Origin of the sequence: Aeromicrobium ginsengisoli, assembly GCF_004134905.2 — a bacterium.
Taxonomy (GTDB): Bacteria; Actinomycetota; Actinomycetes; order Propionibacteriales; family Nocardioidaceae; genus Aeromicrobium; species Aeromicrobium ginsengisoli.
Window position 1 is genome coordinate 844,016 of the sequence record NZ_SDPQ02000001.1, and the last position, 57,671, is coordinate 901,686.

The following is a 57,671-nucleotide window of genomic DNA, read 5'->3' on the forward strand; positions in this document are numbered from 1 at the left end:
GGAGGAGATCGTTCCAGCGCGTCGGCTCGAACGGCCAGAAGCTCTCGGCGAACAGCTGCCGCCAGCCCATGTCGTAGCGATCGTCCACTGCTCCGTTGCGGATCAGGATCCACCCCGCCACCAGGGTCACGGCCACGAGCGCAGCACCCACACCGGCGAGCCAGCAGGCCACGGCAGTCCGGTGCAGGTCGAGTCGCCCGACGGCGAGCCCGACCAGGACGTATGCGAACCAAACCGCCGCGGGGTAGGCGCCCCACACGAGGATCTCCATGACCAGGTCGACGGGGTGCTTCAGGTCCGACAGCTCAGCCTGACCGGCCCGGACTGGCGCGTGCTCGATCTTCGCCCACAAGACGACGACCGGTGCGGCGATGGCCCAAAAGCCGGCGAGCACCAGCAGCGTCCGCGTCGAGAGCCGCCGGAACGGGAGCGCCACCACGATCAGGAGTCCGTAGAACGCGAGGATGATCAGCACCGGCATGTCGTGCAGGGACCCGAGACCGAGCCCGAGCGCGATCAGCAGGACGGCGCGGATCAGGGTGGCTCGCCACGATCCGGCGCCGCGGGGCTCACGCTCGTGGACGAGCATCAGCGCGGTGCCGGCCAGCAGGGCGAACAGCGGCGCAGCGCGGCCGCCGATGAGCATGTGGCCCACCGGCGGGTCCGGATCGATCCAGTAGGCCGCAAGATGCACCAGCATCATGCCGAGCAGGGCGAATCCTCGCGCGAGGTCGACCGCTTCGACCCGCCCGGCGCGGGCGACCGGCGGGGCGGCCTGCGCGACCTCGGTCGCCATCAGCGGCGGCGCTGCGCCGCGACCTGGAGCACCATGCGCTCGATCGCGTAGGCCGGATCGGCCGAGCCACCCTTGACGTCGAGGTCGGCCTGCGCCACGGCGCCGAGCGCGTGCGCCAGGCCGTCCTGCTCCCACGAGCGCAGCTGCTGGCGCATCGAACGGATCTTGAACGGTGGCGCCCCGACGAATGCCGCGAGGTCGTTGTCGCGCATGCCGTCCGGAGCGCTGGCGAGCTTGGCCAGCGAGCGCAGCCCGCTCGCGAACGCACTCGTGATGAGCACGGGAGCCACCTTGGCGGTCTCGGCCCACCGCGCGGCCTCGAGCGCCACATTGATGCGGCCGTCGATCGCCGCGTCCGCGATCTCGTAGCCACGGACGTCGGCACGCCCGCCGAAGTACTGGCGTACGAGGGAGGCGCTGATCTCGGCGCCCTTCTCGAGGTTGGAGACGAGCTGGTCGGCGGCACCCCCCAGCGCCCGGAGGTCCTGGCCGACGGCCGCGACGAGCAGCGTCGCGGCCTCCTCGTCGATGCGGGCGCCGAGGTCACGGATCTCGGTGTAGACCCAGCGCGCGTAGTCACGCTCGTACTTGGGCTGCTCGAGCTTGACCTCGCTGACGGTGCTCATCTTGCGGAGCTTGTCGAGCAGGCCCTTGCCCTTGGCGCCACCGCGGTGGACCAGCACGACGGCGATGTCGGGCGAGGTGTCACCGGCGTAGGCCAACAGCTCGGTCTGCGCGACGTCGGGCAGGTCCTGCAGGTCGGTCAGCACGAGTGCGCTGACGTCGCTGAACAGCGAAGGGCTGGTGAGGCCGGCGAGCTCTCCGGGTTGCAGGCCCGCAGCGCTGGCCTCGGCGACCTGGCACTCCGGATGCTCGGCGGTGACGGCCTTGACCGCCCTAGCGCGGGTCCGATCGGCCAGGAACTCGGCGTTGCCGGTGATGAGCAGGATCTTGCCGAATGCCGTGGCCACGGAGACAGACTAGTCGCGAGTCACGACGAGAAGTCGCCCGTCACGCTCGACGATCGCGATGTCGCCGTCGGTGTCGGTGCGCCACCACTGCATGTCCTCCTCACGCAGCAGCGAAAGCGCGGCGGCGGCCGGATGGCCGTAGTCGTTGTCCTCCCCCGCGCTGATCGTCGCGAGCCGCGCACCGACGGCGTCGAAGAACGCCTTCGACTGCCGGGCGCTGCCGTGGTGCGGCATCTTGAGGACGTCGGCAGACAGATCGGGATGCTCACGCAGGAGCCCGTCCTGTGCCTCCGGCTCGATGTCGCCGGACAGCATCAGACGTACGCCACGAACCTGGGCGGCGAGCACGATGCTGGCATTGTTGGCTGTCGACCCCTCACTGCCCGCGACCCGGATCGGGCCCGAGGCGGCCGGCCACAGCACGCGGGCGGTGACGTCGCCGACGGTGAACGACTCCCCCGGCGTCGCCAGATGCTGCGGGATGTCCGCTCTGCCGGGCCCTCCGGTCGGTCCCACCGCGACCTGGTCGACCTGTCGCCCGTCGAGCACGCCCGGCCAGCCGTCGATGTGGTCGGCGTGCCCGTGCGTGAACACCATCAGGCGTACGCGATGGACGTTGAGCCGGTCGAGGCACCGATCGATCGCCGTCGGGTCGGGCCCGGCGTCGACGACGACCGCTGACCCACCACTGGCGTTCAGCACCGTGGCGTCGCCCTGACCGACGTCGCAGGCCACCATGACCCAGCCGGCCGGCGGCCAACCGGTCTGCGGCGGACGCCACACCGCGATCAGCAGACCGGCCGACAGGCCGATGAACACGACTGGGCGCGACGAGATCGCCATGATCACCGCGGTGACCAGCGGGACGAGCACCAGCAGCCACTGCCATGGCGATCGCCACTCCAGCGACGCGGAGTCGAGGGCTGCGGCACGGTGTCCCACGGTCAGGATCCAGCTCGCACAGGCGCCCGCGACGATGCCCGGGGGGTGGCTCAGCGGCACCGACACCAGCGCGACGATCCCGCCGACCAGACCCGCGACCGTGGCCGGGGCCACCGCTGGAGCCGCCAGGAGGTTCGCCACCACCGCCACGAGCGAGATCTCGCCGGACAGCGCAGCGATCGCGGGGGTGCAGACCAGCTGAGCGGCGATCGGCACCGCGATCGCCAGGGCACACCACCGCGGCATCCAGCGTTCGAGCCTGTGAGCGAACGGTGGGGCCAGCAGCAGGATGCCGCCGGTCGCCGTCGCAGAGAGGACGAAGCCCGCCGATCGGGCCAGCCACGGATCGAGGAACAGCAGCCCGACGATCGCCCACGCCAGCGCGCGTACGCCTCCGCGTGCCCCGAAGCCGAGTGCTGCGACACCGACAGCCCCCATCGCCGCGGCGCGTACGACGCTGGGGTCCGGCCGCGCGAGCAGCACGAACGCGATGATCGAGACGGCGCCCAGCACCCAGAGCCCACGACGGCGTACTCCGGCGGCTCGTCCGATCGCCATCACGACGGCGAGCACGATCGTCAGGTTGGTGCCGGACACCGCCATGAGGTGCGTCAGCCCGCTGCGGCGGAAGTCCTCCTCGACCTTGTCGCTGACGCGCCCGTCGTCGCCGTCGACGAGAGCGGGGACGAGCGCCTCCGGCTCGTCTCCGACGGGAGTCACCGACTGGCGTACACCTTCGCGCACGCGTTCGGAGGCCTCCCACCACCACGTCGCGCGATCGGCCGGCCCACGCCGGACGACGTCGATGACGGCTGCCTCGTCCGAGTTGTCCGACGGTGCGAGCCGGCCCGTGGCCGTGAACCGACGGCCGACGACCAGGTCCGCGGCGTCGCCGTCGAGGAACGCCGTGGCATGATCGCGCGTCGTGATGTCCGCATCCCGGCTGACCGCCCGGCGCACGAGCACCTCGACCACGACGGAATCGTGACCGTGGTGCGTGAACGTGCGGGCGTCCCGGCGTACTTCGAGGTCGAGCGTCGTGAGGCGGTGCTCGCGTGCGAGATCGGTGAGGGGCGAGTGCTCGATCGTGGTCAGGCGCCAGGCGCACGACACCGCGATCGCGGCGAGGCACACGGCGGTGAGGACCCAGACGAGCCCGCGGTGCGGTCGCCACCTGGCCAGGGCACCCGCCATGACAATGCTGCCGATTGCGACGACGACCGAGACGTACGAGCTGGCCGTGACGAGCCACGCCGCAGCGCCCCACGCGACAAGCGCCGGCGGGACCATCCGCAGGTCGTGCGTCACAAGGTCACGAGGTCGCGCAGCTCGGCGAGCGTCGCATCGCCGATGCCCTTGACGTCGAGCAGGTCCTCGACGGACCCGAACCGGCCATTCTCGTCGCGCCAGGCGAGGATCGCCTGCGCGGTGACCGGACCGACTCCAGGCAGCATGTCGAGCTGTTCGGCGGTCGCGGTGTTGAGATTGACCTTGCCGCCGGCCGGCCCGCCGGAGCCGGCGGGGCCAGAAGCTGCAGGCGCTGCGACGGGCTCGATGCCGACGAGGATCTGCTCGCCGTCGTCCAGCACGCGGGCCATGTTGAGCGAGGCGGTGTCGACCCGTCCCTTGAGGCCGCCGGCCGCCTCGATCGCCTGATAGACGCGCGAGCCCTTGGGCACCGTGACGATCCCGGGCTTGCGGACCTTGCCCACGACATCGATGATCAGCTCGGCCTCAGGAGTCTTGGCGGCACCGGCGGGTGCAGTCGAGGTGCCGAAGGCCAGCGGCGCTGCGGGTTCGGTCGTCTTGGGGCGCCCGGACAGCAGCCACCAGACCAGCAGCACCGACGCAGCGACTGCGATCGTGGCGAGGACCTTGGCGTGTGGGAGCTCTAGGGCCCGACGTACGCGCTCCTGCTCGGGCTCGTCGGCAGGCGGGAGCTCGGCGTCGAACGAGGCCGCGAGCTGCGCCAGCCGACGCCGGGCGATCTCGGCACGCGTCTCGTCGGTCGGAGGAGAAGGGCGCCTGGGCTTCACGTGTCGACGCTAGGCCGGCGTCCCGCGTCAAGGGTGCCGTCGACGAGTGACTGTGGACAGCAGCGAGCGGCGTACGTCCCGTGGAAAACCTCGTCGCGCGGGTGGAGCGGTGACGTGGTCGCCCATCAGGGTCGTCGTTGGGCGAGCAGGTCACCGCTCCGCAGGCGGAAGGGCGACCAGGTCACCGCCCGATGGGGTCAGCGTGGGGTGACGGTCACCGAGATCATGCCGGGGCCCACGTGCGCGCCGATCGAGGCGCCGACCTCGTCGACGCCGACGGACTCGAGGCCCAAAGCGCCGGCGAGCCGCTCGGCGACCGCCGTGGCAACGGTGGGACTGGCGAGATGCTGCACGCCGACGTCGAAGCCCTGCTCGCACGCCGTTGCCTTCTCGACCGCGAGCGCCTCCAGCCGGGCGAGCGCCTTGGCCTGCGTGCGTACGCGCTCCAGCGGCACGACCAGGCCATCGGTGATCGTGAGGATCGGCTTGACCGCGAGTGCGGAGCCGATCAAGGCGGCTGCAGCGCCGACGCGTCCGCCGCGCTTGAGGTACTCGAGCGTGTCGACGTAGAGCAGCACCGTGGAGGACTCGCCGGCCCGCTGAGCCGCCTCCGCGACGCCGATCGCGTCCTCGCCGGCGTCACGAGCCGTGGCGGCCCGGCCTGCGGCAAAGCCTGTCGCGATGCCCACCTGCATCGAGTCGATGCAGGTCACGGGCACCGACGCCTGCTTGGACGCCAGGACCGCGGAGTCGAGCGTGCCCGACATCTTGGCGCTGAGGTGCACCGAGACGATCGCCTCGGCACCTTCGGCGGCCAGCCGTTCATAGACCGCGAGGAAGTCGTCAGGGGTGGGCCGCGACGTGCTGACCGGTACGAACGACGCCAGCGCCTCGGCGATCATGTCCGCCGTGACGTCGACGCCCTCGGTGTAGGTCTCGGCACCGATGATGACCTGCAGCGGCACGACGGCAATACCCTCGCGCTCGGCATCGGTCGGCGACAACGAGGACGTCGAGTCCGTGACGATCCCGATCCGAGGCATGACCGAAGACTATCGGTGAAATCGAGTCAGACGACGATGCTGACGAGCTTGGGGGCCCGCACGATGACCTTGCGGACCTCGCGGCCGTCGATCGAACGTACGACGTTGGGCTCGGCGAGAGCGAGCGCCGTGAGCTCCTCGTCGGAGATGTCGGGGCTGACCTCGATCTTGCCGCGGACCTTGCCCAGCACCTGCACGACGCAGGTCACGGACGCCGCCGAGAGGTGCGCCGGGTCGGCGACCGGGAACGGCTCGTGCGTCAGTGACTCCGTGTGCCCGAGGCGGGCCCACAGCTCCTCGCCGATGTGCGGGGCCAGCGGTGCCAGCATCAACACCAGGGGCTCGACGGCGGCGCGGCTGCGCAGACCCTCCTTGGTCAGGTGGTTCGTCAGCTCGATCAGCTTGGCCACGGCGGTGTTGAACCGCATGTGCTCCATGTCGGACCGGACGCCGTCGATCGTCACGTTGAGGATGTGCAGTGTCGCCGCGTCGAGCTCGGCATCGTCGGCCAGCAGCTCGCCGGAGTCCTCGTCGACGAGCAACCGCCACACGCGCTGGAGGAACCGCTGCGCGCCGACGACGGCACGGGTCTCCCACGGGCGGGACACGTCCATCGGACCCATCGACATCTCGTAGACCCGCAGTGTGTCGGCGCCGTACGTCTCGTACATCTCGTCGGGTGTCACGGCGTTCTTGAGGCTCTTGCCCATCTTGCCGAACTCACGCGTGACCTGTTCGCCGCCGGACCAGTACGTCGTGGCGCCCGCGTCATCGGTGCGCTCCTCGACGCCTGCTGCGTCGACGTAGACGCCACGGGCGTCGGTGTAGGCGTGCGCCTGGATGTAGCCCTGGTTGAACAGCTTGTGGAACGGCTCCTCGCTCGACACGTGGCCGAGGTCGAACAGCACCTTGTGCCAGAAACGTGCGTAGAGCAGGTGCAGCACCGCGTGCTCGACGCCGCCGACGTAGAGGTCGACACCGCCGGTCTCCCCCGGCTTGCGCGGGCCGAGCCAGTAGCGCTCGTTCTCGGGATCGACGAGCCGGTCGGGGTTGTGCGGGTCGGCGTAGCGCAGCTCGTACCACGACGATCCGGCCCAGTTGGGCATCGTGTTGGTCTCGCGCCGGTAGGTCTTGGGGCCGTCGCCGAGATCGAGCTCGACGTGGACCCATTCGGGCACGCGCGCCAGAGGAGGCTCGGGATTGCTGTCGGCGTCCTCGGGCTCGTAGGTCTTGGGCGAGTAGTCAGGGACCTCGGGCAGCTCGACCGGGAGCATCGAGTCGGGCAGCGCGATCGGCTGGTCGAGCTCGTCGTAGACGATCGGGAACGGCTCACCCCAATAGCGCTGCCGGCTGAACAGCCAGTCGCGCAGCCGGTAGGTCGTCGTGCCCTCGCCCGCGGCGTGCTCCTGCAGCCACGTGATGACCGCAGACTTGGCGTCGTCGATCTCCAAGCCGTCGAGGCTCAGCTCGTCGTTCGAGGAGTTGATGACGACGCCCTGTCCCGTGTAGGCACCCCCCTCGAAACCCTCGGGCGGCTGGACGGTGTGGATGATCGGCAGCGCGTACGACTCGGCGAACTCGTGGTCGCGCTCGTCGCCGCCCGGCACCGCCATGATCGCGCCGGTGCCGTAGCCCGTGAGGACGTAGTCGGCGATGAACACGGGGAGCTCGGCGCCGTTGACCGGGTTGATCGCGAAGGAGCCGGTGAAGACGCCGGTCTTCTCCTTGTTCTCCTGGCGCTCGAGGTCGGTCTTGGCGGCAGCCATGGCCCGGTACGCCGTGACGGCCTCGGCGGGCGAGGCGGCACCGTTGGTCCACTGGAGCGGCGTCTCGTCGGGCCATGCCGCGGTGGTGAGCTGGTCGACCAGCTCGTGCTCGGGCGCCAGCACCATGTAGGTCGTGCCGAAGATCGTGTCGGGCCGGGTCGTGAACACGTCGATCGGCGTCGCGAGCCCCTCGACCGGGAAGCTGATCCGCGCACCGTGGGAGCGGCCGATCCAGTTGCGCTGCATGCTCTTGACCGACTCGGGCCAGTCGACCCGCTCGAGATCGTCGATCAGGCGGTCCGAGTAGGCCGTGATGCGCATCTTCCACTGCCGCAGGTTGCGGGTGAAGACCGGGAAGTTGCCACGCTCGCTGCGGCCCTCAGCCGTGACCTCCTCATTGGCCAGGACCGTGCCGAGACCGGGGCACCAGTTGACCGGCGAGTCGTCGATGTACGCCAGGCGCACCCCGTCGATCAGGACGCTGCGCTCGATCGGCGTCAGGTCGGCCCAGGCGGTGCCGTCGGGCGACATACGGGCGCCGGACTCGTACTCGGCGCGCAGCTCACTGATCGGCCTGGCCTTGGCCTGCTCCTCGTCGTACCAGGACTCGAAGATCTGCACGAAGATCCACTGCGTCCAGCGCATGAAGTCGGCGTCGATCGTGGCGAAGCTCCGGCGCGGGTCGTGCGCCAGCCCGAGGCGGCGCAGCTGCCGGCGCATGTTGACGATGTTGGACAGCGTGTTGGTCCGGGGGTGCTCGCCAGTCTCGACGGCGTGGATCTCGGCCGGCAGGCCGAATGCGTCGAAGCCGAGTGCGTGCAGGACGTTGTCGCCCCGCATGCGGCGGTAGCGGCCGGCGACGTCGGTCGCGATGTAACCCAGCGGGTGACCGACGTGGAGGCCCGAGCCAGATGGGTACGGGAACATGTCCATGATGAAGTACTTGTCGCCCGTGATCTCGCCCGCGAGGTCGCCGGTCGGGTTGGGCGCCTCGAACGTGCCCTCGGACTCCCAACGGTCCTGCCAGCGCTGCTCGATCTGGCCCGCGAGCGCGCTCGTGTAGCGATAGGAAGCCGGGGTCTGGTCAGGCGTGGTCACTGCCCGAATGTTACCGGTGACGCACTCGCTGAAAGCACACAGGACCACACGCCCCTTGAGCCTGTCGAAAGGGACTTGTGGAAATCTCGGGTGACGAGCAGCGTCGAACGTCACTCGGCGGCGGTACACGAGCTCCCGACTCCCAGTGAAGCTCGTGTACGCGTGTGAGTTCGCGAGGGTTGTCGAGGCCTGGGGTGTCGAACGCACGCTCCATGGCTGGTGACGCGCGAAGCGCGAAGCCGTGATTCGCGGCGACTACGCCGCATTGCCGAACCTTGCGCGAAATCGTGAGGAGCGTTCGTCCGGCGGTTGACGTCCTTTCGACACGCTCTAGGACCTGAAAGCAGGTCACGGACCGTCGTTGGGCTCCACGTCGTCGGGGACGATGACGGGGCGGAGCCTCGCCCAGACCATGAAGGCGACCCCCGCGACCAGCATCCCGAGCCCGGCCCAGAGGTTGATGTTGAGCCCGTCGCCCTTGGCGAGCTCCTTGTCGCTCGCGTTGAAGATGCCGAGCAACGTCAGGATCACGCCATAGAGCCCGATCAGCCCGCCGATGATGAACCGGATGTCGAACAGGCCCACTGTCTTCTTGCCGGATGCGTTCATGAGGTGCTCCTTACCAGAAGATCACGTTGAGGACGATGACGAGGACGAGCCCGATGCCGGCCAGCTTCGGCGGCGACTGGTACCACGGCAGGTGCACCTCGTCAGGATCGACGAGCGACTCCTTGGGCGTCAGCGAATAGACCAGGCCTTCAAGGTCCGCCTCGTCCCTGGGTCTGGTGAACATCGTGACGATGATGCTGACGAGGATGTCGACGACGAACGCTGCGCCGGCGGCGACGAAGCTCGCGCCCTGGCCCTTGAGCCCGAGCACGCCCCAGCTCGCCGAGCCGAACGAGTCCTCGCTCAGGAAGGCCACGAGAACTGCGGCGGCGGTGCCGGAGACGAGCCCGGTCCAACCGGCGGTCGCCGTCATGCGCTTCCAGAACATGCCGAGGATGAACGTCGCGAACAGCGGTGCGTTGAAGAAGCCGAACAGCGTCTGCAGGTAGTTCATGAGGTTGGAGTAGTTGGACGCGATCCCCGCCGTGCCGATCGCGATGATCGTGGCCGCGACGGTCGCGAGGCGACCGATGCGCGTGTAGTAGGAGTCGTCCTCGTCCTTCTTCACGTATTGCTGCCACAGGTCGTACGAGAAGACCGTGTTGAACGCCGAGATGTTGGCGGCCATGCCGGCCATGAACGACGCGAGCAGGCCGGCGATCGCGATGCCCAGCATGCCGTTGGGCAGCAGGTCTCGCATCAGCAGCAGGATCGCGTCGTTGTACTTGACGTCGCCGGCCGCCTCCCCGGCCTTCAGCTTGACCAGCTCCGGGACGACGATCGCGGCGATGATGCCCGGGATGATCACGATGAACGGGATGAACATCTTGGGGAACGCGCCGATGATCGGGGCCCGCTTGGCCGCCGAGATCGAGTCGGAGGCCATGGCGCGCTGCACCTCGACGAAGTTGGTCGTCCAGTAGCCGAACGACAGCACGAAGCCCAGGCCGAAGACGATGCCGATGACCGACAGCACCGGGCTGTCGATGCCGGTCAGGTCGGTGCCGGGCCACGACGAGAGCTGCTCCTGACCGGGCTGGACCTTGTCCTTGATGCCCTCCCAGCCACCGACCTTGTGCAGCGCCACGATCGTCAACGGCAACAGAGCAGCCACGATGACGAAGAACTGCAGGACCTCGTTGTAGATGGCTGCCGACAGACCACCGAGCGCCGTGTACGACAGCACGATCGCGGCAGCGGCAACCAGGGAGACCCACAAGGGCCAGCCGAGCAGGCGGTTCACGATCGTGGCCAGCAGATAGAGGTTGATGCCGGCGATGAGCAGCTGGGCGACGGCGAAGCTGAGGGCGTTGACCAGGTGGGCGCCGGTGCCGAACCGCCGCCGCATGAACTCCGGCACGCTGCGCACACCGGAGCCGTAGTAGAAGGGCATCATCACGATGCCGAGGAACAGCATCGCCGGCACGGCACCGACCCAGAAGTAGTGGACTGTCGCCATGCCGAACTCGGCGCCGTTGGCGGACATGCCCATGATCTCGACCGCGCCGAGGTTGGCCGAGATGAAGGCCAGGCCCGTCACCCACGCCGGCAGGGAGCGGCCGGACAGGAAGAAGTCGAGGCTCGTCGAGACCTGGCGGCGCGCCATGAGGCCGATGCCCACGACGACGACGAAGTAGGTCGCGACGATGAGATAGTCGACCGCGTTGGCGTCGAGGCGGAACGTGCTGTCGGCGGTGTGAATCACGGAAACGTCTCCGTTCCAGAAGGGGCTTCGCCCCACCCCCTGGCGGGACCCTCAGCGCACGTTACCCCTGGAGCTCTAGCGGCGCATTGCGAGGCGCTCCGGCCGCGAAGGACTCGGCCGTCCGGCGCAACAGGCGTACGAGATCGGCCCGCTCGTCGGCTGTGAGACCGGCCAGCATGCGCGCCTCGTTGTCCATGTGGACCGCGTACGCCTCGTCGATCATCGCGATGCCCTGTTGGGTGAGGCGGATGCGGCGACCCCGTGCGTCGGAGGTGTCGACCCGCCGCTCGACCAGGCCGGCGCGCTCGAGCCGGTCCACCCGCTTCGTCACCGCCCCCGACGTCACCATCGTGCTGGCGCCGAGCTCACCAGGCGTGAGCTCGTAGGGCGCACCGCTGCGACGCAACGTCGCGAGCACGTCGAAGTCGCCGTCGCCGAGGCCTCGGGCGGCGAACACCGGCCGCAGCAGCTCGTCGACGGAGCCGGCGAGCCGTGAGATGCGGCCGATGACGTGCAACGGCGACGAGTCGAGGTCGGGCCTCTCGCGCTCCCACTGTGCCACGATCGCGTCCACGTGGTCGGATTCCTCACTGGTCATGCTTGCACTATACCTTCCTCGGAAGATATAATCTCTTCCATGGAAAATACTTCGTGGACCTGGCGCACGCCGGCCGTCACCGTCGTCGCCCCCGTCGCGTGGGGCAGCACGTACGTCGTCACGGAGAACTTCCTCCCGCCGGACCGGCCGCTGTTCTCCGCCGCCGTGCGCGCCCTGCCGATCGGGCTCGTCATCGTCGCGGCCCGTGGCCAGCTCCCCCGTGGCTCGTGGTGGTGGAAGTCGCTCGTGCTCGGCACGTGCAACATGGGGCTGTTCTTCGCGCTGCTGTTCACCGCCGCCTACCGGCTGCCCGGCGGGCTCGCCTCGACCGTCACCGCGATGTCGCCACTTGCGGTCATGCTGCTGGCTGCGGTGCTGATCCGCGAGCGTGCCACGGTCGCCGGGATCGGCGGCGGCATCGTCGGGGTTGCAGGCGTTGCCCTGCTGGTGCTGCGGTCCGACGCGTCGGTCGACCCCATCGGGCTGCTCGCGGCGATCGGCGCCGTGCTGGTCTCGGGGATCGGGTTCGTGCTGGTCAAGCGCTGGGAGCGGCCGACCGACCTCATCACGGTCACCGGCTGGCAGCTCACCGCCGCTGGCTTCGTGCTCGTGCCGATCGCGCTGCTCGTCGAGGGTCGCCCTCCGCACGTGGACGGCACGAACATCGCGGCGTACGTCTACCTCGGCACGATCGGCACCGGACTCGCGTACGTCTGCTGGTTCCACGGGCTCAGTCGGATGCCAGCGGGCTCGACGGCCCTGGTCGGCCTGGTCAACCCCGTCGTCGGCACGGCGTTGGGCGTCGTGGTGATGCACGAAGCCTTCGGCGCCGCCCAGCTCCTCGGCGTCGTCCTGGTGCTCGGCGGTGTGCTGGCGGGTCAGCCGGCCGCCGTGTCAACAATCCGGCAGCAGGTCGGCAGCCGGCTTCAGGGCAGGGCGCAGAAGGCCTCGACCTTGGTGGTCGGGCCGGACACGATCAGCTCGTCGGCGTGCGAGATCGGTGTCTCGGGCCGCGCATAGGTGAAGTCCTCGCCACGGGTCTTCACACCGACGACCGTGATGCCGTACGCCTGACGCAGCCCAGACTCGGCGAGCGTCTTGCCGCACGCCACCTGGGGCGTCCGCGTGCGGGCGATCGCGAAGCCGTCGTCGAACTCGATGTAGTCCGTCATCGTGCCCGTCACCAGGTGGGCGACACGCTTGCCCATGTCGGCCTCGGGGCGTACGACGTGCGTGGCGCCGACGCGCTCGAGGATCGAGGCATGCTTGCCACTGATGGCCTTGGCCCAGATCTCGGCGACGCCGAGGTCGGAGAGGCTCAGGACCGTCAGAACGCTCGCCTCGATGTCGGTGCCGATGCCCACGACCGCGCGCCGGAACTGCTCGGCGCCGATCTGCCGCAGCGCTTCGGTGTCGGTCGTGTCGGCGGAGACCACGTGGGTGAAGTCGCCGGCGAACTTCTGCACGATGTCGGGCCGTTCGTCGACAGCCAGCACCTCGTGCCCGAGGCGTACGAGCGACTTGGCGACGGACGAGCCGAAGCGCCCCAGGCCGATGACCAGGACAGGAGCAGTCGGGGATTGTGCGCTCTTAGCCAATGATCGGTTGCTCCTCGGGAAGGTGGTACCTCGGCACGCGTCGTCTGAGGACGAACGCTGACGCCGCCGTAATCGTGCCCACTCTGCCCAGGAACATCAAGCCGATCAGCACCACCTGGGCGTCGGCGGGCAGGTCGGGGGTGATCCCGGTGCTCAGGCCGACGGTCGCGAACGCCGAGGTGCACTCGAACAGTGCGGCGTCAAACGAGACGTCGGTCATGAGCATCACGAGCAATGTCGTCGCCGACACGAGCATCACCGCGAGCAGGGCGATCGTGATCGCCGAGCGGATCACGACCGAACCGATCGAGCGGTTGCCGATCGTGACGTCGGGGTCCCCGCGAAGCTCGGCGAGGATCACGTAGGCCAGCAACAGGAACGTCGTGATCTTGATGCCGCCGGCGGTGCTCGCGCTGCCACCGCCGATGAACATCATGACGACGCCGATGTTGAGCGTCTCGGGCCGCACCGAACCCCAGTCGAAGCTGTTGAGGCCGCCGGAGCGCGGCATGATGCCGCCCTCGATGCCCGACACGATCTTGTGGCCGAACGACAGCCCGCCGAGCGTGTCGGCGTTGTTCCACTCCAGGGCGAGGAACGCGATCGCCCCCACCAGCAGCAGACCGATCGAGCCCCACACCGTCAGGCGGGTGTGGATCGTCCAGCGGTCGGGCGTACGCCACTCCTGGAACAGCTCCGCGAGCACGGGGAACCCGATCGCGCCGACGAACACCGCGACGCAGATCGGGATGATGATGAGGCCGTCACCGGCGTAGCCCGTGAGGCTGTCGCGGTTGAGCGAGAACCCGGCGTTGTTGAACGCCATGACGGAGTCGAAGACGCCGTGCCACAGTGCCGTGGGCAGGTCGTCGAAGTAGTGCGCGCGGTAGCGGATCGTCAGGACCAGCGCGGTGACGGACTGGAAGAACACCATCGTGACGGCGACGCGGCGAAACAGCGGCCGCACCTCGCCGAGGCTCACGACGTGCATGTCGGCCTGCGCCACCAGGCGCGTGCGCAGCCCGAGCCGGCCACCGATGAACAGGCCGAGCACCGTGGCCAGCGCGATGATGCCGAGGCCGCCGATCTCGACGAGCGCGAGCATGATGCCCTGCCCGGCCGGCGACCAGTACGTCCCGGTGTCGACCGTCGCGAGCCCTGTGACGGTCACGGCGGAGGCCGACGTGAAGAACGCCGGCATGAACCCGGCCGAGCCCTCGCCCGACCGGGCGAACGGAAGCAGGAGCAGGACCGTGCCGATGATGATGAGGGCGAGGAACGTCAGCGGCAGCAGGCGCACAGGATGCGCGATCTCGGCAGGGATGCGGAGGCTCCGGGGGCGGGGCACGCGATGACGTTACCGCAGGAGGCGCCGCGGGGACGCGTGATAATTTCGTCGGCATGGTCTCGCCCGTTCGTGCTGCTCAGGCGGCATTCCACCGATTGGGCCGGACCGAGGAGCTTCCCGGATTCCTGCTGTCGGTCGGTTGCCTCTTCCTCGCGCTGCTCTGCGCCGTACTCGGACTCGAGATCGGCGCGCTGGCCTTCCTGCTCCTGTCGGTCGTCGGCGAGCTGCCGTTCGAGGTGCGTTCGTCCCAGCCCTCGGAGCTCCTGGACCAGGCCGAGTTCGGCCTGCCGATGCGATTCGTCCTACGGGTGCTCGCCGGACTCGTGGTCAGTGACCACCTCGACGGTGAGGGCGCGGTCCGCATGTTCGTGGTGGTCGCGGTCTCGTACGTCCTGATGTTGGGCGCCCGCGCGTTGCACCAGGAGTATCGCCAGGTCGGGCCGCTCAAGCCGATGGAGACCCGCAACATCCCCGGCTCGCCGCGCATCCATGGCGCGCCGCCGCGGCGGGCCTTCGAGGTCGTCGTGACGCAGCTCCTCGTGCTGGCACCCGTGCTGTTCGGTGCCCCCTGGCTGCCGGTCCTCCTCGCCGGCGTCGTCGCGATCGCGGTGCTCGCCGCCGTCACGATCCCGGATGCCCGCACCTCGTGGGCGTTGCGCCAGCAGAAGCGAGCCACCGGGTTCACGGCGCCGTTGCGCCAGATCCAGGAGTTCCTCGACGACTACAGGCCCGAGGTCGTGGTGCACCTGAGTGGGCCCGCGGAGGCCGGCTATCAGATCAACACCTGGCTCGAGAGCCTCGAGGCCCTCGACCGGCGGGTGTTCATCGTGCTGCGCGACCACCCGCTGTTCACCCGGCTCGCGTCGACGTCGATCCCGACGCTGGAGCTCAAGGATCCCGGCGAGCTGCTGATGCTCGACTTCTCGTCGGCGCGCGTCGCGCTCTATCCGTCCAACACCGGCAACAACATCCACCTGTTGCGCCTGCCGACCCTCATGAGCGCGTTCATCGGGCACGGCGACAGCGACAAGAGCGCATCCAACAACCCGTTCTCCCGCGCGTACGACGAGCTGTGGGTCGCGGGTGAGGCCGGCGCCGATCGCTACCGCCGCTCCAAGCTCGGGGTTCACGACGACCAGTACCGCTTCGTCGGTCGGCCCCAGGTGCACGGCATCTCGCGCGAGCCCCGGCCGGGCGACGAGGCCATCCCGACGGTGCTCTACGCGCCGACGTGGGAGGGCGTCAACCACGACCAGGAGTACTCGTCGGTCTCCGCGGTGGGCGTCCGCATCGTCGAGGCGCTGCTCGCCGCCGACCCGCCGATCCGTGTCGTGTTCAAGGCACACCCGTTCACCGGCCAGCGCGACGCCAAGTATCGCGCCGTGCTCGCCCGCATCGCGGGCCTGCTCGACGACGCGTCAGCACGTACGGGCATCGACCACCGCGTGATCAAGGGCGGCTCGATCAACGAGTGGTTCAACCGGGCGTCTGCGCTCATCACCGACATCTCCAGCGTCGTCAGCGACTTCCTCGCGAGCGAGAAGCCGTACGCCGTGTTCAACCACACCGACGATGACGATGCGACGTTCCGGGCCGACTACCCCTCGACCGGCGCGGGCACGACGATCGGGCGGGACGGCCGCGGCATCGCGGAGCTCATCGACGTCGTCACGCAGCAGGCGCCCGACCGGCAGGCTGAGCCCCGCGCCGAGCTGGCGACGTACCTCCTCGGGCCACCCGAACGGCGCACCCTCGAGTCGTTCAAGGCGTCGGTCGACGCGTTCATCGCTCGCTCCGAGGCGGAGCGCGCCGACTACCGCGGCACCTCGTACGCCATGGAGCCGAGCGACTCCGACGACGAAGCCGTGCTGTAGGACGTCCCCTCGTCGAACGGCGCGAGACGCTCGTCACGAGCCCAGCGACGGCAGGCGGTGAGCACTGCACCGCACGGTAAGGTTGCCCGGGTGAATTCGGCTCCTGAGAAGATCGCGATCGCGATCGTGACGTTCAACCGATCGACGTACCTCAAGGAGCTCCTCGCCAGCGCAGCAGCGATGGACACCCCGCCGTTCAAGATCGTCGTGGTCGACAACGCCAGCACCGACGACACCCAGGACGTCCTCGCCGCGGCGATCAAGGACTTCCCCGAGGGCCTCGTGATCAACCATCGGCTCGACACCAACACGGGCGGCTCCGGCGGGTTCAGCGAGGGCACCAAGGTCGCGCTCGAGCAGGGCGCCGACTGGGTGTGGCTCATGGACGACGACGTCGAGATCCTGCCCGACGCACTCGAGCAGTTCGCGCCGTGGATGCAGCGGTTCAAGGTCATCCACGGGCGCCGCTACGACTTCGACGGCACGCCGTTCTACTGGCAGGCCAAGTTCAACGAGTTCCTCGGCGTGCCACTCCCCTACAGCGGCAAGCAGTTCGGCCGCGAGGGCTACGCCGTCACCAACTCCGGCACGTTCGAGGGCATGCTGATCAGCGCCGACATCGTGCGCAAGATCGGCCTCCCCGACCCGCGGTTCTTCATCTCGTGGGACGACGCCGCCTACGCCTGGCTCGCCGCGCAGCACACCGACGTCGTCTACGTCGACGCGTTCGTGCTCAAGCGCAAGCGCGAGCAGAAGCAGGTCAACCTCGGCATCCGCCACCTCAACGACGGCAGCCCGCTGTTCCGCTTCCACGTCATCCGCAACCGGGCGTACGTCGGCAAGTACTTCGCCGAGTACGGCAAGCTCAACCGCGTCGGGTTCGGCATCGGCACGGCGTTGACGCTGGCCAAGGAGGTCTTCCGCCTCGTGGTCGTGCAGCACACGCTCAAGGGACTCGGCGACCTCGCCCGGGGATTCCGGGCCAACCGGGCGCTGTGGCGGGACAAGTCGTGGCGTCCGATGGATCCGGCGGACGTACCGGCACAATTGACGAATGACCGCTGACCTCCTGATCGTCGGCTCCGGGTTCTTCGGGCTGACGATCGCCGACCGGTGCGCCCGAGAGCTCGGCCTGCAGGTGCAGGTCATCGACCGCCGCGATCACCTTGGCGGCAACGCCTACACCGAGGTCGAGCCCGAGACCGGCATCGAGGTGCACCGCTACGGCGCGCACCTGTTCCACACCTCCAACCAGCGGGTCTGGGACTACGTCAACCAGTTCACTGACTTCACGCCCTACCAGCACCGCGTCTACACGACGTACCGCGGCGAGGTCTTCTCGATGCCGATCAACCTCGGCACGATCAACCAGTTCAACCGGTCCGCGTTCACCCCCGCCGAGGCCCGGGCATGGGTCGCCGAGCAGGCCTCGATGCTGACCGGCGAGCCGGCCAACTTCGAGGAGAAGGCGATCTCGCTGATCGGCCAGCCGCTCTACGAGGCGTTCATCAAGGGCTACACCGCCAAGCAGTGGCAGACCGATCCGCGCGAGCTCAGCGCCGAGATCATCTCTCGCCTGCCGGTCCGCTACACGTACGACAACCGCTACTTCTCCGACACCTACGAGGGTCTGCCGGTCGATGGCTACACCGCGTGGCTCGAGCGCATGGCCGACCACCCCAACATCACCGTGACGCTCGAGGCGGACTTCTTCGACGAAACGCAGCCGCACCACAAGGCGGCGACCGTCGGGCAGGTGCCGATCGTCTACACGGGGCCTGTCGACCGCTACTTCGACTTCGCCCACGGCGACCTGTCGTGGCGCACCCTCGACTTCGAGACCGAGGTGCTGCCGGTCGGCGACTTCCAGGGCACCACGGTCATGAACTACGCCGACACCGACATCGACTACACCCGCATCCACGAGTTCCGCCACTTCCACCCCGAGCGTGACTACCCGGCCGACAAGACCGTCATCATGCGCGAGTTCAGCCGGTTCGCCGAGCACTCCGACGAGCCCTACTACCCGATCAACACGCCGCAGGACCGCGAGCGGCTGCTGGCCTACCGCGAGCTGGCCAAGGGCGAGGCCGACGTGCTGTTCGGCGGGCGCCTCGGGACGTACCAGTACCTCGACATGCACATGGCGATCGGCTCGGCGCTGAGCATGTACGACAACAAGCTCGCGCCACACTTCCGAGACGGCAAGGCCTTCGCCGATCATGGCCTCTGAGCCCCGTGTCGGGCTGGTCCGCCGCCTCCAGCTGTGGGCGATCGGCCGGCTGCGGCGCTCCCGGTTCCTGCCGGTCGGCATGCCCGACAAGCTGACCGACGAGGCGCGGCTCGGCATGCCGTTCACGCAGCAGGTCATGCTCTACTTCCCCACGCCGCAGGACAGCCTCTATCAGCTGCGGCCCTGGTACCACGCCCTGAAGGCGCTCGACGAGGTCCATCCGATCGTCTGTGTCTTCAAGGACTCACGCACGGCCAAGGTCGTCCGTGCGGAGACCGGACTCGACTGCGTGACGCTGGCGCGCTACGGGCAGCTCGACGAGATCCTGTCGCTCTCCGACGTCAAGCTCGCGCTCTACGTCAACCACGACCCGATCAACTTCGAGTCGCTGCGGTTCACGTCGCTCGTGCACGTCTACCTCGGCCACGGCGACAGCGACAAGGGCGTGTCGGTGTCCAACCAGGTCAAGGCCTACGACTGGTGCTTCCTCGCCGGCCAGGCGGCGCTCGACCGTACGGCGTCGGCCGTCATGCTCTACGACGCCGCGGCGCACAGCATCCTCATCGGCCAGCCACAGCTCGACGGCGCCGCCGTCGTCACCGGCACGCCGTCGCCCGACGGCCGGCAGACCGTTCTCTACGCCCCGACGTGGGAGGCCTCGCAGCCGTCCGTGTCCTACGGATCGCTGGAGACCCACGGTGAGGCGCTCCTGCGCGCGCTGTCTGGCACCTACCGGGTCGTCTACCGGCCCCACCCGCTCAATGGCGTCATCCGGCCGTCGTACGCCGCAGCGGATGCGGTCGTGCGGTCGCTGGCCGACCGCGTCGACACCGACGTCACGCTCGAGCAGTCGTTCGCCGACTCCGACCTGCTGATCACCGACGTCTCGGCGGTGACGCTCAACTGGCTGCCGACCGGCAAGCCGCTGCTGGTCACCCAGCCCCTCGTCAGCTATCCGCCGAGCCGGCTCATGGACGTCGTGCCCCAGCTGGCCGCGACCGACGACTTCGCGTCGGTGGTCGCCGAGCACCTGTCGGCAGACCCGACCAAGGCCGATCGCGAGGCTCTCGTGGCGCACTACCTCGGCGACCCGACTCCCGGCGTGGCGACCGCGAGGTTCATCGCGGCGTGCGAGGACGTCATGGCGATCCGCGACCGCGAGTGGACCGCCGCCAAGACCCGCGGCGCCAACGGGGTCTAAGGCGTGTCGACACCAGCACGTCGCGTGGTCCCGCCATGGGCGGTCATCCCGGCTGCGATCGGCGCGCTGGTCCTCGCACGACTCGTGATGTTCCGGACGTACGTCGGGGGCGACGAGGCCGGATTCCTGATGGTGGCCCATCGCTGGCACGACGGCACGTCGCTGTACGGCAACTACTGGGTCGACCGCCCACCTCTGCTGCTCTGGCTCAACGAGCTGGCCAGCGGCGTCACGTCGCTGCGGGTCCTCGGTCTTGCCGCATCGGTGCTGACGGTGCTCGGCGCTGCATGGGCCGCGCAACTCGCCGGGGGTGCCCGGGCCGCGCGCTGGGCGGCAGGCGCGGCGGCGCTGTTCGGCAGCGCGCAGTGGCTCGGTATCGCCCGGGTCAACGGCGAGATGCTGGCCGCGCCGTTCGTCGCGTGGAGCATCGCGCTGACACTGCATGCCGTCCTGCGTACGCCTTGGCGCGCCCCGGCAGCGATCGGCGCCGGCGTGCTCGCGGTCTGTGCGCTGTCGATCAAGCAGAGCGTCATCGAGGCGTTCGTGTTCGCCCTCGCGCTCGGCCTGGCGATGGTCGTGCAGCGCCGCGAGGCCCGCCCCGTCGTCGTACGCGTGCTGGCCTGGGGCGTCCTGGGCGCTCTGCTCACGCTCGCTGCGGTGCTGCTCGGCGCCGAGACCCGTGGCACCTCGCCGTCCGACCTGTTCGACGCGGTGATCCGGTTCCGGGCCGAGGCCGGCGAGGTCATCCGGTCATCAGCCAGCGATGCGACACCTTTGCGTCTGCTTGTCATGATGGGTACGTGGACTGTGAGCGGGCTGGGTGCGGCAACCGCGCTCACCGCATGGCAGGGCGCCCGTCGCAAGGACCCGCTGCTCCTGGCCACGGCCGCGACACTGCTGTGCAGCCTGGTCGTCGCCCTGTTCGGCGGCAGCTACTGGGCGCACTACCTGATCCAGATGGTGCCCGCCGCGAGCCTCGGCATCGGCCTGCTGGCCAGCCGCGTGCCGGCGCGTCTGATGCGCCGCCTCGCCGTCGCGACCGTGACGGTGACGCTGGCCAACCTGGTGTGGGCGGTCGGCTTCCAGCCCGACGACAACGGGCAGCAGCACACGGTTGGCACCTGGCTGCGCGAGGCGCGTCAGCCCGGCGACACCGGGGTCGTGACGTTCGGCCAGGCCAACGTGCTCTACCAGGCCGACATGGCGAGCCCTTACCAGTACCTCTGGAGCCTGCCCGTACGCACGAGGGACCCGCACCTGCGCGAGCTGGCCGCCGTCATGGCGTCGCCGCAGCGCCCCACCTGGGTCGTCAACTGGTCGGGGCTCAACTCCTGGGGCATCGAGCCCGGCCGCACGGAGTCGGTGCTGCGTGACGGCTATCGTCAGGTGGCGACGATCTGCGGGAGGTCGATCTGGTTGCTGACGACCCAAGAACGTACCCTGCCAGCAGTCCCGAAGGTGTGCCCATGACGACCCGCACCGAGCAGCTGCCCAGGACCACGTGGCAGTGGCGCGGCCCGGCCTTGGCGGCGTACGCGATCGCGCTGGGCGTGTGGATCGTGCTGATCGGCGTACCCACCGACCCCTACCAGATGTTCGGGTGGCTGTGGCTCGCCACGATCGTCTGGAACATCCAGGCGCCGCCCCGATCGCACCTGGCATTCGTGCGCGACTGGTGGCTGATCTTCGTCGGCCTGGTCCTCTACCTCTACAGCCGCGGCATGTCGGACAACCTGCTGCCGGTGTCGGTGCACTGGACGTTCCCGATCCGGGTCGACGAGTGGATCGGGCGCGGCGAGATCCCGACGGCCCGGCTCCAGGACGCGTGGTGTGCGGCGCCGTGCACCAGCTCGACCGATCCGCGCTGGTACGACGCGGTGCTCACGACGGTCTACTTCTCGCACTTCGTGACCGGGCTGACGATCGCGGTCGTGCTGTGGCTGCGCAACCGCGAGGCGTGGATCCGGTGGATGCGGCGCTACCTGGTCATCAACTTCTCGGCGCTGGTCATCTACATCGTCTATCCGATGGCTCCCCCGTGGCTGGCCTCCAAGGAGGGCTACCTCCCCGAGCACGTCCCGCGCCTCACCGGTCGCGGCTGGGACGACCTGGGGCTCGGCGGGTTCCACATCCTGCTGGCCAAGGTCGGCAACCCCGTGGCGGCGATGCCGTCGCTGCACGGCGGCCTGTCGATGCTCGTGGCCCTCTACGCGATCAGCCGGCTGCGCAGCCCCTGGCGCTGGTTGATGGTCCTCTATCCGCTGTTGATGGGCATCGCCCTCGTCTACGCCGGCGAGCACTACGTCATCGACATCCTCGCCGGCTGGGCCCTCGCGGCCGTTGTCATGATCGGCTGCAGCTGGTGGGAGCGGGCCCACCCGCGCACGCCCGTCGAAACCTGACACCCGAGGGAACCGAACAGCCTCCGGATCCGTCGTAAGGTGACAGGTCATCTGAGGAGGCGGCGTGGACGCGACGTCCGAGGCGAGCTTTGCGGAGTTCGTACGCGCGCAGTGGCGCGACCTCGTGCGCGCCGCGATCTTCCTCGGCGCCGGGCCCCACGAGGCCGAGGACATCGCCCAGCAGACCCTGGTGCGCTGCTACGCCAGCTGGCAGCGAGTCACGGATGCCACGAACCGTGACGCGTACGTCTACCGGATGCTGCTCAACCAGCTGCGCGACGTCAGGCGTACGCGCTGGTGGCGGAGCCGGGTCGACGTCGAGGCCGACGGGCGGGTCGATGACGCGAGCAGCCAGGTCGTGCTTGCCGACGCGGTCCACCAGGCCCTCGACGGCTTGACCAAGGAGCAGCGCGACGTCGTGGTGCTGCGCTACTTCGTCCAGCTGACCGAGGCGCAGACCGCCACGGCCCTCAACATCCCGGCCGGCACGGTCAAGAGTCGCCTCTCGCGTGCGCTCGCCGCCCTGGCCGGGTCCCACCACCTCTCCGAGCTTTCCGAGGAGCACCGATGAGCGATCTAGAAGACTCCTGGGACGGGCTGCCGACGAGCGAGCCGCCGGTCGACGCGATCGTCGCCGCAGGTCGCGCCGACGCGGCTCGGCGCCGCAGGCTCCGGCAGACCGTGGTCGCCGTGGGGGCCACCGCGGCCGTCGTCGGTGCGTTTGTCGCCGGTGCGGCGGTCGGCAACCGTCCCACCACGGCGCGCCCACACAGCGACGCCAGCCCGGCGGCGTTCCAGGCCGACCTCGAGCCCGCGCAGAGCTGCGCGCAGCTGCTCGAGTCCTACCAGGACCGGGCGCTCGAGCTGGTGACCGCGTGGGGCTGGCAGCGCACACCGGTCGCGTACACGACGTCACCGTTGAGCAGCCTTGACTCGACGCTGCAGCGGCGGGAGACGTTCGATCAACGATCGCAGGTCTCGAGCGACACCGGCACCAACGTGCAGGAGACCGGAGTGGACGAGCCCGACACCGTCAAGACCGACGGCGAGCTCGTGGTGCGGCTCCGCGGTCGCGAGCTCATGGTCTACGACGCGACGGGCGACTCTGTCGTGCAGCGCGCCACGATCCACCTCCCCCGGCTCGAGGACGGCGAGATCCTGCTGTCCGGCTCCAAGGTCGTGGCGATCGGCACGGATGCACTGAGTCCCCGCGACGACCAGACCGGCGAACGCCGGGGCACCCGCGTCATCACGGTGTCGATCGCGAAGTCCGGCGCGCCGAAGATCGAGTCGACCGTGACGTACTCCTCGCGGGTGATCTCCGCCCGGCAGCACGGCAGCACCGTCCGGCTCGTGCTGGCCGCGGGACTGCCGACGCTCGACTTCGTGACTCCCGGCGACAAGGTGACCGAGCGGGAGGCGCTGGCGACCAACCGCCGCGCGGTCCGCGAGTCGACCATCAAGGACTGGTTGCCCTCGTACGACGCTGGTGCCGACTCGCAGCAGCTGCTGAAGTGCACCAACGTCGCCGTGCCGCCGGACGCCGCCGGTCTCGACACCGTCAGCGTGGTCGGGTTCTCGGCCAAGGCGCCGGATGACCCCCACGCGATTGGGCTCGCCGCCTCGACCACGATCGCGTACGAGTCGGCCGATCACCTCTACCTCGCCGACGGCCCGCAGACGTGGGGCTGCGACGTGTGCCAGCTCGACGACCGCATCGGGACCCCGCTCGTCCGTGAGGCCTCGGGGACGACGCATCTCTATGACTTCGATCTCGACGGGGTTGACGCGATCCACGTCGCGTCCGGCGAGGTCGAGGGCCTGCTGGCGGACCGGTGGTCGCTCGACGAGGCCGACGACGTCCTGCGTGTGGCGGTCGGGCCGTCGAGCGAGACCGGCGACTTCAACTCCGTCGTCACGTTCCGCCGCGAGGGCACGGAGCTCGAGGAGATCGGCCGCGTCGACGGCCTCGGCCGCCACGAGCAGCTCAAGGGAGTTCGCTGGTTCGACGGGCTCGCGGTCGTCGTCACGTACCGGCAGGTCGATCCGCTCTACACGATCGACCTCACGGATCCCTCGAAGCCACGGCTGCTCGGCGCGCTCAAGATCCCGGGCTACAGCGACTACCTGCACCCCCTGAGCGATGCGTGGCTGCTGGGCATCGGGTACGACGGCGGGGCGCAGATCGCGCTGTTCAACACGTCCGACCTGGCACACGTCAGGCGTACCGCCGTGGAGAGGTTCCCGGGCACCGAGACGATCGCCGCCACAGACCCGCGGGCCTTCACCTGGCTGCCCAAGCAGGACACGGCGCTGACGGTGCTCCGCAAGGGCAACCGGGTCAAGGTCGCCGCAGTCAAGGTCACCCACGGCAAGCTGAGCACGACGCTGACCAATGTCGAGTACGGCGACGATGCCGCCCAGGTCCGCACGTTCGGCCTGCCCGACGGCCGCGTCATCCTCGTCACGGGAGAAGACGTCCGATTCTTCCCCCTGCCGTAGGACTCGCTGAGACTGACGTTTCTGTTGCGACACGCCGCGTGTCGCAGCAAGAACGTCAGTCTCAGCGAGTCGGCCGTCAGAGCTCTGGCGCGGCCCATTCGCTGAAGTCGCCCAGGCGGCGCGGGAAGAACGTCGCCAGTGCGGCGCCCACGGTCCACCAGCCGCGGTGCACCAGGGCGCGGCACAGCGCCGGCTCGAGCTTGTCGAACACCGTCGGCACCAGTGCAAGGTCGCGACCGCCGTACGTACGCGCCTCGGGAAACCGAGCGCGCCACGCCCTCAGCGGTGCCGGGCCGGGGTCGGGCAGTGCCGTGACGAGGCCGGTCAGCACCCCGCGGCGCCCGTCCGCCGGCAGCGAGCCGGCCCCGGCCTTGCGGCCACGCTGGAACTGCGCCACCAGGCTCGTGGTGCGCAGCGCCACGCTCTGCCGGTAGAGCAGCGAGTTGGCCCGGGCGAGGTCGCGGATCACCGGCAACCGCCCGTATGGTCCTGGTCGCAGCAGTCCTCCGGCATTGAGCGCGACCAGGAACACGTCGCGGTACGCCTTGTCGTCCAGCGCCTGCAGCCCGGTGTTGTCGTACGTCCCGCCGTCCATCAGCACCGGCGCATGACCCGCGCCGGGGAACTCCGGCGACGTCAGCACCACCGGCGCGAACGCACCCGGCACCGCCGCCGAGGCCGCCACGGCGGTGCTCAGTCGCAGCCCTGTCCCAGCGGTCGGCACGTGCCCGATCGTGTAGTCACCGACCGTGTCGCGCTCGAAGCCGAAGCGCACCCCGGTCGTCAGGTTCGCCGCGTTGATGATCCAGCGCACCCCGCGATCGAGCTGCTCCAGCTCGACACCGTCGAACCACCACTCGTCGAACCGTCGCGCCAACAGGTCCGTACGCGTCGACGACCCGACCGTGCGCCAGATCCCCCGCACCAGCGACCACTTCAGTGACTGCGACGAGATCTGCGCGAGGAACGGGTCGATCAGGTGCTCCTGCACGGCCGCACCCGTGAAATCGGCCTCCCGCAGCAGCGGCCAGCGCGACGCGAGCAGGCCGTTCGCCAGCGACCCGCCCGAGACCGACGAGACGTACCGAAGATCCGGCAGCAGACCGGCGTCCGCGAGCAGGCGAATGGCACCGAGGCCCGCCAGTGTGGCGCGGAACCCTCCGCCGGAGATCGTCAGCGCGACCGGCGCCGCCGACCGAGGCGGTTTGCGGGGCGGCTTGTCACCGCGAAACCGCTGGGGTTGGAGGCCGGTCCCGATGGCGGGTGAGTCGACGACCCACTGGTCAGGATCCTCCGGCTGCCCCATCTGAACAGCCTCTCACCGCACGAGGCCGGGCGTCGAGGGTCTAGGAGCCGCCGCCGACGGCCGCTGGGCCGTCCTCGCGCCGGATGTCGATGATGTGCCCCGTCTGCTCAGCGAGCAGGACGTCGAGCGACTGGCGCGCGACCTCCATCGAGCTCAGCAGCGTGCCCTCGGGCTCCTCGCCGAACGCCTTGGTGCGCATCGGCGTGCCCGTACGTTCGGGGTTGACGCAGTTGACCCGCACCTCGCCCGCCCACTCGTCGGCCAGGGCCTGGGTCAGGTTGACGACGGCGGCCTTGGCCGAGGAGTAGAGCGAGTAGCCACCGCGACCGCGGGTGTAGGACGACGACGTGAACAGCAGCAACGAGCCCGACGTACGCGCGAGGTGCGGGTAGAACTCCTGGGCGATGAAGATCGGCGCGAGGTAATTGATCTCGGTCGCGGCGAAGATCGTCTCCTCAGACGTGTCGGCGAGGTCCTCGATCACCAGTACGCCGGCGGTGTTGACGACGAAGTCGATCGACTCGGACTCCTTGAGCACCGCCGTGGCGGCCGCCGCGATGTCCTCGCGGCGATCGACGTGCGTGTTGGTCGACGAGCGCGAGAACGAGTGCACGGTCGCACCGAAGCCACGCGCCAGCTCGGCGATGTCGCCGCCGATGCCGTACGAGCCGCCGAACACGACCATGGTCTTGCCCTCGAGCGCGGCGCGGTACTGCTCATCGGTGAGCTGGTCCGGCGTGTCGGCCGAGTGCAGCTGGAAGAGCTTGTCGGCGATGTAGACGTCGATCGGCTCGGTGACCTTCATGTTGCGCTCGTGGCCCGCGACGACCGCGATCGGCACCTCGGGCAGATAGCGCAGCACGACCGTGCAGTCGTCGGTCGCGGTGAAGTCGGGGTCCTGCCACGCCAGCTCGTACGCCTTGCGAATGACCGAGAGGCGGAACGCCTGCGGGGTCTGGCCGCGGCGGAGCAGGTGACGCGGCAGCACGTCGGAGATCGTGTGCACCTCGTCGGGGGTGTCGTGCACCTGCACGACAGTGTCCGCGGACGGGATCGCGGTGTCGACCGCCTCGTGCGTCGCCAGCGCGGCAACGACGTCGCGGATGATCGTCTGCGACACCAGCGGGCGCACGGCGTCGTGGAACAGGACGTTGCACTCCTCCGAGCCCAGCGCCTCGAGCGCCCGGCTCGTCGACTCATTTCGGGTCTCGCCGCCCTCGACGATCTGGGTGACCTTGTCGTAGCCGCCGTTCTGGACGATCGCGCGTACGGGATCCAGGTGGCCGGGAGCCATGAGGATCACGATCTCGTCGACCAGCGAGGACGCCTGGAACGCCGCCACGGTGTGCTCGATGATCGTCTTGCCGGCGATCTTGATGAGCTGCTTGGGGATCGACAGGCCGACCCTCGTACCGGTGCCACCTGCCAGGATGACGGCCACATTGCGGAGTTCAGTCACCCGACGAGGTTACCGTCAGCACGGGCGTCAGGACGCCCCCGGTCGCATGACCGCGTCCTTCTGGGCCGACTTCCACTCACGGAAGCCCTCCTCGGTCGTGCCGCGCCGCCAGTAGGCCGACACCGAGACGTCCGCGCGGGCCACAGCGCGATCGTTGAGCACGTACGGGCGCACGCTCTTGAGCAGCGCGGACTCCCCATGGATGAACGCCTGGGCGCGGCCGGGCCACCAGTCCCACGCGCGGACGGCGTCGTCGAGCAGCGTCGTGGTGCCTGCGGGCGCGTCGCCCCGGTGCAGCCAGTGGATCTCAAGCTCGGCGACCGTCGCGATGGCGATCTCGTCGCCGGGACCCTCGACCTCGATGAAGGCCACGGCACGGGCACCAGCGGGAAGGGCCTCGAGTCCCGCGCAGATCGCGGGCAGGCCGGCCTCGTCGCCGACGAAGAGGTGCCAGTCGGCCGAGGCATCCGGCGCGTACGCCCCATTGGGCCCGCGGAGGTGCATGAGGTCACCGGGCTCGGCGTGGGCCGCCCACGGGCCGGCGACGCCTTCGTCGCCGTGCACCACGAAGTCGATCGCGAGCTCCTGCGCCTCAGGGTCGATCCAGCGGATCGTGTAGGTCCGCAGCACCGGCCACGCCTCGTGGGGCATGGTCTCGCGGACCACGTCGAGATCGAGCGGCTCGGGATACGTGTATCCCTCGGCGAGGAAGACGAGCTTGACGTACTCGTCGGTGAACGAGCCACTGAGAGCCAGATGCCGGCTCTGGAACTCCGCGAATCCGTCACCGCCGAACACGACACGCCGCATCGAGGGCGCCACGGATTCGGTGCGGATCACGGTCAGTTGGGCGGGATGGATCTTGCTCACCTGTGTAGCCTACTGGCGTGACCCACGGCATCGACATGACGCAGTTCGACCCCTCCATCCGCGTTCAAGACGACCTGTTCCGACACGTCAACGGCCCCTGGCTGCGCACCGCCGAGATCAAGCCCGATCGCGCCACCGCCGGCTCGTTCGTGACCCTTGTCGACGAGGCCGAGGCCAAGGTCCGCGAGATCATCGAGACGGCCAGCAAGGCGCCTCAGGACGACGAGCAGCGCAAGATCGGCGACCTCTACGCCAGCTTCATGGACGAGGAACGCGTCGAGGCTCTCGGCGGCACCCCGCTCGAGGGCGAGCTCGCTCAGGTCGACGCCATCACCGACATCCCCAGCTTCATCACGGCCCTCGGCGACCTCGACCGCCAGGGCGTCGGCAGTGTCTTCGGCATGTACATCGGCCCCGACAGCGGACAGCCCGATCGCTACGTGACGCACCTCGGCCAGGGCGGCATCGGCCTGCCCGACGAGGCCTACTACCGCGAGGACGAGTCGGCGGCGATCCGTGAGTCGTACGTCGCGCACCTCACGACGATGCTGGGTCTCGCCGGGCTCGACGACGCAGCCGGGCGCGCCCAGCGCATCATGGACCTCGAGACCCGCCTGGCCGCGTTCCACTGGGACCGCGTGGAGTCGCGCGACGCCCAGAAGACCTACAACCTGCTGGCGCTCGACGGGCTGCAGGCGCTCGCGCCGTCGTTCGACTGGGCACGCTGGTCCGACGCCGCCCACATCCCGGCACCCGTCATCGCCGAGGTCGTGGTGGCCCAGCCGTCCTACCTCGAAGGGCTCGAGACGCTGCTCGTGCCTGCTGAGCTCGACGCCTGGAAGGACTGGCTGCGCTGGCAGGTCGTCCACAGCGCCTCGCCCTACCTGTCATCGGCCTTCGTCAACGCCAACTTCGAGTTCTACGGCAAGACGCTCAGCGGCACCGACGAGCTACGGCCCCGCTGGAAGCGCGGCGTCGGCTTCGTCGAGGGCGCCATGGGTGAGGCCGTCGGCAAGATCTACGTCCGTACGGAGTTGCCGCCGGCCTCCAAGGAGCGGATGACCGAGCTGATCGACAATCTCCTCGAGGCCTACCGGCAGAGCATCTCCGCGCTCCCCTGGATGAGCGACGAGACCAAGAAGCAGGCACACGAGAAGCTCGACACGTTCAACCCCAAGATCGGCCACCCCGACGAGTTCAAGGACTACTCGGCACTCGAGACCGCTCCCGACGACCTGCTCGGCAACGCCCGCCGAGCGATCGCCGTCGCCACCGACCGCGAGCTCGCCAAGATCGGCTCCCCGATCGACCGTGACGAGTGGTACATGACACCGCAGACGGTCAACGCCTACTACAACCCCACGATGAACGAGATCGTCTTCCCGGCCGCGATCCTGCAGCCGCCGTTCTTCCACGCCGACGCCGACGACGCGGTCAACTACGGCGCGATCGGTGCGGTCATCGGACACGAGATCGGTCACGGCTTCGACGACCAGGGATCGCAGTACGACGGCACGGGCGCCCTGCGCAACTGGTGGACCGACGACGACCGCGAGTCGTTCGAGAAGCTCACGACGGCCCTCATCGCCCAGTACGACGCACTGTCGCCCGAAGGCGCTGACGCCCGGACGGTCAACGGCTCGCTCACGATCGGCGAGAACATCGGCGACCTCGGCGGCCTCGGCATCGCCCACAAGGCGTTCCGGCTCACCAACCCTGACGACGCCGAGATCGACGGCCTGACCCCTGACCAGCGATTCTTCATCTCCTGGGCCCAGGCGTGGCAGTCCAAGGTGCGTCCGGCCGAGACCGTCCGCCGGCTCACGATCGACCCGCACTCGCCGCCGGAGTTCCGGTGCAACCAGGTCGTCCGCAACATCGACGCGTTCTATGCCGCGTTCGACGTCACCGCCGACGACCAGCTGTGGCTCGACGAGGACGCCCGCGTCTCGATCTGGTGAGCCCGGTCCTTGCGCTTGTCGAAAGGACGCTGCGGATCCTTTCGACAAGCTCAAGGGGCAGTTCCGCTAAATTGCTCGGATGACCGAGACGCCTGACCCCGCTCAACGCAGGATCGTCTCGGTCCTCTCCCTCGTCCAGGTCATCGGCGGAGTCGGCAACGGTGCGGGCCTCGCGGTCGGCGCCCTGCTGGTCAAGGACGTCAGCGGCTCGTCGGGCTGGTCCGGCATGGCCGTCGTGATGCTGACCCTGGGTGCCGCGGCATTCACGATGCCGCTGTCCTCGATCGCCGCGCGTACGGGTCGCCGCCCCGCCCTGACGCTCGGGTGGCTGTTCGGGGCATCGGGCGCCGGCGTCGTCATCCTCGGCGCCGAGGTCGAGTCCTTGCCGATCCTGCTCGCCGGACTCCTGCTGTTCGGCGCCAGCACCGCCGCGAACCTGCAGTCACGATTCGCCGCTGTCGACCGCGCCGCCCCTGGTCAGGTGGGCCTTGCGCTCTCTCTCGTCGTCTGGTCCACGACCGTCGGCGCCGTCATCGGGCCCAACCTGACGGGTCCAGGCGCCTCGATCGCCGATGCCGTCGGGCTGCCCGACCTCGCCGGCCCGATGCTGTTCTCCGCTGCGGGCTTCACGATCGCGGGGTTGCTGACCGTCGCCCTCCTGCGTCCTGATCCCCTGGTGCACGCCTCCGGCTCAGCGCCGGCCGCTCGTGGCGTACGCGCCGCGCTCCCCCACGTCCGCGGGCGTACGGCCACAGCGATCCTGGCCATCGCCGCGTCGCACGCCGTGATGGTCTCCGTCATGGCGCTGACGCCCGTGCACATGAAGGACCACGGCTCCAGCCTCAACGTCATCGGCCTCACGATCAGCCTGCACATCGCCGGGATGTTCGCGTTGTCGCCGCCGATGGGCGTGCTGAGCGACCGATGGGGCGCCGACCGCACGATCCTGCTCGGCCAGTCGGTCCTGCTGCTGGCCACGTTCGTCGCTGGCACGTCCGGCGAGTCCGAGCTGCAGATCACGATCGGTCTGACGATCCTCGGGATCGGCTGGTCGGCCTCGGTCATTGCTGGTGCCGCCATGCTGACCAAGTCGCTCGAGCCTGCCGATCGACCGGTCGTGCAGGGCTTCTCCGACCTGTCGATGAACCTGGCCGGTGCCTTGGGCGGCCTGCTGGCCGGCATCGTCGTCGCGCTGAGCGGCTTCGGCACGCTCAACGCCGCTGCGGCGGTGCTGACCGTGCCGGTCATCGCCCTGGTGCTGTCAGGTCGCCGCGTCGCGGCGTCAGTCGCCTAGTCGGCAGCAGCTGACGACACCGGGCTGGGTTGCCTGTTCCGCCCCGGAAGCCTGTCGACGATCGGGTCGGCCACGTCCCAGAACAGGTCGGCAACGGGTCGAAGCCTCGACCGTATCCACCTGTCGAACACGATGAAGGTCGTCGTGCTCACGAAGATCGAGTCGAACGCGATCATCGACAGCGAGAACCACGGCAGCGCCATGAACACCGCGATCGACAGGTGGAACATGATCGCGCAGAAGATCGCGATACGCCGGGCGATCGGGTGCAGCAACGCGAAACCGAAACCGATCTGCACGACCATCGCCACGTACGTCCCCAGGCCCACCATCACGCCGAAGTGCGTCATGGCGTCGGTGAGGAACGGGAAGGGCTTGTACTCCTGCAGCTGCATCGGATAGTAGATCGCGGTCCCGTGGAACCACAGCGGGCCCTGAGCCTTGAACCAGCCGGCCGAGAAGTAGATCATGATGAGCTGCCAGCCCAGGGCGATCAGGACGACGTTGTGCAGGCCATTGGTGAACCACGAGGGCAGCACGCGCTGGCTGTTGTAGAGGTTCTTGACGACCGCGATGATGCCGCCCGACCCGGAGCCCATGGGCTCGGCCTTCGTGCGGGCGCGCCGTCGCGCGTCGAGCGACCAGTACTCGCTGGTGTGCAGGAACAGGATGAGCAGGGTGCCGATCCGCAGGATGTTGTCGCCCTGGTCACCGAGGACGGGGATCCGCTCGATGATCGAGATGTGCCCGATCAGCATGAGGGCGCCGACCAGCCGGGTGTGCCAGCCGAGGACGAACAGCAGCGCCACGAAGATCACGAGCAGGTAGTAGAACAGGAACGTCGTGTTGCCCATGTGGCTGACGATCAGCCGGGGCGGCCAGTACATGTCGTTGCCGTCCTGCGCCGGCTTGTTCCACACCGACCCCTGGCCGAACATCAGGTTGCGGACGCGGAAGTTGGTGATCAGGATGCCCATCACCGAGCAGCCCGACAGGATCCGCGCGAGCGAAGCGCCATAGAGCGAGCGCTTGTCGGTCAGGAGCCATGACTCGAACCGGTCGTACCACTCGTTGACCAGGTCGAGACCCCGCGATGCGACGGACGGTTGCGACACGACTACTCACCGTCCTTCGAGCTCTTGGGTGCCTTGGGAACGTAGCCGTTGAACGCCGCCTGGGCGTCGGCGTTGCCCGGCATGGCCTTGCGAACACCGACGCGGTAGTAGGTGAACGGGACGTCGAGGAAGTTCTCCTTGTTGCGCTGGGTGTAGTTGGGCACCGAGCGGTGGCCGACCTGGAACTCGACGGCCGTCACTCCCTTGCCCCAGCGAGCCGTGGCGTACATCGTGCCGTAGCGGGTCAGCATCTCGTCGTTGTCGAGATACTGACTGATCGCCTGCAAGCCCGCGATGCCTCGCGTGTTGGTCTGCCTGAGCAGGTCGGCGAGCTTGCTGCGCGGTGAGGTGTAGAGGGCGCCGGCGATGATCAGCCGTTGCTTGTCGTTGAACTGCCCCACGGTCGAGTTGATGTTGCCGCCGAGCCGTCGCGTCGCGGAGTGGAAGCGCGACGGGTTGACGAGGTACTTGATGCGCTGGTCCTCGTTGCCCGTGATGTCGAACCATTCGGTCACGCGCGTGTCCGGATCGCCGGGCCTGCCGTAGTAGGCGCGGATCTTGACGTTCTCACCGCCGCGCCGGGGCGTCGGCGCGAAGACGGACCATGACTGCTCGAACGGGAAGACCTTGTTGTTGATGTAGGAGTAGAGGTTCTTCTGACCCACCGCGTCACGGAACGGGTTGGACGGCTGGATCCAGATCGTGATCAGTGCCGTGTGGATGGCGAACACGACGCCGATCGTGACGACCACCAGGCGCCGCGCGATCGAAGGAACGGGCGTCGCGTGACGCGAGGGCTTCAACTCTTCCACTCAAGTGTCCTTACGTGACAGACGCTGTCCACGGCTACGCCGAAGCGTAGCCGTGGACAGCGTCAGGTGCCGTGTTGTGAAACTCGTGTCGCTCGTTTGACTCAGGCCTGCTGGCGGCGACGTGCACCGAAGATGACCGCGCCACCCGCAGCGACGAGAACTCCGCCGGCAGCGAGCAGACCGAGGTTCGAGCCACCGGTGTCCGGCAGGGCGTCGTCGTCGCAGTCGTCCGAAGCGGCCTTGAACTGGGTCGCGCTCAGGACGCTCGTCGTGCTCGTGCCCGTGAGGCCCGTCGTCAGGAGGCCGTCGAGGGCTCCTTCAGTCGCAACCGCGTCGAGGTCCGTGTCACCGAGGATCGCGTTGGTGTTGGACACCGCGTCGATGTCGAGGCTGGCAACCGCGCCGCCGTCCGTCTCGGTGCCGGTCGCGAGGAGACCCGCGACGCCGACCGAGTTGGGGCTGGCAACCGCGGAGATGTCCAGGCCGGTGTCGATGAGCTCGCCCTGGGTCGTCGCGCCGGCGTCGCCGTTGACGGCGGCGTCAGCGGTGACGGCCTCGAGGCCCTCAACGCCCACCGAGTTGTTGGCGGCGACGGCGTCGAGGTCGAGGCCGGCGGCAACTTCACCATCGGTCTCGGTGCCGGTCGTGCTGGTGACGGCCGTGATGCCCTCGATGCCGATCGAGTTGGTCGAGGCGACCGCGTCGATGTCGGTGTTGGAGGTGACGAGCTCGCCCGTGGTCTGGGTGCCGGTGACGGCTTCCAGGCCGGTCGTGCCGTCGACGTCCGTCGCGATCGAGTTGGTCGCGGCGACAGCATCGAGGTCGAGGCCGGCGGCGACTTCACCATCGGTCTCGGTGCCGGTGGTGCTCGTCGCGATGATGCCGTCGAGCGCAACGGAGTTGGTCGAGGCGACGGCGTCGATGTCCGTGTTGGAGGTGACGAGCTCGCCGTCGGTCTCGGTGCCGGTGGCGATCGTGCCCGCTTCGTTGGCGCCGACGTCGGTGGCGATCGAGTTGGTCGAGGCGACCGCGTCGATGTCGAGCGCGTCGTCGTCGGTGCCGAGGGCCAGTCCGCCGTCGGTGTTCTGGCTCGTCGCGACGACACCGTCGGTGATCGTCGAGTTGGTGCTGGCGACAGCCTGGATGTCGGTGTTCTGCGTGACCAGGTTGCCGTCGGTCTCGGTGCCCGTCGTGAGCTGACCGGCCTCGGAGTTGATCGCGTTGGGCGCGGAAACCGCGACACCGTCGATGAGGGTCACGAGCTGACCGTCGGTCTCGTCGCCGTCGGCGTCGACGTTGACCGACGTCGAGTCCGTCGCGTCCGTGTCGGCGCTGGTGTCAGCATCCGTGTCGGCGTCGGCGTCGGTGTCGGCGTTCGTGTCGGCACTGGTGTCTGCGCTGTTGTCGACACAGCTGTCAGCAGTGACGAGGCTCGCGGGGGCAGCGCTGGCGCTACCGGCGAAACCGATCGATGTACCGGAAGCCAGAACCAGGGTTCCGAGTGCCATGGTGGCTTTGCGGATCTTCATGCGTTTCCTCGTCATTCTGCGTGTCAACGGGAGTTCAGGGACTTGCATTACGTGTGTTGGCGCCCCGAGGGCAACACGAGCGCTGAAAAATTACCACACACGCGTCAGTTCCGAGACATCCAGTCCGCATGTCGAAACCGAAAATCGCCACGCGGAGTTCTTACACAGTAATCAACGATTGCCCCGCCCGCTGGTTATTGGGCGGCCGCGACAATTTCGACTTGTTGTGACACCTGGACCTGAATGGCTGTCTCCATCGCGGCGAGGCGCTTGAAGAGCTCGACGGGGCGGTCCCCCAGCTGGAAGAAGAACGCCTTCTGCTCGTCGATCTTCTTGGCCCCGTCCTTGGTCATCGACACGATGTCGTTGGCGTACGTCATGAGGTCGAGCCGCAGCAGCTCGGCACCCTCGGGCGCGTTCTGCTTCTTCAGGCGGTTGCGGGCCTTCTCGTATGCCGGGAGCACGCGTTCGCGAAGCGGGTCGCCGTTGACGACGGCCTCGTCACCGAGGAGCGTCCCCGGGCGCAATGCCACGAGCTTCTTGCCGGCGGCGATGAACCTCGAGTTGGGGATCGCCTGCGTCCGCAGGTAGAGCTCGAGGTCCTTCAGCGGTGCGAGCGCCGAGGCCCGGTGGGGGCCGGCGTCCTCATAGGCGCCGCTGTGCTCTCGCCCGTACGCCGTCGTCGAGCCCGCTCGCAGGCGTGGTGCGTCCGCGATGCGGTTCTGCACGACGTCGAGGAGCGCCGGGTAGCCGTCCTGGTCGGCGTCATGCTCGCTCTTGACCTTCGCTGCTGCCTTGACGACGTACGCGTCGATGACCGCCTCGAAGCGTTGCGCCACACGATCGGCGTCGTTGATCTGATCACGCTGCTCCGGCGACTTGGCGACCACGGAGCCGAGGCCGGAGAGCACGAGGCCGATGACGAACGTCGCGAGCAGCGCGAGTCTCAGGCGGGCCCTCATGGTTCCAGTGTGCGACGAGACAGGGGCATCACGCCGTTTGGGCGCCCGCCTGGCTCCGCCCTCACTCCGTGTCATCGCACGTCACCGCTCCGGTCGGCTGCTCGCGGAACAGCAAGTAGCGGTTGACCACGCCGTCGACGCAGGCGTTGCCGACCCCGTATCCCGTGTGGCCGTCACCCTTGCGGGTCACGAGGATGCCCGACGACAGGTCCCTCGCCAGCGTCTCGGACCATGCGTAGGGCGTGGCGGGATCGCGGGTCGAGCCGATCACGACGATCGGAGCCGCGCCCTCGGCATGGACGGGCCGTTGCGGATGCTTGGACCTGGCCGGCCAGTCCTGGCACTCAGCTGCGGACCACGCCATGACACCACCGAAGACCGGCGACGCGTCCTGATAGTCCGGGAGCAGCCGGGCGATGTCGCCGTCGCTCGGCGCCTTGGGGAAGTCCAGGCAGCGGATCCCGAAGAACGCCTGCGCGCTGTTGTCGCGATACGTGCCGTCCTGCCGCCGTCCGTAGTACTGGTCGCTCAGCGTCAGGAGGATGCTGCCGTCGCCGAACCCCGCGCGTACGAGTCCGGTGGTCAGGACGCTCCAGCTGTCGGGGTCGTACATCGCGTAGGCGATGCCATAGATGGCCGCGCCCTCGGTCAGCTTGCGGTCGAAGCGGGTCTGGATCGGCTTCTCCTCGAGCGCTGCAAGGAGCTCGAGGATGTTGTCGCTGGCTGCCTTCTGGTCCTCGCCGAGTGGGCAGTCGCCGTCCTCGAGGCAGGCTGCGACGTAGGCCTTGAGCTCTCGCTGGAAGCTCTTGGCCTGGTCGTAGCCCTGGCGCTCCTTGCTCAACGAGGGATCCACTGCGCCGTCGAGGATCATCGCCCCGGTGTGGCGCGGGAACAGGTCGGCGTACGTCGCGCCGAGCTGGGTGCCGTAGGAGGCGCCGTAGTAGTCGAGCTTCCGCTCACCCATGAGCGCGCGGAGCACGTCGAGGTCGCGCGCCGCCTCCTCGGTCGAGACGTGTGAGGCCAGGGCACCCGAGTGCTTGACGCACGCCTTGCCCAGCTTGCGGAAGCCGTCACCCAGCTTGTCGACGAGCTTGAGCGTGTCGGGGTCGGGATCCAGCGCGACGAGCTTGTCGAACGACGTGTCCGACTCGCACTTCAGCGGATCGCTCTGCCCCACGCCGCGCGGGTCGAAGCCGATGATGTCGCGCTTCTCGAGCACGTCCCTGGACGTCAGCGACGCGAACGTGTCGACGAAGCCGACGCCCGAGCCACCGGGACCACCCGGGTTGATGAAGACCTTGCCGTCGGCCTTGCCCGACGCGGCCGGGCGCAGCTTGACCCTGAGCCGGATCGTCGTGCCCGCGGGCTTGTCGTAGTCGAGGGGTACGCGTACCCAGGTGCACAGTGACCCCTCGCAGTCCGTCCACGTGAGCTTCTGGTCGTAGAACCTGGCCAGACCTGCCGGCGCCTTCTCCCCCGTCGCCACCGGGATGAGGCTGCGTTCGTCGTCGCGGTCCTGCGCGTACGCCGCGACGATGATCACCCCGGCCATCATGGCGGCGATGCCGAGGCTGATGCGGGCGAGCACGGGTGGCGGGGCCTTCCTGGTACGACGTGGGCGAGGACCAGCCTAGGGGTTGCCTCTCAATCGACAGCGGATCAGGGTACGCGGCGACTGACCGCGCGGGAGCCACGATCGAGCAGAAGACACTCCCTCGCGCGCGCTCCTCGCCGAATCATTGGACGTCCAGAACGACATCGGACCCGGAGCAACGTGCGCTCCGGGTCCGATGTCGTTCTGTGGAGCATAGGAGATTCGAACTCCTGACCTCTTCCATGCCATGGAAGCGCGCTACCAACTGCGCCAATGCCCCGCTGCAGCCCGTGTGTTGGGCCTCGCCAATGTTAGCCGTTGACCCGCCGCATGCCCAAACCGGGTCACTCGTCGTCGGACATGACCGGCTCCGGCAGCGTCCCCGCGTTCCACTCCGTGAGCCGCCACTGGAACCAGTCCTTGTGACGCGACTCCTCGAGCACCGACCACGCGCAGTTGCCGAGCCCGCCGAACGTGCTCCAGTGCGCCTCGGGAATGTCGAGGAACGCGCACGCGCCCGTGCGCAGGACCGCTCCGTGCGCCACGACGACCATGACGCCGTCGGCCGGCAGGTCTTCGAGCAGGTCGCGCAGGGCAGCCGCGAACCGCTCCCCCGCCTGACGGTGCGTCTCGCTGCCGGGGATCTGCGTCTCGTCGCCCTCGACCCAGGCCTTCATGCCGTCGGGGAACGCATCCCACGCCTCCCGCCACGTGAGCCCCTCACGCTCGCCGAAGTTGAGCTCGCGCAGCCGCGGATCGAGCTCGACCGCCGTACCGGTGAGGTCACCCAGGGTGCGTGCGGTGTCGGCAGCGCGTACGAGGTCTGAGCTCACGATGCGGTGGGGCCGCAGGGCGGCCAGGCGCGCGGCAGCGGCCTTGGCCTGCTCCAGCCCGACCTCGTCCAGGGGAATGTCGCTCTGCCCCTGCACGCGCCCCTCGACATTCCAGGACGTACGGCCGTGGCGCCACAGGATGACCTGGCGGGTCGTCATGACAACGGCACCACGGGGCAGTCGCTCCACAACCGCTCGAGGGCGTAGAAGACCCGCTCGTCCTGGTGCTGGATGTGCACCACGACGTCGGCGAAGTCCAGCAGGACCCAGCGGCCCTCGCGCTCGCCCTCACGGCGTACGGCCTTGGCGCCCAGCTCGATCATGCGCTCCTCGACGGCGTCCTGCACAGCGCGGACCTGGCGCGGGCTGGAGGCCGAGCACAGCAGGAAGACATCGGTGATCGCCAACAGCTCGGAGACGTCGAACGCGATGATGTCCTGAGCGAGCTTGTCCTCGGCCGCCGCGGCTGCCGCCTGGGTCAGCTCGACGGCACGTTCTGTCGCGGTCATGCCGAAGCCTTCCTGAAGAGCCAACGATACGAAGGCGTCGGCATGAGTGCCTGATGATTCGCTCGCTGGCGCTCGGTCATGCCGAATCCTTCGAGTAGAGCTCGTGCTTGCCGATGTACTGGACGACGCCGTCCGGCACGAGGTACCAGACCGGCTCGCCGCGTGCGACGCGGTGACGGCAGTCCGTCGACGAGATCGTGAGGGCTGGGATCTCGACCAGGGTGATGCGATCACGCGGGAGCCCCTCGAGCGTCACGTCGGTGAGCTCGTGGCCGGGACGGGTGCAGCCGACGAAGTGGGCCAGCTCGAACAGCTCCTCATGGTCCTGCCACGTCAGCAGCGCCGCCATGGCGTCGGCGCCGGTGATGAAGTAGAGATCGGCGTCCGGGTGCAACGCGGTCAGCTCACGCAGCGTGTCGATCGTGTAGGTCAGGCCGCTGCGGTCGATGTCGACGCGACTGACCTCGAACCGCGGGTTGGCGGCCGTCGCGATGACGGTCATGAGGTAGCGGTGCTCGGCCGGCGAGACCTCACGGTCGGCCTTCTGCCAGGGCTCGCCGGTGGGCACGAAGATGACCTCGTCGAGGTCGAACCACGACTGGACCTCGCTCGCGGCGACCAGGTGGCCGTGGTGGATCGGGTCGAACGTGCCGCCCATGATGCCGATGCGTCGGCGCTCGTTGCCCTCGCGGCGGGCCATGCCCTTCAGGAGTGCTCGCGACCCTTGCCGAAGGACAGCAGCGCGAGCATCAGGACGATCAGAATCGCGAGGGCGATGCCGCCGACCGCGTAGGGGTCGATGCCGATGTCGCGAAGGGGCTCTTCGGCCGCCACGAGGTTCGAGAACATGGCCCCAATCTATCGCACGTGTCCGGCGCCGGTGACGACGTAGGTGGTCGTGGTCATCTCGGTCAGCCCCATCGGCCCCCGCGCATGCAGCTTCTGCGTCGAGATGCCGATCTCCGCCCCGAACCCGAACTCACCGCCATCGGTGAACCGGGTCGAGGCATTGACCATGACAGCTGCGGAATCGACTCCGGAGGTGAAGCGGGTCGAGGCGGCGAGCGACGACGTGACGATCGCCTCGGTGTGCCCCGACGAGTAGGTACGGATGTGGTCGATCGCGTCGTCGATCGAGTCCACGACACGGGCCGAGATGTCGAGCGAGAGGTATTCAGCGGCGTAGTCGTCCTCGGTCGCGGGCACGATGTCGGCCTGGACCGCGCAGAACGACTCGTCGCCGTGGATCGTGACCCCGGCATGCTGCAGAGCCGCGACGACCGTGGGCAGGAACGTGTCGGCGACGGCCTTGTGCACGAGCAATGACTCGGCGGCGTTGCACACGCTCGTGCGGTGGGTCTTGGAGTTGAGGACGATCTCCAGCGCCATGTCGAGATCCGCGTCGGCGTCGACATAGACGTGGCAGTTGCCCACACCGGTCTCGATGACCGGCACCGTCGACTCCTCGACGACGGCGCGGATGAGCCCGGCGCCGCCACGCGGGATGACGAGGTCGACCAGGCCCCGAGCCTGCATCAGGTGCGTCGCCGAGGAACGGTCGTCGGCAGGAATCATCTGGATCGCGTCAGGCGGCAGTCCCGCTTCGCCGAGGGCACCGCGCATGATCTCGATGATCGTGGCGTTGGAACGGGCGGCCGACGATGAGCCACGCAGGAGCACGGCGCTGCCGGCCTTGAGGCAGATCCCGGCGGCGTCGGCGGTCACGTTGGGACGACCCTCGTAGATCATGCCGATGACGCCCATCGGGACCCGGATCTGCTGCATCCGCAGGCCATTGGCCAGGGTCGCACCGCGTACGACCTCACCGACCGGATCCGGCAGCGCGGCGATGTGACGGAGCCCGTCGGCGAACGCCGCCACCCGTGAGGGATCGAGACGCAGCCGGTCGATGACGTTCTCGCCCGTGCCTGCGGCGCGTGCGGCCTCGACATCGAGATCGTTGGCGGCGACGATCGCATCCGTGCCGTCAACCAGCGCATCCGCCATGGCCTGCAGCGCCGCGTCCTTGCCGGCTCGCGGCGTCACGGCGAGGGTCGCAGCGGCGATGCGGGCGCGCCGGGCTGCGGTGTGGACCTGCTCCTTCATGCGGCAATCCTAGAAGCCATCGTCAGATCACCATCATGTCGTCGCGGTGCACGACCTCTCGCTCGTACTCCGCACCGAGCTCGGCGGCGAGATCGCGCGTCGACCGGCCCAGCAGCGACGGCAGCTCTGCGCTGTCGTAGTTGACGATGCCGCGAGCGATCACGACGTCATCAGGGCCGACCAGGTCGACCGGGTCGCCGGCCACGAACGTGCCCGTGACTCCTGTGATGCCGGCCGGAAGCAGCGATGCCTTGCGGACCGTGAGCGCGCGTACGGCTCCGGCGTCGAGGTGCACGGCGCCCTTGGTGTTGCTGGCGTGGGCGAGCCACAGCAGGCGGGTCGGCCGGCGACGGCCGGTGGGATGGAACCTCGTGCCGACCGCCTGGCCCTCGAGCGCGGCCGCGGCCTGAGGGGCGGCGGTCAGCACCACCGGGATCCCGGCTCCGGTCGCGATGCGGGCCGCCTCGATCTTGGTGACCATGCCGCCGGTGCCGATCGCCGAGGCGCTCGGGCGGACGATGTCGAGCTCCGCGATGTCGGCCTCGCCGTGCACGTCACGGATGATCGCAGCACCCTCACGGCGCGGATCACCGTCGTAGAGGCCGTCGACGTCCGAGAGCAGCACCAGCAGATCGGCGTGGACGAGGTGCGACACGAGCGCCGCGAGGCGGTCGTTGTCGCCGAACCGGATCTCGCTCGTGGCGACCGTGTCGTTCTCGTTGACGATCGGCACCACGCCGAGCTCCAACAGGCGCGCGAACGTCTGGTAGGCGTTGCGGTAGTGGCTGCGCCTCGTCACGTCGTCGGCGGTGAGCAGCACCTGGCCGACGACGAGCCCGTGGTGTTCGAACCGCTGGGCATATCGGGCGATCAAGGCGCCCTGGCCCACGCTTGCGGCGGCCTGCTGCGTCGCGAGGTCGCGCGGCCGCCGAGGCAGCGACAGCGGCGCGAGTCCGGCTGCGATGGCGCCGGAGCTGACCAGGACGATCTCGTCACCCCGCTCACGGCCGGCGGCCAAGGCGTCGACCAGCGCATCGACGCGTTCCCCGTCGAGGCCGCCCTCAGCCGAACTGAGCGACGACGAGCCGACCTTGACGACGATCCGGCTCATCAGCGCGGGTCCTCGGTGTCGAGCTCACCGTCCGCAGGTTCATCGATGAGGGACGGATCGTCCTCGGGAAAGTCCCAGCCAGGCTCACGGCCTTCGGCGCGGGCTTCGCGCTTCTCCGCCTCGTACGCCCGTCGGGCGGCCAGCTCTTCGCGGCGCTGCACGTTGGTGCGCCGGTCGGACTGGTCGATGCGCAGGTCCTCGCCGCGACGGCCCAGGACCTCGGCGCCGGCCGGGATCTGGGGGTCGAAGTCGAACATGACGGCGTCGTTCTCGTCGCCGATGATGACGTCGTCACCGGCCTTGGCACCGAGCTTGAGCAGCTCGTCCTCGACGCCGAGCCGGTTGAGCCGGTCGGCGAGGAATCCGACGGCCTCGTCGTTGCTGAAGTCGGTCTGCCGCACCCAGCGCTTGGGCTTGTCACCGCGTACGACCCACTGGCCGTCGCGCTGCGTGATCGTGAACTCACGCCCGACCCCGGCCTCGGCCTTGGGCCGCAGGACGATGCGGGTGACCTCGGCGACCGGTGTGGCGGCGCGGCGGGAGGCGACGATCTCGGCCATCGCGAACGACAGCTCGCGCAGACCGGCGTGGCTTGCCGCGGACACGTCGAAGACGTCGAGCCCGCGCGCCTCGAGATCGGCGCGGACGAACCCGGCGATCTCCTGAGCGTCCGGGACGTCGGTCTTGTTGAGCGCGACGAGCCGCGGGCGGTCGTTGAGGTCGCTGCCGGTCGTCTCGGCGTACTTGGTGAGCTCCGCCTCGATGACGTCGAGATCCGTCAACGGATCACGCCCCGGATCGACCGTGGCGCAGTCGATGACGTGGACCAGCGCAGCGCACCGCTCGACGTGGCGGAGGAAGTCGTGGCCGAGGCCGCGACCTTCGCTCGCCCCCTCGATGAGACCCGGCACGTCGGCGACCGTGAACGTCGTGGAGCCGGCCGAGACGACGCCGAGGTTGGGCACCAAGGTCGTGAACGGGTAGTCGGCGATCTTGGGCCGGGCACGGGACAGCGCCGCGATCAGGCTGGACTTGCCGGCGCTGGGGAATCCCACCAGGCCGATGTCGGCCACGACCTTGAGCTCGAGCGTGAAGACCAGCTCGTCGCCGGGCTCACCCTTGAGCGCGAACCCGGGTGCCTTGCGCTTGGACGAGGCGAGTGCCGCATTGCCCAGGCCACCACGGCCGCCTGCGGCGATGACCAGCTCGGTGCCGGGCCCGACGAGATCAGCGAGCACCTCGCCCTGCTCGCTGCGTACGACGGTGCCTTCGGGCACGCGCAGCACGAGGTCCTCGCCGTTGCTGCCGCTGCGGTTGCTGCCGGCACCGGGCGCACCGTTGGTGGCCTTGCGGTGGGGCTCGTGGTGGTAGTCGACGAGGGTCGTCACGTCGGCGGCGACGCGCAGGATGACGTCGCCACCGTGCCCGCCGTTGCCGCCGTCGGGACCGCCAAGCGGCTTGAACTTCTCGCGATGGACCGAGGCCACACCGTCACCGCCGGAACCGGCCGTGACGTGGAGCGTGACCTTGTCGACAAAGCTGGGGACAGCCACCGGCCGCTCCTTTCGTGGAGGCCCCGATCAGGGCCAGAACTTGCCTGTTTGGCTTGAAATGAAACGAAGGGGCAGTCCGCAGCTGCGGACTGCCCCTTCAAAGAGAGTGTTCGCTCGGATTACTCCGCCGGGACACCCGGGACGATGTTGATGACCTTGCGTCCACGACGACGGCCGAACTCGACTGCACCCGCGGAGAGCGCGAACAGCGTGTCGTCGCCGCCACGGCCGACGTTGGTGCCGGGGTGGAAGTGCGTGCCACGCTGGCGGACGATGATCTCGCCGGCGTTGACGAGCTGTCCGCCGAAGCGCTTGACGCCGAGGCGCTGTGAGTTGGAATCGCGGCCGTTCTTGGTGGAGGCTGCGCCCTTTTTGTGTGCCATGTGCTCAGTCCCCTACTTCTTGATCCCGGTGATCTTCACCTGGGTGTACTTCTGACGGTGACCCTGACGCTTCTTGTAGCCGGTCTTGTTCTTGTACTTCTGGATCACGATCTTGGGACCCTTGGACAGGCCCAGGACCTCGGCGGTCACCGTGATCTTGGCGAGCGAGTCGGCGTCGGCCGTGACCGTGTCGCCGTCGACGAACAGCACCGCGGGAAGGGACAGCGTCTCGCCCTCGGCCTGTGCGACCTTGTCGATCTGGATGACGTCGCCGACGGCTACCTTCTGCTGGTTGCCGCCACTGCGGACGATTGCGTACACCACGGGATTCCTCACTCGTTTCAGCTCTGGGGGCACGCCCACTCGAAGAGCGGGACGCGCGAGAACGGCACGCAGAGCGCACCGAAGGACTAGTTTACGGAGCCTGACCCTCGCTGGTCAAAACGGGGGCGTCCCCCGCCTGGCCAGAAGGCTCAGAAGTCGTGCTGTCCGCCTGCGTGGACGGCGGTTCCACCGACGGCGGAGGGCCGGCCGGCTTGGACGCCGAGCCGCGCTTGCGGGGGGTCTTCTTGGCCGGGGTCGCAGCCTCGACCTCGGGCTTGGCGTCGGCAGGCTTGCTGTCTGCAGGCTTGGCGTCGGCAGGCTTGGTATCCGCGGGATTGGCGTCAGCAGGCTTGCTGTCCGCAGACTTGGCGTCGGGCGCCTCGCTCTTGGCTGAGTCGCCGCCCTTGGCGTTGCCGCCCTGGTTGCCGTTGCCATTGCCGCCCTGGTTGCCATTTCCACGGCCGCCACCACCACCGCCACCACGGCCTCCACGGCCTCCGCGACGCTGCTCGTCCTTCTTGGGCTCGACCGGCGCGTCCTGGATCATGACGCCGCGGCCGTGGCAGTGCTCGCACTCGTGGCTGAACGACTCGAGCAGGCCCGTGCCGATGCGCTTGCGCGTCATCTGGACGAGGCCCAGCGAGGTCACCTCGGCGACCTGGTGGCGCGTACGGTCGCGACCGAGGCACTCGACGAGACGCCGTAGCACCAGGTCGCGGTTGCTCTCGAGCACCATGTCGATGAAGTCGACGACGATGATGCCGCCGATGTCGCGCAACCGGAGCTGGCGAACGACCTCCTCGGCGGCTTCGAGGTTGTTCTTGGTGACGGTCTCCTCGAGGTTGCCCCCGGAGCCGGTGTACTTGCCGGTGTTGACGTCGACGACCGTCATGGCCTCGGTGCGGTCGATCACCAAAGAGCCGCCCGACGGCAGGAAGACCTTGCGATCGAGCGCCTTGTGGATCTGCTCGTCCAGCCGGTATGCCGTGAACGCATCCTGGCCCTCAGGGTGCTCCCAGCGCTTGACCCGGTCGGCGAGGTCGGGCGCGACGTGGTCGATGTAGCCCTTGATCATGTCCCAGGCGTCGTCGCCCTCGACGACGAGGCCGTGGAAGTCCTCGTTGAACAGGTCGCGGACGACCTTGATCATGAGATCGGGCTCGGAGTAGAGCAGCTCGGGCGCCTTGCCGGCCGCCACCTTGCCCTCGATGACCTCCCACCGCGCCGACAACGCCGTGACGTCGCGAGTCAGCTGCTCCTCGGTCGCACCTTCGGCAGCGGTGCGCACGATGACGCCCGTGTCGTCGGGGAGGACCTCCTTGAGGAGGGTCTTGAGGCGAGCCCGCTCGTTCTCGGGCAGCTTGCGGGAGATCCCGCTGGTCTGACCGCCGGGCACGAGGACCAGGAAGCGTCCGGGCAGGCTGATCTGGCTCGTGAGCCGGGCGCCCTTCTGGCCGATCGGGTCCTTGGACACCTGGACGAGGATCGTCTGTCCGGGCTTGAGCGCATCTTCGATCTTGCGCTGCTTGCCATTGCCGAACGTGGTCCAGTCGACCTCACCGGCATAGAGCACGGCGTTGCGGCCGGCGCCGATGTCGACGAACGCTGCTTCCATGCTGGGCAGGACGTTCTGGACCTTGCCGAGATAGACGTTCCCGATGATCGAGATCTGCGACTCGCGAGCGACGTAGTGCTCGACGAGCACGTTGTCCTCGATGACGGCGATCTGCGTGTAGTCGTCGCGCTGGCGCACGACCATCTCGCGCTTGACGGACTCGCGGCGGGCCAGGAACTCGGCTTCGGAGACGATCGGGGCGCGGCGGCGACCGGCCTCGCGGCCTTCGCGGCGGCGCTGTTTCTTGGCCTCGAGGCGCGTCGATCCGGCGACGCCGGTGATCTCGTCCTCGGCCGTACGTCCGCTGCGGACCCGGACGACGGTGTTCTCGGGATCATCCGGCGAGGCGTCGGCGCCTTCGCCGGCGCGGGCCCGGCGACGACGGCGGCGGGTGCCACCGTTGCCGTCGTCCTCGGCGTCGTCGTCACCCTCGGAGTCGTTGTCGTTCGACGACTCGTCGCCGTCGTTGTCACCCTTGCGACGACGGCGGCCACCGCGGCTGCGACGGCGCCGCTTGGGCGCGTCGGGATCGTCGTCGTCCTCGTCGTCCGCATCGGCGTCGGACTCGTTCTGGACGGGCTTGGGGCGAGCGGGGGCCAGGCCCGGCTCGGGAGCCTTGAACATCGCCGCGGTCGCGGAGACCGGTGCGGCCTCTTCGGCGTCAGCCTTGGGCTCGGCCTTCTTTGCGGCGGTCTTCTTGGCCGTTCGCTTGGCGGGAACCTCGGCCGTGTCCTCGACGACCGGCTCGTCCTTGGCAGCGGTCTTGGCGGCGGCCTTCTTCGCGCGAGGCTCGGCGGGCGCCTCGGCCTTGGCCGGTTCGGCCTTGGCAGGTTCGGCCTTGGCCGGCGCGACCGGTGCGGAGAAGCTGACTGCGGCGGGCGGACCGGCGGGGCGGCCGGCGGCCCGGCGTCGCGCGGGCGGTGCTTCGGTAGTGGATTCAGCCGATGTTTCGTTGTCGTCGAGCATGTGCTCTCCTTCGCCCGAGGCCGATCGAGATCGGCCTGGGCACGTCTGCGGCCCGGCAAGCGGGCCTTAAGCCTTCGGTCAACCCCAGCGCCACGCGCCGGGGAGTTGACGGCGAACTTTGGTCTGTCACATCAGCTCCCACACTCACCGCCGCGGTCGACACCCGTCAGGATGCGTCGCGGTCGAAGGCAAATGGATCGCCCACCGTGCCGGTCTCTGTGTCCAGAGGGCCCTGGGCCAAGCGAGTCGCGATGGGCGTCTGCTCGAGCTCGAGGCCACCGCTGGATCGGAGTCCGGCGAGAACGTCGTCTGGTCGTATCGACGGTGTGTCGTGTCGTACAACCACGGCAAGTATCGCACACGGGCCGCTGCGGGTGGTGTCTGAACGCGCGGACAGGGCCAGCACCGCGTCGCGGCAGTCGAGCGTACGGAGGCCACGCTTCATCATCCGTTCGATCAAGACCTCGTCGGTGGCGAGGAACGCGTCGACCGCCGATTGAGCGTGCTCGAGGCTCACTTCGGGCAGGGCAATCTCCCATGAGCTCGCCTGAAGACGGTCGGCCAAGGAGCCCGGCTTGGCCTCGACCACGTCGACGATGTCGAGGCCGTCAGGCAGCGCTGAGTCGAGCGATGCGCGTACCTCATCGGGGTCGCACGGCCGGGTCATGCCGATCTCGAGGTACTCCGCCTCGCTCGCCGCACCCGTCGGCGACGCGTTGGCGTACGAGATCTTGGGGTGGGGCGTGAATCCGGAGGAGAAGCCGATCGGGATGCCGGCACGACGCACCGCCCGCTCGAAGGCCCGGGCGAAGTCCCGGTGGCTCGTGAACCGCAGGCGGCCACGCTTGGCGTAGCGGATGCGCAGCTTCTGCACGATCGGCAGCTGCGGGTTGGGGGCTTCGGGATTGGGCGTCCCTTCGAGGGTTGTCACCCGACGAGGCTACCCGCGCTTCGGAGGAGTTGAATGGTGCCTCGTGACTGTCCCTCGTTCCCCGTCGACCAAGGGCAGGCTGCTCGTCGGCGCGGCGATCGTGCTGCTGGCGCTCAACCTGCGGATCGCGGTGGGCAGCCTCGGAGTCGTGCTCGGCCCCGTGCGTCACGACCTCGGCATGTCGGCTGTCGTCGGTGGCGTGCTGACGACGATCCCCGTGCTGTGCTTCGCGGTGTTCGGCGTGGGCTCGCACGGCGTCGTCAAGCGGCTCGGCCTTCACCGGACGGCGTCCCTCGTCCTCGCGATGATCGTGGCAGGGCTCGTGCTGCGGGCCCTGGTCCACACGTCTGCGCTGTTCTTGTTGTGCACGACCATCGCGCTGGCCGGCGCGGCGATGGGCAACATCATCCTTCCGCCGCTGGTCAAGGTGCACTTCCCGGACCGGCTCGCCCTCCTGAGTGCGCTCTACGGCGCGGCGCTGATGACCGGCGCCACGCTCGGCTCGGTCGCCACCGTGCCCCTGTCAGATGCCCTCGGTGGTTGGCGGGAGGCGCTCGGCCTGTGGTCCCTGCTGGCGATCGCCGCGCTCCTCCCCTGGCTCGGGCAGATCCGGCGAGACGTCCGCACCGACCCGATGTCCTCGGACCGGCTCGCGATGCGGGAGCTCGTACGCTCACCTGTGGCCTGGGCGATGGTGCTGTGCTTCGGAGCCCAGGCGGCTGGGGCGTACGCCCAGTTCGGCTGGTTCCCGGAGATGCTCACCGACGCCGGTCTCAGCGACGCACATGCCGGCGCGATGTTGGGGCTGTTGAGCGGGGTGGGGATCCCGCTGACGCTGGGCCTGCCATGGCTGATGCGCCTGGTGGGCGAGCGACCGGTCCTGCCGGTCGCCTTCGCCGCGTTGACTGCCGGGGGCTGGCTGGGAGTCCTGTTGGCGCCCACCACGTTCACGTGGCTCTGGGCGGTCATGCTGGGCATCGGCGGCGGAGCCTTCACGTGGACGCTGACGATGATCGGGAAGCGGTCCCGGACGTCGGCCGGGACGACGGCCCTGTCGGTCTTCACGCAGGGCCCGGGCTATCTGATTGCTGGCGCGGGGCCGCTCGGTGTGGGGGCCCTGCACGAGGCCACGGACTCGTGGACCGTACCCCTGGTGGCGCTCATGGCACTTGCTGTCGTGATTGCCGTGGCCGGCTGGATCGTCGCACGGCCCGTGATGCTCGAGGACACCCTCGGTCACGGGCCGCGCGGACTCAGCAGCTGACGGGGCGGGCGGCGACAGCGCGGGTGGCGCGCGCCGTGCGGGCCAGGTGGGCGATGAGGGCCAGGCGGTCGCCATTGAAACGCTGGGCGGCGACACGCTCGGCGGTCGCGCGGCGACGCTCGATCGTCTGGACGAGCTGACGCTCGCGCTGCTGGCTGTCGACCTGGGCGATGAAGTCGGTGATCATGATGGTCCCTTTCGGTGGAGGTGTCTTTCGACATGACCTACGTTCGTCGCTGAGGTGGGCCCCTCACATCGGGCGGATGCCCTAACTTCCACGCAGGTCCTGGACCTAGGTAGGTCTGAGGTACCTCAGACCTACCTAGGCGCCGGCGTGCTGGGCGGCAGGGACACCTAGACGCGGATGGTGGACCGCTCGGCGATCATGGCCGCCTCGGTGCGACTGGACGCGCCGAGCTTGCGCAGGATCGCCGACACGTGGACGCTCGCGGTCTTGACGCTGATGAACAGCCGCTCGCCGATCTGCCGGTTGGTGAGGCCCTCCGCGATCAGGTCGAGCACCTGCTGCTCGCGGGCGGTGAGCTCGACCGATCCAGTCTCATGGCGGCCGGGGGCCCCTCCGAGCGGCAGCCCAGCCCGTTGGGCGAACGTGCGAGCCTGGTTCGTGATCAGCCCGGCGCCCAGCGTGTTGGCGGCGTCGATGGCCTGCTCGAGGGTCTCCACCGCCTCTGACCTCTGACCCGCACCGTGCTGCGCCATGCCGAGCCTCAGCAGCAGGTAAGGCCGGGTCTGCGCCAGAAGCGCCTCGGCACCTTCGAGCGCTCGCTGCCACTCGGCCACCCCGTCACCGGTGCGGGTGGGGCCGCCGAGCTCAGCATCGACGACCGCGTGCCAATGGTGGGAGTTGGGCCAGAACGAATCGGCATCGATCGCCTCGCGAAGCCGCTTCTCGGCATCGTCGACGTCGACCTCGGTGCTGCCGTCCGCCCGCAGCCGGGCGAGCGCCCGCGCGGCTTCTGCGTAGATCACGACCGAGTGACCCGGCAGGGAGCGGAACTCGGCGGAGATCACGTGGGACAGGTGGCCCCAGGCCGCAGCCGCATCATCCTGGGCCAGCGCGAGCTCACCGGCGAGTCGGACGTACTGAAGCCGGGTCTGCACCTCCACCTCGGCCAACGCGACCATGTGCGGACTCCAGTGCTTGAACATGCGCTCTGCGGCCTCGAGATCGCCCCGCCACAGGGTCGACCACACCTTGGCCCGCAGGAGGTAGACCCGGAATGTCAGCGGCGGCGACAGCGCGATCACGCGGTCGAGCAGGCGATTCGCGCGTTCCCACTCACCCCGGGCGAACAGGGGGTCGATCATGTTGGACGCGAGGATGGCACCTGAGCTGCGCTCGACGCCCAGCTCGCGCGAGCGGTCGAGTCCTTCGTCGGCGACCGCCACAGACTCGTCGTAGCGCCCCAGCAGGTTGAGCATGTCGGAGTAGTTGACGCGGAAACGCAGGAGCGCGTCGGAGTTGCCTTCGGCGAGGTCCTTGGCCTGCTCGAGGTCTGCGAGTCCGCCCTCGACATCGCCCCCGTGCGCCCGGGCGACGCCCCGGATGTTGGAGGCCACCGATGCAGCCTCGGGGTCACTGATCTCCTGCGCGAGCTCGAGTGCCTGGGTGGCCATGTCGACCGCGTTGGGCTGCGCGCCCTCGATCATGTAGCGCGCGGCGAGGCGGTAGAGGATCGTCGCTCTCAGCGACTCGTTGGCGCCCGGCGGCACCAGCTCGAGGGCCTCCCTGAGCAACGGGATCGCGCCCAGCTTGGCGGTGTTCTGCAAGCACTGCGCCTTGAGCATCAGGTGACGGGCGAGGTCAGGACCATCGACGTCGCCGAGCGCGATGGCCAGGGTGATCGTGCCGAGAGCGCGTTCGGGTTCACCTGCCGTGTGGAGGTAGGCGGCGACCTTGCCCATGAGCTTGGACCGCGGCATGCCGGCGACCGACTCGGCGTCATCGATCGCATCCCAGATCTCGAGGGCGCGCTCCCCCATCTGGGCGGCCGTGGCGTAGGCGTAGGCCTGCGAGGCGCTTCGCATCGCCGCGATCTTGGCAGGAAAGGCCTTGGCGTGGTTGTTGGCAGCGTGCCAGTGATAGGCGATCTCGGTGATGTCACCGGGCTTCTCCCGGCCGGCGAGTGCCTCGGCATAGCGGCCGTGAAAGCGGGTGCGCTCCCCCGGCAGCAGGTCGCCGTGCACGGCTTCGCGCACGAGGGCGTGCCGGAATGTGTAGGCGCTGTCGTCCACCATGAGGACGTTGGCGACGACTGCCGCGCGGGCCGCGGCGTCAAGCTGCTCGGGACCGCCGTCGAAGACGTCCTCGACGAGGTCGTGCTCGACCCGCTGGCCGCCTGCGGAGACGACGCGGAGGAAGTATTGAGTGGCATCGTCGAGGCGCTCGTAGCGGGCGAGCAGGACATCGCGCAGGGTCTCCGGAAGGATCGAGTCCTCGCTCGCGAGCAGCTCCTCCACGAAGAACGGCACGCCCTCACTGCGCTCGAAGACGCTCTCGACCAGATCGAAGTCAGGCGTACGCCCGAGGATCGACTGCGCCTGCTTGCGTACTTGTGCACGCGTCAGCCGACGGAGCTCGAGCCGCTTGGCACGTCGGCCACGCTCGATCTCGGTCAGGAACACGCGCAGCGGATGGCCACGGTGGACGTCGTCACTGCGATAGGTCAAGACGATCATGATCGGGCCGGATGCCACGGCGCGCAGCAGGAATCGCAGCACCGTCAGGGTCGCCTCGTCGGCCCAGTGCAGGTCCTCGATCACGACGATCACCGGGCGCTCGCGCGCGAAGTGTTCGAGCAGCAGAGCCACACCCTCGTGGAGCCGGTTCTCGTTGGCTCCGCCCGCGACGTGGTCGCCGAGCTCGGGCAGCAGCACACCGATGGTGTCCCACCCCGGGCCCGCCGCCTCGAGCACGCGCTCGGTGCCCGCCTGGTCGACCAGCTCGCGCAGCACCGCGGTGATCGGTGCGTATGGCGTGGCGACCTCGCCGAGGTCGACGCACTGTCCGCGAAGGATGCGCGCAGAATCGGCGTTGCGGGCCGTGAACTCAGCGAGCAGCCGGCTCTTGCCGATGCCGGCCTCGCCGGCGACCACGACGGCCCTCGGCTCGCCGGCGACAACCTGCGCATAGAGTGCGTCGAGCTCGCGCAGGTCGGCATCACGGCCGATCAAAGCGGCACTGGAGGGCGGGAGGTGCACGCCTTCATCGTGCCACCTCCCGCCCACAGAATCGTGTGGTTCGCCGCGGCCTTCAGCCATGCGCGGGAGCGTCCGAGAACAGCTCCGCCAGCCGGTGCCGCACGGTGTAGGAGAGACCTCGACCGCCCGGCGCCCGACGAGCCTTCGCGCGTGCGCCCTGGCGTTCCAGGACGATGCGCCGACGCTCGTTGCGGAGGTTCAGCTCCTGCTCGCGCTGACGGTAGAGCGTGGACTCCACATATTCCGATGCAGTCATGGTGACCACTCCTTCGATCTCGATGTCTCCATCGTGATTTCTAAGGTGGGGTCGGCACATCGGACGAATGCCCTATCTTCGTCCTGACCTGCAGTTGAGCTGCCCTAAGGCGCTCAGACGACGGTGAGCGGCAGGAGGTTCTTGCCGGTGGGCCCGATCTGGATCTCGAGGTCCATCTGCGGGCACACGCCGCAGTCGAAGCACGGCGTCCAGCGGCAGTCCTCGACCTCGAGGGCGCCATCGGGATTGAGCGAGTCCTGCCAGTCCTCCCACAGCCAGTCGCGGTCGAGGCCGGCGTCGAGGTGGTCCCACGGGAGCACTTCGGCGTACTCGCGCTCGCGGACGGTGTACCAGTCGAGGTCGACCGGCTCGTCGGCCAGCGCCTCAGCGGTCTTGTCGGCCCAACGGTCGTACGAGAAGTGCTCGCTCCAGCCGTCGAACCGGCCGCCGTCACGCCACACCGCCTCGATGACCCGGCCGACGCGACGGTCGCCGCGGGACAGGAGTCCTTCGATGATGCCGGGCTTGCCGTCGTGATAGCGGAAGCCGATCGCCTTGCCGTAGCGCTTGTCGGCGCGGACCGCGTCGCGGAGCTTCTTGAGCCGCTCGTCCGTCGTCTCGTGGTCGAGCTGCGAGGCCCACTGGAACGGCGTGTGCGGCTTGGGCACGAACCCGCCGATCGACACGGTGCAGCGGATGTCGTTGCGGCCGGAGACCTCTCGGCCGGTCTGGATGACGCGCTTGGCGAGCTCGCCGATCTGCATCACGTCGTCGTCGGTCTCGGTCGGCAGGCCGCACATGAAGTAGAGCTTGACCTGACGCCAGCCGTGCGAATAGGCAGCGGCGACCGTGCGGATGAGGTCCTCCTCGGTCACCATCTTGTTGATGACCTTGCGGAGGCGCTCGCTGCCGCCCTCGGGCGCGAACGTCAGGCCGGAGCGGCGACCGTTGCGGCTGAACTCATTGGCCAGCGTGATGTTGAAGGCGTCGACGCGGGTCGACGGCAGCGACAAGGAGGTGTTGGTGCCCTCGTAGCGGTCGCCGAGCTGCTTGGCGACCTCGCCGATCTCGGTGTGGTCGGCGCTGGACAGCGACAGCAGCCCGACCTCCTCGAAGCCGGTCTTGTCGAGCCCGTTCTGCACCATCGCGCCGATGCCCTCGATCGAGCGCTCGCGCACGGGCCGGGTGATCATGCCGGCCTGGCAGAACCGGCAGCCACGCGTGCAGCCGCGGAAGATCTCGACGCTGAAGCGCTCGTGCACGGTCTCGGCGAGCGGGACCAGCGGGTTCTTGGGGTACGGCCAGGAGTCGAGGTCCATCAGCGTGTGCTTCGCGACGCGCCACGGGACACCGGGGCGGTTGGGCACGATCCGCTGGATGCGACCGTCGGGGAGGTAGGCCACGTCGTAGAACTTCGGGACGTACACGCCGCCGGACTTCGCGAGACGCATCAGGACCTCGTCGCGACCGCCGGGGCGCCCCTCGGCCTTCCACTCACGGACGACCTCGCTGATCGCCAGCACGATCTCCTCGCCGTCGCCGAGCACCGCGGCGTCGAGGAAGTCGGCGATCGGCTCGGGGTTGAACGCCGAGTGGCCACCGGCGATGACGATCGGATCGTCATCGCCGCGGTCGACCGCGTGCAGCGGCATGCCGGCGAGGTCGATCGCCGTCAGGAAGTTGGTGTAGCCGAGCTCGGTCGAGAACGAGACGCCGAACAGGTCGAACGCCCGGACCGGGCGATGTGCGTCGACCGTGAACTGCGGAATGCCGTTGTCGCGCATGACCTTCTCCATGTCGGAGAACACCGCGTACGTACGCTCAGCCAGGATCCAGTCGCGCTCGTTGAGGACTTCGTAGAGGATCTGCACGCCCTGGTTGGGCAGCCCCACCTCGTACGCGTCGGGGTACATCAGGGCCCAGCGCACCTGGGCGGAGTCCCACTCCTTGCTCGTCGCGTTGAGCTCGCCGCCGACGTACTGAATGGGCTTGCCGACAGACGGCAGCAGCGGTTCCAGGCGTGGGAAGAGGGACTCGACGGGCATGCCCCTAGGTTAGGCGCTGCACCGCACGGCGCGAAAACGTCGCTCGTGGGGACCGATCTTCATGCGTTCGCGCTGCCCCGACATCGCAAACGCAGGTGGGTCGCCGTGCAGGTCGACCGATATCCATGCCTTTGCGTCGTCCGAACACCAAGAACGCATGAAGATCCGTCGCCATCCACAGGCTTGACCGGACCTCGGAAGGCTCCACAGGACGTACGCCTGACGGTGCGCGCACCGGTGCCGACCGCGAACGTCTTGATGTATGGAGTCCGTCATGCGCGTCGCCGAGGCGAACGCCCGACATGGCAAGGGTGTTGTACGGCACCGGGTCGATCGCGGCATGTGGCAAAGGCCCTGTCGCGGCGTGATCGTCACGCACAATGGCCCACTCACCAGTGAACAAGCCTGGGCGGTCGCGCTCGCGTCAGCTCCGCCCCGGTCGGCTCTCGCCGGGCCGACTGCGCTCGAGGTGCACGGGATGGACGGCTTCAAGGACGATCAGATCCACGTTGTGATCCCCGCAGGTGGTCGCGCGCCTTCCTGGGAAGGGCTCGTCGTCCACGAGAGCACCGAGCTCAGCAACGCTGACGTTCATCCGCTGGAGGAGCCCCGGCGAACCCGAGTCGCCCGGAGCGTCATCGACCTGGCGAGCTGGTGCACCAACGATCGCTACGCCCGCGCGGCAGTCATAGCAGCGCTGCAGCAGGGCCTCGCCAACACTGCCCGGATGCGGGATGCCCTCACTCGACGAGGTCCATGTCGACGGCGCGGGCTGATCATCGAGTCGATCCTTGATGCCGCCGGCGGCATACAGTCACTCCCCGAACGCGACTTCGACGCACTGTGGCGAGCGGCCGGACTGCCGCGACCGACCCGGCAGCGTCGCGTACGCGGCACGGACGGGCGTTACTACCTCGATGCATCGTGGGAGTCGCTGGGCATGTCCGCAGAGATCCATGGGATCCCGCACCACGCGGTGCGCCAATGGGATGCCGATCTCCGTCGGGCCAATGAGATCGTCATCGGCGGCGACCGCTTGCTGATCTTCTCCTCGTACGCGATTCGCCACGAACAGGTCGCGGTCGCCGATCAGCTGTTCCGGATGGCCAGAACTTGCGGGTGGACCGGACCTGAGCCCGATCTCCATGCGTTGCGGGCGCTGCAGCACCCCAAACGCATGAAGTTCCGTCGAAGCGGAGTCGAGGGCGGACCGATCAACATGCGTTCGCGTCGCCAACACAGCGCAAACGCATGAAGATCGGTCCAAACCGGGGCGCAGACACTCGGATGGACACCCTAGGCTCGACGTGTGAGACGCAAACCCCGCGAGAAGCGCCCGTTCTCCTTGAAGTACGTACCGGTCGCGACCGACGGCGGTCCCGACCAGGTCCTCACGATCGAGAACCACACCGAGGTGTCGGTCCTGCCGACGCTCGCCTTCACGCCGATCAGCGTCTACGGGCACGAGCTGCCCCATGTCGTGACGCAGACCGTGAACGGCTCACACCTCGGAGGACCGCTGCTGCCGGCCGGCGGGACGCTGCGCGACATCTTGCGCTTCGACGGCCCCGGCAGCCGCCAGGTCCGCGGCGTGCGGGTCGAGCTGGCGGCGGTCGAGGAGATCGACCATCCGGCGCTCGAGCAGGACACCCGCAGCGTCATGATCGACCTGGAGCAGAAGGCCACGGACGAGCCCGCCGACTTCTGGGGCATCGGGCTGGTCAACCCCAACTCGTTCGGCGTGACCGTCCGCGTGTCGCTCCTGGAGTTCGAGGAGCGGGAGCGCGACTTCCCCAGGCAGGTCGTCGACGTCGTCACGCTGCAGGAGGACGTCGACCTCGCCTCGGTGTCCAACCACGTGATCTGGCTGCCCGAGGACGTACGCGGTCAGTTCCACGAGGTTGTGCACCACCTGCGCCAGCCGACGTACGCCTGAGTCAGCCGGAGTTGATCGCCCAGTTGAACCGCGGGGCGTCCGAGCCGCGCGCCATCGTCACCCGCATCCACAGCGACATCGTCATCTCCACCGCGGCAGCCGTGTCGATGCCGCCGAGGTCGACGACCTGCACGGGTCGCCAGCCCAGCGTGGCGAGGAGCTCCCGGGCCTGATCCTTGGCCGCGGCGTCGTCACCGCTGAGGAACACCACGTGGTCACCCTCGACGATCGACGGGTCCACCATCACGGTGCAGTTCATGGTGTTGAGCGCCTTCACGACACGCAACTCCGGGAATGCCGTCTGGATGCGCTGGCCCAGCGAGTCGTCGGCCGACGCCAACGGCTTGGGGAAGCCACCCTCGACAGGTTCGAGCTCGTTGGACACGTCGATGAGGGTCTTGCCGGCGAGAGCCTCCGCGCCGACGCTCTCGAGCGCGGCGATCGAGTGCAGGCCGTTGGTCGCGTTGACGATGACCTCGGCGTGGGCCACCGCATCGGCGAACGAGCCAGTGCGCACGCCGAGCGCGGCAACCGGCTCGAGGCTCGGGGAGTCAGCCGTACGCGCGCCGACGAGGACGTCGACACCCAGCTCGGCCAGCCGCGCCGCGAACGTACGGCCGACGATGCCGGTGCCGAGCACCCCGATCGAGGTCATGACAGCTCGGGGAACCAGAGGTCGATCTCGCGCTTGGCCGACTCCTCGGAGTCCGAGGCGTGCACGAGGTTCTCGCGGTTCGACAGCGACAGGTCGCCGCGGATCGTGCCGGGCGCAGCCTGGCGGCCGTCGGTGACGCCGTTGAGCAGGCGTACGACCGCGATGGCCTCGTCACCCTCGAGCACGAGCGCGACGAGCGGACCGGAGATCGCGAACTCACGGAGCGGCGGGTACCACGGCTGGTCGACGTGCTCGGCGTAGTGGGCATCGGCCTGGGCGGCGTCGATCGTCCGCTGCTCGAGCGCCACGATCGTCAGACCCTTGGCCTCGAACCGGGA

The 57,671-nt window shown here is 68.8% G+C and carries 50 protein-coding genes and 1 tRNA gene (2 of these 51 running past the window's edge); 14 read left to right on the forward strand and 37 right to left on the reverse strand.

The window, feature by feature from the left end; translation table 11 throughout:
• The 9 genes from ESP70_RS04210 to ESP70_RS04250 form a co-directional block, all read right to left on the reverse strand.
• Positions 1-796: the 5' portion of a DUF418 domain-containing protein gene (locus ESP70_RS04210; protein WP_149688072.1), read on the reverse strand. 368 nt of this gene lie to the left of the window's left edge; only the first 796 of its 1,164 coding nucleotides appear in the window; its start codon is at positions 794-796; the stop codon falls past the left edge of the window.
• Entirely contained in the window at positions 796-1,767 is a 972-nt protein-coding gene (holA, locus tag ESP70_RS04215; protein ID WP_149688073.1) for a DNA polymerase III subunit delta, read from the reverse strand. The genes ESP70_RS04210 and holA overlap by 1 nt, the downstream gene beginning before the upstream one ends.
• Before the next feature lie 9 nt (positions 1,768-1,776).
• Complete coding sequence (locus ESP70_RS04220) at positions 1,777-4,017, reverse strand: ComEC/Rec2 family competence protein (RefSeq protein WP_149688074.1); 2,241 nt, start codon at positions 4,015-4,017, stop codon at positions 1,777-1,779.
• On the reverse strand, positions 4,014-4,745 hold the full coding sequence (locus ESP70_RS04225; RefSeq protein WP_149688075.1) for a ComEA family DNA-binding protein: 732 nt from the start codon (positions 4,743-4,745) through the stop codon (positions 4,014-4,016). Before ESP70_RS04225 ends, ESP70_RS04220 begins: the two co-directional genes overlap by 4 nt.
• A 197-nt stretch (positions 4,746-4,942) precedes the next feature.
• Entirely contained in the window at positions 4,943-5,788 is an 846-nt protein-coding gene (locus ESP70_RS04230; protein WP_149688076.1) for a DegV family protein, read from the reverse strand.
• Positions 5,789-5,814: 26 nt separating this feature from the next.
• Complete coding sequence (gene leuS, locus ESP70_RS04235; protein WP_223148599.1) at positions 5,815-8,652, reverse strand: leucine--tRNA ligase; 2,838 nt, start codon at positions 8,650-8,652, stop codon at positions 5,815-5,817.
• Between the two features lie 348 nt (positions 8,653-9,000).
• The gene (locus ESP70_RS04240) at positions 9,001-9,261 is read right to left on the reverse strand and encodes a hypothetical protein (RefSeq protein WP_149688077.1); all 261 of its coding nucleotides are present in this window, start codon (positions 9,259-9,261) and stop codon (positions 9,001-9,003) included.
• A gap of 10 nt (positions 9,262-9,271) precedes the next feature.
• Positions 9,272-10,963 carry a sodium:solute symporter family protein gene (locus tag ESP70_RS04245; RefSeq protein WP_246161907.1) on the reverse strand — a complete coding sequence of 564 codons (1,692 nt, stop codon included), beginning with the start codon at positions 10,961-10,963 and terminating at the stop codon, positions 9,272-9,274.
• 64 nt (positions 10,964-11,027) lie between these two features.
• Positions 11,028-11,564: a MarR family winged helix-turn-helix transcriptional regulator gene (locus ESP70_RS04250; RefSeq protein ID WP_149688079.1), complete on the reverse strand. Its 537-nt coding sequence runs from the start codon at positions 11,562-11,564 to the stop codon at positions 11,028-11,030.
• A 39-nt stretch (positions 11,565-11,603) separates the two neighbouring features.
• Between ESP70_RS04250 and ESP70_RS04255 the strand changes: the two genes are divergently transcribed.
• On the forward strand, positions 11,604-12,584 hold the full coding sequence (locus tag ESP70_RS04255) for an EamA family transporter (RefSeq protein WP_149688080.1): 981 nt from the start codon (positions 11,604-11,606) through the stop codon (positions 12,582-12,584).
• On the opposite strand, the gene ESP70_RS04260 is transcribed toward ESP70_RS04255, so the two are convergent.
• Both ESP70_RS04260 and ESP70_RS04265 read right to left on the reverse strand, forming a co-directional pair.
• Positions 12,491-13,162: a potassium channel family protein gene (locus ESP70_RS04260; RefSeq protein ID WP_149688081.1), complete on the reverse strand. Its 672-nt coding sequence runs from the start codon at positions 13,160-13,162 to the stop codon at positions 12,491-12,493. The two genes, ESP70_RS04255 and ESP70_RS04260, sit on opposite strands and share 94 nt — an antisense overlap.
• On the reverse strand, positions 13,155-14,510 hold the full coding sequence (locus tag ESP70_RS04265; RefSeq protein ID WP_246161779.1) for a TrkH family potassium uptake protein: 1,356 nt from the start codon (positions 14,508-14,510) through the stop codon (positions 13,155-13,157). The genes ESP70_RS04260 and ESP70_RS04265 overlap by 8 nt, the downstream gene beginning before the upstream one ends.
• A 53-nt stretch (positions 14,511-14,563) precedes the next feature.
• On the opposite strand from ESP70_RS04265, the gene ESP70_RS04270 reads away from it, so the two are divergent.
• The 8 genes from ESP70_RS04270 to ESP70_RS04305 all read left to right on the forward strand — a co-directional run bounded on the left by ESP70_RS04270 (position 14,564) and on the right by ESP70_RS04305 (position 24,722).
• Entirely contained in the window at positions 14,564-16,384 is a 1,821-nt protein-coding gene (locus tag ESP70_RS04270) for a CDP-glycerol glycerophosphotransferase family protein (RefSeq protein WP_149688082.1), read from the forward strand.
• Positions 16,385-16,474: 90 nt separating this feature from the next.
• Positions 16,475-17,449 carry a glycosyltransferase family 2 protein gene (locus tag ESP70_RS04275; RefSeq protein WP_149688083.1) on the forward strand — a complete coding sequence of 325 codons (975 nt, stop codon included), beginning with the start codon at positions 16,475-16,477 and terminating at the stop codon, positions 17,447-17,449.
• Positions 17,439-18,617 carry a UDP-galactopyranose mutase gene (glf, locus tag ESP70_RS04280; RefSeq protein WP_149688084.1) on the forward strand — a complete coding sequence of 393 codons (1,179 nt, stop codon included), beginning with the start codon at positions 17,439-17,441 and terminating at the stop codon, positions 18,615-18,617. Before ESP70_RS04275 ends, glf begins: the two co-directional genes overlap by 11 nt.
• Positions 18,607-19,818 (forward strand): CDP-glycerol glycerophosphotransferase family protein, encoded by a 1,212-nt coding sequence (locus ESP70_RS04285; RefSeq protein ID WP_149688085.1) that lies wholly within the window; start codon positions 18,607-18,609, stop codon positions 19,816-19,818. Before glf ends, ESP70_RS04285 begins: the two co-directional genes overlap by 11 nt.
• Before the next feature lie 3 nt (positions 19,819-19,821).
• The gene (locus ESP70_RS04290) at positions 19,822-21,288 is read left to right on the forward strand and encodes a hypothetical protein (protein ID WP_149688086.1); all 1,467 of its coding nucleotides are present in this window, start codon (positions 19,822-19,824) and stop codon (positions 21,286-21,288) included.
• The gene (locus ESP70_RS04295; RefSeq protein WP_149688087.1) at positions 21,285-22,220 is read left to right on the forward strand and encodes a phosphatase PAP2 family protein; all 936 of its coding nucleotides are present in this window, start codon (positions 21,285-21,287) and stop codon (positions 22,218-22,220) included. Before ESP70_RS04290 ends, ESP70_RS04295 begins: the two co-directional genes overlap by 4 nt.
• Before the next feature lie 64 nt (positions 22,221-22,284).
• Positions 22,285-22,791, forward strand: coding sequence for a SigE family RNA polymerase sigma factor (locus tag ESP70_RS04300; RefSeq protein WP_149688088.1), 507 nt, complete (start codon positions 22,285-22,287; stop codon positions 22,789-22,791).
• Positions 22,788-24,722, forward strand: coding sequence for a beta-propeller domain-containing protein (locus tag ESP70_RS04305; protein ID WP_149688089.1), 1,935 nt, complete (start codon positions 22,788-22,790; stop codon positions 24,720-24,722). Before ESP70_RS04300 ends, ESP70_RS04305 begins: the two co-directional genes overlap by 4 nt.
• Before the next feature lie 76 nt (positions 24,723-24,798).
• On the opposite strand, the gene ESP70_RS04310 is transcribed toward ESP70_RS04305, so the two are convergent.
• Genes ESP70_RS04310 through ESP70_RS04320 form a run of 3 tightly spaced genes read right to left on the reverse strand, consistent with a single transcriptional unit; the run spans position 24,799 to position 28,357 of the window.
• Positions 24,799-26,028 carry a patatin-like phospholipase family protein gene (locus tag ESP70_RS04310; RefSeq protein ID WP_149688090.1) on the reverse strand — a complete coding sequence of 410 codons (1,230 nt, stop codon included), beginning with the start codon at positions 26,026-26,028 and terminating at the stop codon, positions 24,799-24,801.
• Between the two features lie 40 nt (positions 26,029-26,068).
• Positions 26,069-27,487 carry a bifunctional cytidylyltransferase/SDR family oxidoreductase gene (locus ESP70_RS04315; RefSeq protein ID WP_149688091.1) on the reverse strand — a complete coding sequence of 473 codons (1,419 nt, stop codon included), beginning with the start codon at positions 27,485-27,487 and terminating at the stop codon, positions 26,069-26,071.
• A 27-nt stretch (positions 27,488-27,514) separates the two neighbouring features.
• Positions 27,515-28,357, reverse strand: a complete 843-nt coding sequence (locus ESP70_RS04320) for a siderophore-interacting protein (protein WP_223148600.1) — start codon at positions 28,355-28,357, stop codon at positions 27,515-27,517.
• Between the two features lie 35 nt (positions 28,358-28,392).
• Between ESP70_RS04320 and ESP70_RS04325 the strand changes: the two genes are divergently transcribed.
• Both ESP70_RS04325 and ESP70_RS04330 read left to right on the forward strand, forming a co-directional pair.
• Complete coding sequence (locus tag ESP70_RS04325) at positions 28,393-30,318, forward strand: M13 family metallopeptidase (RefSeq protein ID WP_149688562.1); 1,926 nt, start codon at positions 28,393-28,395, stop codon at positions 30,316-30,318.
• Between the two features lie 79 nt (positions 30,319-30,397).
• Positions 30,398-31,612 carry an MFS transporter gene (locus ESP70_RS04330; RefSeq protein WP_149688092.1) on the forward strand — a complete coding sequence of 405 codons (1,215 nt, stop codon included), beginning with the start codon at positions 30,398-30,400 and terminating at the stop codon, positions 31,610-31,612.
• Here ESP70_RS04330 and ESP70_RS04335 read toward each other — a convergent pair.
• The 17 genes from ESP70_RS04335 to ESP70_RS04410 form a co-directional block, all read right to left on the reverse strand.
• Positions 31,609-32,727 carry an HTTM domain-containing protein gene (locus ESP70_RS04335; RefSeq protein ID WP_149688093.1) on the reverse strand — a complete coding sequence of 373 codons (1,119 nt, stop codon included), beginning with the start codon at positions 32,725-32,727 and terminating at the stop codon, positions 31,609-31,611. The two genes, ESP70_RS04330 and ESP70_RS04335, sit on opposite strands and share 4 nt — an antisense overlap.
• 2 nt (positions 32,728-32,729) lie before the next feature.
• Entirely contained in the window at positions 32,730-33,539 is an 810-nt protein-coding gene (locus ESP70_RS04340; RefSeq protein WP_149688094.1) for a DUF5819 family protein, read from the reverse strand.
• A 101-nt stretch (positions 33,540-33,640) separates the two neighbouring features.
• Positions 33,641-35,068 (reverse strand): LPXTG cell wall anchor domain-containing protein, encoded by a 1,428-nt coding sequence (locus tag ESP70_RS04345; protein WP_149688095.1) that lies wholly within the window; start codon positions 35,066-35,068, stop codon positions 33,641-33,643.
• A 194-nt stretch (positions 35,069-35,262) separates the two neighbouring features.
• The gene (locus ESP70_RS04350; protein ID WP_149688096.1) at positions 35,263-36,030 is read right to left on the reverse strand and encodes a hypothetical protein; all 768 of its coding nucleotides are present in this window, start codon (positions 36,028-36,030) and stop codon (positions 35,263-35,265) included.
• A 61-nt stretch (positions 36,031-36,091) separates the two neighbouring features.
• Positions 36,092-37,618 carry an alpha/beta hydrolase gene (locus tag ESP70_RS04355; RefSeq protein WP_149688097.1) on the reverse strand — a complete coding sequence of 509 codons (1,527 nt, stop codon included), beginning with the start codon at positions 37,616-37,618 and terminating at the stop codon, positions 36,092-36,094.
• A gap of 213 nt (positions 37,619-37,831) precedes the next feature.
• Positions 37,832-37,904, reverse strand: a tRNA-Ala gene (locus ESP70_RS04360).
• Positions 37,905-37,968: 64 nt separating this feature from the next.
• Entirely contained in the window at positions 37,969-38,616 is a 648-nt protein-coding gene (locus tag ESP70_RS04365; RefSeq protein ID WP_149688098.1) for a histidine phosphatase family protein, read from the reverse strand.
• Positions 38,613-38,966, reverse strand: a complete 354-nt coding sequence (rsfS, locus tag ESP70_RS04370; protein WP_149688099.1) for a ribosome silencing factor — start codon at positions 38,964-38,966, stop codon at positions 38,613-38,615. The genes ESP70_RS04365 and rsfS overlap by 4 nt, the downstream gene beginning before the upstream one ends.
• Positions 38,967-39,042: 76 nt before the next feature.
• Complete coding sequence (nadD, locus tag ESP70_RS04375; protein ID WP_246161913.1) at positions 39,043-39,624, reverse strand: nicotinate-nucleotide adenylyltransferase; 582 nt, start codon at positions 39,622-39,624, stop codon at positions 39,043-39,045.
• Between the two features lie 47 nt (positions 39,625-39,671).
• The gene (locus tag ESP70_RS20005; RefSeq protein WP_188110481.1) at positions 39,672-39,815 is read right to left on the reverse strand and encodes a hypothetical protein; all 144 of its coding nucleotides are present in this window, start codon (positions 39,813-39,815) and stop codon (positions 39,672-39,674) included.
• A 9-nt stretch (positions 39,816-39,824) separates the two neighbouring features.
• Entirely contained in the window at positions 39,825-41,072 is a 1,248-nt protein-coding gene (locus ESP70_RS04380; protein WP_149688101.1) for a glutamate-5-semialdehyde dehydrogenase, read from the reverse strand.
• Between the two features lie 22 nt (positions 41,073-41,094).
• Positions 41,095-42,183 carry a glutamate 5-kinase gene (gene proB / locus ESP70_RS04385; protein ID WP_149688102.1) on the reverse strand — a complete coding sequence of 363 codons (1,089 nt, stop codon included), beginning with the start codon at positions 42,181-42,183 and terminating at the stop codon, positions 41,095-41,097.
• Entirely contained in the window at positions 42,183-43,736 is a 1,554-nt protein-coding gene (gene obgE / locus ESP70_RS04390) for a GTPase ObgE (protein ID WP_149688103.1), read from the reverse strand. Before obgE ends, proB begins: the two co-directional genes overlap by 1 nt.
• 119 nt (positions 43,737-43,855) lie before the next feature.
• Positions 43,856-44,119 carry a 50S ribosomal protein L27 gene (gene rpmA, locus ESP70_RS04395; RefSeq protein WP_056212877.1) on the reverse strand — a complete coding sequence of 88 codons (264 nt, stop codon included), beginning with the start codon at positions 44,117-44,119 and terminating at the stop codon, positions 43,856-43,858.
• Between the two features lie 12 nt (positions 44,120-44,131).
• Complete coding sequence (gene rplU / locus ESP70_RS04400) at positions 44,132-44,440, reverse strand: 50S ribosomal protein L21 (RefSeq protein WP_056215701.1); 309 nt, start codon at positions 44,438-44,440, stop codon at positions 44,132-44,134.
• A gap of 94 nt (positions 44,441-44,534) precedes the next feature.
• Positions 44,535-47,024, reverse strand: a complete 2,490-nt coding sequence (locus tag ESP70_RS04405; RefSeq protein ID WP_149688104.1) for an Rne/Rng family ribonuclease — start codon at positions 47,022-47,024, stop codon at positions 44,535-44,537.
• Positions 47,025-47,190: 166 nt separating this feature from the next.
• Positions 47,191-47,955: a TIGR03936 family radical SAM-associated protein gene (locus ESP70_RS04410; protein ID WP_223148601.1), complete on the reverse strand. Its 765-nt coding sequence runs from the start codon at positions 47,953-47,955 to the stop codon at positions 47,191-47,193.
• Positions 47,956-47,998: 43 nt separating this feature from the next.
• Here ESP70_RS04410 and ESP70_RS04415 point away from each other — a divergent pair, with 43 nt between their 5' ends.
• On the forward strand, positions 47,999-49,219 hold the full coding sequence (locus tag ESP70_RS04415) for an MFS transporter (protein WP_188110482.1): 1,221 nt from the start codon (positions 47,999-48,001) through the stop codon (positions 49,217-49,219).
• On the opposite strand, the gene ESP70_RS04420 is transcribed toward ESP70_RS04415, so the two are convergent.
• The 4 genes from ESP70_RS04420 to ESP70_RS04435 form a co-directional block, all read right to left on the reverse strand.
• Positions 49,209-49,406, reverse strand: coding sequence for a hypothetical protein (locus ESP70_RS04420; protein WP_149688106.1), 198 nt, complete (start codon positions 49,404-49,406; stop codon positions 49,209-49,211). The genes ESP70_RS04415 and ESP70_RS04420 overlap by 11 nt on opposite strands.
• 167 nt (positions 49,407-49,573) lie before the next feature.
• Positions 49,574-52,441, reverse strand: coding sequence for a helix-turn-helix transcriptional regulator (locus ESP70_RS04425; RefSeq protein WP_188110483.1), 2,868 nt, complete (start codon positions 52,439-52,441; stop codon positions 49,574-49,576).
• Between the two features lie 52 nt (positions 52,442-52,493).
• Entirely contained in the window at positions 52,494-52,697 is a 204-nt protein-coding gene (locus ESP70_RS04430) for a hypothetical protein (RefSeq protein ID WP_149688108.1), read from the reverse strand.
• Positions 52,698-52,810: 113 nt separating this feature from the next.
• Complete coding sequence (locus ESP70_RS04435; RefSeq protein WP_149688109.1) at positions 52,811-54,742, reverse strand: TIGR03960 family B12-binding radical SAM protein; 1,932 nt, start codon at positions 54,740-54,742, stop codon at positions 52,811-52,813.
• 478 nt (positions 54,743-55,220) lie between these two features.
• Between ESP70_RS04435 and ESP70_RS04440 the strand changes: the two genes are divergently transcribed.
• Together ESP70_RS04440 and ESP70_RS04445 are read left to right on the forward strand one after the other, a co-directional pair.
• Positions 55,221-55,997, forward strand: coding sequence for a hypothetical protein (locus tag ESP70_RS04440; protein ID WP_149688110.1), 777 nt, complete (start codon positions 55,221-55,223; stop codon positions 55,995-55,997).
• A gap of 54 nt (positions 55,998-56,051) precedes the next feature.
• Entirely contained in the window at positions 56,052-56,678 is a 627-nt protein-coding gene (locus ESP70_RS04445; RefSeq protein WP_149688111.1) for a hypothetical protein, read from the forward strand.
• Between the two features lies 1 nt (position 56,679).
• Here the strand turns inward: ESP70_RS04445 and ESP70_RS04450 are convergent, their stop codons facing one another.
• Both ESP70_RS04450 and ndk read right to left on the reverse strand, forming a co-directional pair.
• Positions 56,680-57,333, reverse strand: coding sequence for an NADPH-dependent F420 reductase (locus ESP70_RS04450; protein WP_149688112.1), 654 nt, complete (start codon positions 57,331-57,333; stop codon positions 56,680-56,682).
• Positions 57,330-57,671 carry the 3' portion of a nucleoside-diphosphate kinase gene (gene ndk / locus ESP70_RS04455; protein WP_056404210.1) on the reverse strand. Its footprint extends 69 nt past the window's final position, so 342 of the gene's 411 nt are visible here — the last part of the coding sequence; its start codon lies off the right edge, out of view — the gene reads right to left on this strand; its stop codon occupies positions 57,330-57,332. Before ndk ends, ESP70_RS04450 begins: the two co-directional genes overlap by 4 nt.

What these genes read in the sequence shown, in the direction of transcription:
- ESP70_RS04230 (WP_149688076.1), bottom strand. Translation starts at nt 5,788, where the DNA reads ATGCCTCGGATCGGGATCGTCACGGACTCGACGTCCTCGTTGTCGCCG.
- ESP70_RS04240 (WP_149688077.1), bottom strand. Translation starts at nt 9,261, where the DNA reads ATGAACGCATCCGGCAAGAAGACAGTGGGCCTGTTCGACATCCGGTTC.
- ESP70_RS04250 (WP_149688079.1), bottom strand. Translation starts at nt 11,564, where the DNA reads ATGACCAGTGAGGAATCCGACCACGTGGACGCGATCGTGGCACAGTGG.
- ESP70_RS04255 (WP_149688080.1), top strand. Translation starts at nt 11,604, where the DNA reads ATGGAAAATACTTCGTGGACCTGGCGCACGCCGGCCGTCACCGTCGTC.
- ESP70_RS04270 (WP_149688082.1), top strand. Translation starts at nt 14,564, where the DNA reads ATGGTCTCGCCCGTTCGTGCTGCTCAGGCGGCATTCCACCGATTGGGC.
- glf (WP_149688084.1), top strand. Translation starts at nt 17,439, where the DNA reads ATGACCGCTGACCTCCTGATCGTCGGCTCCGGGTTCTTCGGGCTGACG.
- ESP70_RS04285 (WP_149688085.1), top strand. Translation starts at nt 18,607, where the DNA reads ATGGCCTCTGAGCCCCGTGTCGGGCTGGTCCGCCGCCTCCAGCTGTGG.
- ESP70_RS04295 (WP_149688087.1), top strand. Translation starts at nt 21,285, where the DNA reads ATGACGACCCGCACCGAGCAGCTGCCCAGGACCACGTGGCAGTGGCGC.
- ESP70_RS04305 (WP_149688089.1), top strand. Translation starts at nt 22,788, where the DNA reads ATGAGCGATCTAGAAGACTCCTGGGACGGGCTGCCGACGAGCGAGCCG.
- ESP70_RS04310 (WP_149688090.1), bottom strand. Translation starts at nt 26,028, where the DNA reads ATGGGGCAGCCGGAGGATCCTGACCAGTGGGTCGTCGACTCACCCGCC.
- ESP70_RS04325 (WP_149688562.1), top strand. Translation starts at nt 28,393, where the DNA reads ATGACGCAGTTCGACCCCTCCATCCGCGTTCAAGACGACCTGTTCCGA.
- ESP70_RS04330 (WP_149688092.1), top strand. Translation starts at nt 30,398, where the DNA reads ATGACCGAGACGCCTGACCCCGCTCAACGCAGGATCGTCTCGGTCCTC.
- ESP70_RS04345 (WP_149688095.1), bottom strand. Translation starts at nt 35,068, where the DNA reads ATGAAGATCCGCAAAGCCACCATGGCACTCGGAACCCTGGTTCTGGCT.
- ESP70_RS04350 (WP_149688096.1), bottom strand. Translation starts at nt 36,030, where the DNA reads ATGAGGGCCCGCCTGAGACTCGCGCTGCTCGCGACGTTCGTCATCGGC.
- ESP70_RS04365 (WP_149688098.1), bottom strand. Translation starts at nt 38,616, where the DNA reads ATGACGACCCGCCAGGTCATCCTGTGGCGCCACGGCCGTACGTCCTGG.
- rsfS (WP_149688099.1), bottom strand. Translation starts at nt 38,966, where the DNA reads ATGACCGCGACAGAACGTGCCGTCGAGCTGACCCAGGCGGCAGCCGCG.
- nadD (WP_246161913.1), bottom strand. Translation starts at nt 39,624, where the DNA reads ATGGGCGGCACGTTCGACCCGATCCACCACGGCCACCTGGTCGCCGCG.
- ESP70_RS20005 (WP_188110481.1), bottom strand. Translation starts at nt 39,815, where the DNA reads ATGTTCTCGAACCTCGTGGCGGCCGAAGAGCCCCTTCGCGACATCGGC.
- ESP70_RS04380 (WP_149688101.1), bottom strand. Translation starts at nt 41,072, where the DNA reads ATGAAGGAGCAGGTCCACACCGCAGCCCGGCGCGCCCGCATCGCCGCT.
- proB (WP_149688102.1), bottom strand. Translation starts at nt 42,183, where the DNA reads ATGAGCCGGATCGTCGTCAAGGTCGGCTCGTCGTCGCTCAGTTCGGCT.
- rpmA (WP_056212877.1), bottom strand. Translation starts at nt 44,119, where the DNA reads ATGGCACACAAAAAGGGCGCAGCCTCCACCAAGAACGGCCGCGATTCC.
- ESP70_RS04405 (WP_149688104.1), bottom strand. Translation starts at nt 47,024, where the DNA reads ATGCTCGACGACAACGAAACATCGGCTGAATCCACTACCGAAGCACCG.
- ESP70_RS04420 (WP_149688106.1), bottom strand. Translation starts at nt 49,406, where the DNA reads ATGATCACCGACTTCATCGCCCAGGTCGACAGCCAGCAGCGCGAGCGT.
- ESP70_RS04430 (WP_149688108.1), bottom strand. Translation starts at nt 52,697, where the DNA reads ATGACTGCATCGGAATATGTGGAGTCCACGCTCTACCGTCAGCGCGAG.
- ESP70_RS04435 (WP_149688109.1), bottom strand. Translation starts at nt 54,742, where the DNA reads ATGCCCGTCGAGTCCCTCTTCCCACGCCTGGAACCGCTGCTGCCGTCT.
- ESP70_RS04440 (WP_149688110.1), top strand. Translation starts at nt 55,221, where the DNA reads ATGGACGGCTTCAAGGACGATCAGATCCACGTTGTGATCCCCGCAGGT.
- ESP70_RS04450 (WP_149688112.1), bottom strand. Translation starts at nt 57,333, where the DNA reads ATGACCTCGATCGGGGTGCTCGGCACCGGCATCGTCGGCCGTACGTTC.